The organism is Kitasatospora sp. NPDC059722 (genome assembly GCF_042733235.1).
In the GTDB taxonomy this organism is placed as follows: Bacteria; Actinomycetota; Actinomycetes; order Streptomycetales; family Streptomycetaceae; genus Kitasatospora.
Genome location: NZ_JBHWGD010000030.1, coordinates 4,220 through 49,844 on the forward strand (window position 1 = coordinate 4,220; position 45,625 = coordinate 49,844).

The 45,625-nt window shown below is 73.6% G+C and carries 40 protein-coding genes and 5 tRNA genes; 24 read left to right on the forward strand and 21 right to left on the reverse strand.

All coding sequences use genetic code 11. From position 1 onward, the window contains the following. Positions 1–72: 72 nt before the first annotated feature. Positions 73–146 (reverse strand) — tRNA-Asp (locus tag ACFV4F_RS20260). 119 nt (positions 147–265) lie between these two features. Beyond that, entirely contained in the window at positions 266–4,249 is a 3,984-nt protein-coding gene (gene hrpA / locus ACFV4F_RS20265; protein ID WP_380504185.1) for an ATP-dependent RNA helicase HrpA, read from the reverse strand. A 199-nt stretch (positions 4,250–4,448) separates the two neighbouring features. Between hrpA and ACFV4F_RS20270 the strand changes: the two genes are divergently transcribed. From ACFV4F_RS20270 to ACFV4F_RS20280, 3 genes are all read left to right on the forward strand, one after another. Further along, complete coding sequence (locus ACFV4F_RS20270; protein WP_380440673.1) at positions 4,449–4,970, forward strand: SigE family RNA polymerase sigma factor; 522 nt, start codon at positions 4,449–4,451, stop codon at positions 4,968–4,970. Continuing rightward, positions 4,967–5,902 (forward strand): hypothetical protein, encoded by a 936-nt coding sequence (locus ACFV4F_RS20275; protein ID WP_380504188.1) that lies wholly within the window; start codon positions 4,967–4,969, stop codon positions 5,900–5,902. The genes ACFV4F_RS20270 and ACFV4F_RS20275 overlap by 4 nt, the downstream gene beginning before the upstream one ends. A gap of 113 nt (positions 5,903–6,015) precedes the next feature. Further along, a complete protein-coding gene (locus ACFV4F_RS20280; RefSeq protein WP_380504191.1) occupies positions 6,016–7,203 on the forward strand; it encodes a serine hydrolase domain-containing protein in 1,188 nt (395 codons plus the stop codon). A gap of 15 nt (positions 7,204–7,218) precedes the next feature. Here the strand turns inward: ACFV4F_RS20280 and ACFV4F_RS20285 are convergent, their stop codons facing one another. Beyond that, on the reverse strand, positions 7,219–8,196 hold the full coding sequence (locus ACFV4F_RS20285; protein ID WP_380504194.1) for a LysR family transcriptional regulator: 978 nt from the start codon (positions 8,194–8,196) through the stop codon (positions 7,219–7,221). 165 nt (positions 8,197–8,361) lie between these two features. Between ACFV4F_RS20285 and ACFV4F_RS20290 the strand changes: the two genes are divergently transcribed. Both ACFV4F_RS20290 and ACFV4F_RS20295 read left to right on the forward strand, forming a co-directional pair. Continuing rightward, positions 8,362–9,282 (forward strand): zinc-binding dehydrogenase, encoded by a 921-nt coding sequence (locus ACFV4F_RS20290; RefSeq protein ID WP_380504197.1) that lies wholly within the window; start codon positions 8,362–8,364, stop codon positions 9,280–9,282. 23 nt (positions 9,283–9,305) lie between these two features. Continuing rightward, on the forward strand, positions 9,306–10,370 hold the full coding sequence (locus ACFV4F_RS20295; protein ID WP_380504200.1) for an alpha/beta hydrolase family protein: 1,065 nt from the start codon (positions 9,306–9,308) through the stop codon (positions 10,368–10,370). Positions 10,371–10,394: 24 nt separating this feature from the next. Here ACFV4F_RS20295 and mpaP read toward each other — a convergent pair whose 3' ends face one another. From mpaP to ACFV4F_RS20330, 7 genes are all read right to left on the reverse strand, one after another. Further along, positions 10,395–12,032 carry a daptide biosynthesis intramembrane metalloprotease gene (gene mpaP, locus ACFV4F_RS20300; protein WP_380504203.1) on the reverse strand — a complete coding sequence of 546 codons (1,638 nt, stop codon included), beginning with the start codon at positions 12,030–12,032 and terminating at the stop codon, positions 10,395–10,397. Between the two features lies 1 nt (position 12,033). After that, positions 12,034–12,786 carry an ABC transporter permease gene (locus ACFV4F_RS20305; protein ID WP_380504206.1) on the reverse strand — a complete coding sequence of 251 codons (753 nt, stop codon included), beginning with the start codon at positions 12,784–12,786 and terminating at the stop codon, positions 12,034–12,036. Then, positions 12,783–13,514 carry an ABC transporter ATP-binding protein gene (locus ACFV4F_RS20310; RefSeq protein ID WP_380504209.1) on the reverse strand — a complete coding sequence of 244 codons (732 nt, stop codon included), beginning with the start codon at positions 13,512–13,514 and terminating at the stop codon, positions 12,783–12,785. Before ACFV4F_RS20310 ends, ACFV4F_RS20305 begins: the two co-directional genes overlap by 4 nt. A 28-nt stretch (positions 13,515–13,542) precedes the next feature. Next, the gene (locus tag ACFV4F_RS20315) at positions 13,543–13,701 is read right to left on the reverse strand and encodes a hypothetical protein (RefSeq protein ID WP_380440656.1); all 159 of its coding nucleotides are present in this window, start codon (positions 13,699–13,701) and stop codon (positions 13,543–13,545) included. Positions 13,702–13,850: 149 nt separating this feature from the next. Next, entirely contained in the window at positions 13,851–14,009 is a 159-nt protein-coding gene (locus ACFV4F_RS20320; RefSeq protein WP_380440654.1) for a hypothetical protein, read from the reverse strand. Between the two features lie 67 nt (positions 14,010–14,076). Then, positions 14,077–14,244, reverse strand: a complete 168-nt coding sequence (locus ACFV4F_RS20325) for a hypothetical protein (protein ID WP_380440652.1) — start codon at positions 14,242–14,244, stop codon at positions 14,077–14,079. Positions 14,245–14,312: 68 nt separating this feature from the next. Then, a complete protein-coding gene (locus ACFV4F_RS20330) occupies positions 14,313–14,462 on the reverse strand; it encodes a hypothetical protein (protein ID WP_380440650.1) in 150 nt (49 codons plus the stop codon). 257 nt (positions 14,463–14,719) lie between these two features. On the opposite strand from ACFV4F_RS20330, the gene mpaB reads away from it, so the two are divergent. The 5 genes from mpaB to ACFV4F_RS20355 are packed head-to-tail and all read left to right on the forward strand — an operon-like array spanning position 14,720 to position 20,286. Further along, complete coding sequence (gene mpaB, locus ACFV4F_RS20335; RefSeq protein ID WP_380504212.1) at positions 14,720–15,760, forward strand: daptide biosynthesis RiPP recognition protein; 1,041 nt, start codon at positions 14,720–14,722, stop codon at positions 15,758–15,760. After that, entirely contained in the window at positions 15,757–16,560 is an 804-nt protein-coding gene (mpaM, locus tag ACFV4F_RS20340; RefSeq protein ID WP_380504215.1) for a daptide-type RiPP biosynthesis methyltransferase, read from the forward strand. The genes mpaB and mpaM overlap by 4 nt, the downstream gene beginning before the upstream one ends. After that, entirely contained in the window at positions 16,557–17,825 is a 1,269-nt protein-coding gene (gene mpaD / locus ACFV4F_RS20345; protein WP_380440644.1) for a daptide-type RiPP biosynthesis aminotransferase, read from the forward strand. The genes mpaM and mpaD overlap by 4 nt, the downstream gene beginning before the upstream one ends. Continuing rightward, positions 17,822–18,988, forward strand: a complete 1,167-nt coding sequence (locus tag ACFV4F_RS20350; RefSeq protein ID WP_380504218.1) for an iron-containing alcohol dehydrogenase — start codon at positions 17,822–17,824, stop codon at positions 18,986–18,988. Before mpaD ends, ACFV4F_RS20350 begins: the two co-directional genes overlap by 4 nt. Then, entirely contained in the window at positions 18,985–20,286 is a 1,302-nt protein-coding gene (locus ACFV4F_RS20355) for a YcaO-like family protein (RefSeq protein WP_380504221.1), read from the forward strand. Before ACFV4F_RS20350 ends, ACFV4F_RS20355 begins: the two co-directional genes overlap by 4 nt. Positions 20,287–20,325: 39 nt before the next feature. Here ACFV4F_RS20355 and ACFV4F_RS20360 read toward each other — a convergent pair whose 3' ends face one another. The 5 genes from ACFV4F_RS20360 to ACFV4F_RS20380 all read right to left on the reverse strand — a co-directional run bounded on the left by ACFV4F_RS20360 (position 20,326) and on the right by ACFV4F_RS20380 (position 24,631). Further along, complete coding sequence (locus ACFV4F_RS20360; protein ID WP_380504224.1) at positions 20,326–23,133, reverse strand: helix-turn-helix transcriptional regulator; 2,808 nt, start codon at positions 23,131–23,133, stop codon at positions 20,326–20,328. A gap of 704 nt (positions 23,134–23,837) precedes the next feature. Next, positions 23,838–23,911, reverse strand: a tRNA-Phe gene (locus ACFV4F_RS20365). A 27-nt stretch (positions 23,912–23,938) separates the two neighbouring features. Beyond that, positions 23,939–24,012: transfer RNA gene (locus ACFV4F_RS20370), tRNA-Asp, on the reverse strand. Positions 24,013–24,078: 66 nt separating this feature from the next. Continuing rightward, a tRNA-Glu gene (locus ACFV4F_RS20375) sits at positions 24,079–24,151 on the reverse strand. 138 nt (positions 24,152–24,289) lie between these two features. After that, positions 24,290–24,631 (reverse strand): metallopeptidase family protein, encoded by a 342-nt coding sequence (locus ACFV4F_RS20380; RefSeq protein ID WP_380440755.1) that lies wholly within the window; start codon positions 24,629–24,631, stop codon positions 24,290–24,292. 70 nt (positions 24,632–24,701) lie between these two features. Here ACFV4F_RS20380 and crcB (ACFV4F_RS20385) point away from each other — a divergent pair, with 70 nt between their 5' ends. The 6 genes from crcB (ACFV4F_RS20385) to ACFV4F_RS20410 all read left to right on the forward strand — a co-directional run bounded on the left by crcB (ACFV4F_RS20385) (position 24,702) and on the right by ACFV4F_RS20410 (position 30,381). Continuing rightward, positions 24,702–25,202 carry a fluoride efflux transporter CrcB gene (crcB, locus tag ACFV4F_RS20385; protein WP_380504227.1) on the forward strand — a complete coding sequence of 167 codons (501 nt, stop codon included), beginning with the start codon at positions 24,702–24,704 and terminating at the stop codon, positions 25,200–25,202. An 83-nt stretch (positions 25,203–25,285) separates the two neighbouring features. Then, the gene (locus tag ACFV4F_RS20390) at positions 25,286–25,672 is read left to right on the forward strand and encodes a DUF190 domain-containing protein (protein ID WP_380504230.1); all 387 of its coding nucleotides are present in this window, start codon (positions 25,286–25,288) and stop codon (positions 25,670–25,672) included. After that, positions 25,669–26,043, forward strand: a complete 375-nt coding sequence (gene crcB / locus ACFV4F_RS20395) for a fluoride efflux transporter CrcB (protein ID WP_380504233.1) — start codon at positions 25,669–25,671, stop codon at positions 26,041–26,043. The genes ACFV4F_RS20390 and crcB (ACFV4F_RS20395) overlap by 4 nt, the downstream gene beginning before the upstream one ends. Before the next feature lie 283 nt (positions 26,044–26,326). Next, positions 26,327–27,034, forward strand: a complete 708-nt coding sequence (locus tag ACFV4F_RS20400) for a hypothetical protein (protein ID WP_380440630.1) — start codon at positions 26,327–26,329, stop codon at positions 27,032–27,034. A 195-nt stretch (positions 27,035–27,229) separates the two neighbouring features. Further along, on the forward strand, positions 27,230–29,323 hold the full coding sequence (locus ACFV4F_RS20405; RefSeq protein WP_380504236.1) for a DEAD/DEAH box helicase: 2,094 nt from the start codon (positions 27,230–27,232) through the stop codon (positions 29,321–29,323). A gap of 233 nt (positions 29,324–29,556) precedes the next feature. After that, a complete protein-coding gene (locus ACFV4F_RS20410) occupies positions 29,557–30,381 on the forward strand; it encodes a TIGR02452 family protein (RefSeq protein WP_380440626.1) in 825 nt (274 codons plus the stop codon). Positions 30,382–30,397: 16 nt separating this feature from the next. Here the strand turns inward: ACFV4F_RS20410 and ACFV4F_RS20415 are convergent, their stop codons facing one another. Together ACFV4F_RS20415 and ACFV4F_RS20420 are read right to left on the reverse strand one after the other, a co-directional pair. Then, entirely contained in the window at positions 30,398–30,736 is a 339-nt protein-coding gene (locus ACFV4F_RS20415; protein ID WP_380440624.1) for a hypothetical protein, read from the reverse strand. A 148-nt stretch (positions 30,737–30,884) separates the two neighbouring features. After that, positions 30,885–31,979 (reverse strand): hypothetical protein, encoded by a 1,095-nt coding sequence (locus ACFV4F_RS20420; protein ID WP_380440622.1) that lies wholly within the window; start codon positions 31,977–31,979, stop codon positions 30,885–30,887. 122 nt (positions 31,980–32,101) lie between these two features. Between ACFV4F_RS20420 and ACFV4F_RS20425 the strand changes: the two genes are divergently transcribed. Together ACFV4F_RS20425 and ACFV4F_RS20430 are read left to right on the forward strand one after the other, a co-directional pair. Continuing rightward, positions 32,102–33,256 (forward strand): low temperature requirement protein A, encoded by a 1,155-nt coding sequence (locus tag ACFV4F_RS20425; RefSeq protein ID WP_380504239.1) that lies wholly within the window; start codon positions 32,102–32,104, stop codon positions 33,254–33,256. After that, a complete protein-coding gene (locus tag ACFV4F_RS20430; RefSeq protein WP_380504242.1) occupies positions 33,249–33,689 on the forward strand; it encodes an RICIN domain-containing protein in 441 nt (146 codons plus the stop codon). Before ACFV4F_RS20425 ends, ACFV4F_RS20430 begins: the two co-directional genes overlap by 8 nt. Before the next feature lie 13 nt (positions 33,690–33,702). Here ACFV4F_RS20430 and ACFV4F_RS20435 read toward each other — a convergent pair whose 3' ends face one another. From ACFV4F_RS20435 to ACFV4F_RS20450, 4 genes are all read right to left on the reverse strand, one after another. After that, the gene (locus ACFV4F_RS20435) at positions 33,703–36,849 is read right to left on the reverse strand and encodes a DUF3427 domain-containing protein (RefSeq protein WP_380504244.1); all 3,147 of its coding nucleotides are present in this window, start codon (positions 36,847–36,849) and stop codon (positions 33,703–33,705) included. 70 nt (positions 36,850–36,919) lie between these two features. After that, complete coding sequence (locus ACFV4F_RS20440; RefSeq protein WP_380440614.1) at positions 36,920–37,621, reverse strand: tyrosine-protein phosphatase; 702 nt, start codon at positions 37,619–37,621, stop codon at positions 36,920–36,922. A 99-nt stretch (positions 37,622–37,720) separates the two neighbouring features. Next, the gene (locus tag ACFV4F_RS20445; protein ID WP_380504247.1) at positions 37,721–38,479 is read right to left on the reverse strand and encodes an SDR family oxidoreductase; all 759 of its coding nucleotides are present in this window, start codon (positions 38,477–38,479) and stop codon (positions 37,721–37,723) included. A gap of 80 nt (positions 38,480–38,559) precedes the next feature. Continuing rightward, a complete protein-coding gene (locus tag ACFV4F_RS20450) occupies positions 38,560–39,783 on the reverse strand; it encodes a DNA glycosylase AlkZ-like family protein (protein ID WP_380504250.1) in 1,224 nt (407 codons plus the stop codon). A 174-nt stretch (positions 39,784–39,957) separates the two neighbouring features. Here ACFV4F_RS20450 and ACFV4F_RS20455 point away from each other — a divergent pair, with 174 nt between their 5' ends. The 6 genes from ACFV4F_RS20455 (at position 39,958) to ACFV4F_RS20480 (ending at position 45,530) form a co-directional block, all read left to right on the forward strand. Beyond that, positions 39,958–40,728 (forward strand): DNA polymerase beta superfamily protein, encoded by a 771-nt coding sequence (locus ACFV4F_RS20455; protein WP_380504252.1) that lies wholly within the window; start codon positions 39,958–39,960, stop codon positions 40,726–40,728. 36 nt (positions 40,729–40,764) lie between these two features. Further along, positions 40,765–40,837: transfer RNA gene (locus ACFV4F_RS20460), tRNA-Lys, on the forward strand. A gap of 233 nt (positions 40,838–41,070) precedes the next feature. Continuing rightward, positions 41,071–41,403 carry a hypothetical protein gene (locus tag ACFV4F_RS20465; RefSeq protein ID WP_380436721.1) on the forward strand — a complete coding sequence of 111 codons (333 nt, stop codon included), beginning with the start codon at positions 41,071–41,073 and terminating at the stop codon, positions 41,401–41,403. A 109-nt stretch (positions 41,404–41,512) separates the two neighbouring features. Continuing rightward, entirely contained in the window at positions 41,513–41,830 is a 318-nt protein-coding gene (locus tag ACFV4F_RS20470; protein ID WP_380436719.1) for a pore-forming ESAT-6 family protein, read from the forward strand. A gap of 26 nt (positions 41,831–41,856) precedes the next feature. After that, positions 41,857–44,649 (forward strand): hypothetical protein, encoded by a 2,793-nt coding sequence (locus ACFV4F_RS20475; protein ID WP_380504255.1) that lies wholly within the window; start codon positions 41,857–41,859, stop codon positions 44,647–44,649. A 14-nt stretch (positions 44,650–44,663) separates the two neighbouring features. Further along, positions 44,664–45,530 (forward strand): immunity 49 family protein, encoded by an 867-nt coding sequence (locus ACFV4F_RS20480; RefSeq protein ID WP_380504258.1) that lies wholly within the window; start codon positions 44,664–44,666, stop codon positions 45,528–45,530. Positions 45,531–45,625: the final 95 nt, after the last annotated feature.

Below are 45,625 nucleotides of genomic sequence, written 5' to 3' on the forward strand. Positions count from 1 at the left end.
GTTGCGGGCGGCCCTCCCCCCCTCCCGGGGCGCCCCGACCCCTACCGGCCGCCCCCCCCCCCCCCACTGCGGCGATCCCGACGGGACTTGAACCCGCGACCTCCACCTTGACAGGGTGGCGAGCTAACCAACTGCTCCACGGGACCAGAGTTTTCTGATCTCGTTCACTCGCTTGCCGCGCTGCGAACAAGACAGATCGTAGCCCATGGTGGGCCCCCAGGTCGAACTGGCTCCTGAGGGCCCACCCCCGGCCACCGGCGGGAACTCAGAGCGCGGCCCGCGCCGCCTCCATCGCCTTCATGATCCGCTTCTCCGACACCGGGGTCGGCGTGCCCAGCGACTGCGCGAAGAAGCTGACCCGCAGCTCCTCGATCATCCAGCGGATGGCCCGCACCTCCGCGGACGGCTGCCGCCCGGCCGGGACGGCCGCCAGCAGCTCCCCGTAGGCCTGCTGCACCTGCTGGACCTTCAGCAGCTGCTGGGCGTCCCGCTGCGGGTGGTTGGGCAGCGCCTCCAGCCGGCGGTCCACCGCCAGCAGGTAGCGCTTGAGGTCCGGCAGGCGCTGCCAGCCGGTGTCCGTCACGAAGCCCGGGTGGACGAGCGAGGCCAGGTGCAGCCGGACGTCGTTCACCGCGTTCAGCAGCACCGGGCTGCCGACCGTCCGCAGCCGGGTCGAGGCCTTGTGGAAGGCGATCAGCGCGGTGGCCGTCTTCAGCGTGGCGTCCGCGGACAGGTCGTACAGGTCCGCGCGCACCTTGTCGTGCAGCTTGCCGAAGGCCGCCTCGTCCCAGGCCGGGCCGCCGCCCAGGGTCATCAGGCGGTCCGTCGCGCAGGCCACCACGTCCTCGAACAGGGCGGTGATCGAGCCGTGCGGGCTGTGCGAGAGCGCCAGCTTGGCCTGGTTGCCCAGGCGGCCCTGGATCGACTTGGCGGGCGAGTTGGTGGTCAGCATCAGCAGCCGCCTGGTGCCGTCCCACATCGCCCGCGCTTGGGCCTCCGGGGTGTCGAACAGCTTCACGCCGACCGACTGCCCCTCGTCCACCAGCGCCGGGTAGGCGCGCAGCGAGTGGCCGCGCGAGCGCTGCTCGAACGTGCGCTGGAGCACCGGCAGGCCGGCCGGCCAGGCGGTCAGCCCGCCCTGCTCGATGCCCTGGCCGGAGGCCGCCGAGGACAGCGTCTCCTTGAGCTTCGGCTTGAGCCGCAGCCGCAGTTCCTCCAGGTCCTTGGACTCGGCGAGCTTGCGGCGGCCGTCCACGACCCGGAAGGTGACCTTGAGGTGGTCCGGCACCCGGTCGTCGTCCCAGGCCTCCGGCGGGACGGTCACGGCCGTCAGGCGCTTGAGCGCGTGCTCCAGGGACGGGAGCAACGGCTCCTGGCGGTCCTTCACCGCGCGCAGCGCGGCCTTGGCGAAGTCCGGCGCGGGCACGAAGTTGCGCCGGACCGCCTTCGGCAGCGACTTGATCCACGCGGTGACGAGCTCCTCGCGCAGGCCCGGGATCTGCCAGTCGAAGCCCTCCGCGGTGACCTGGTTGAGCACCGGCAGCGGGATGTGGACGGTCACGCCGTCCGCGTCGCTGCCCGGTTCGAACTGGTAGGTCAGCGTGAAGCGGAGCTTGCCCTGCTGCCAGTGGTCCGGGTAGTCGGCCTCGGTGACGCCGTCCGCGGCGTCGTTGATCAGCATCGACTTCTCGAAGCTGAGCAGGTCCGGCTGCTCGTGCCGGGCCTTCTTCCACCACGCGTCGAAGTGCCGGGTGGAGACGACGTCCTCGGGCAGCCGGGCGTCGTAGAAGTCGAAGAGGGTCTGGTCGTCGACCAGGATGTCGCGCCGGCGGGCCCGGTTCTCCAGCTCCTCGACCTCGCCGAGCAGCCTGCGGTTCTCCGCGAAGAACTTGTGGTGGGTCTCCCAGTCGCCCTCCACCAGCGCGTTGCGGATGAACAGCTCGCGGCACAGCTCCGGGTCGATCTTCCCGTAGTTGATCTTGCGCTGGGCGACGATCGGCATCCCGTAGAGCGTCACCCGCTCGTAGCCGAGGACGGCGCCGGCCTTCTTCTCCCAGTGCGGCTCGCTGTAGCTGCGCTTGAGCAGGTGGCCGGCCAGCGGCTCGACCCACTCCGGCTCGATCTTCGCGTTGATCCTGGCCCACAGCCGGGACGTCTCGACCAGCTCGGCCGACATCACCCAGCGCGGCGGCTTCTTGAACAGGCCGGAGCCCGGGAAGACCGCGAACCGGGCGCCGCGCGCGCCGCCGTACTCGCGCTTCTCCACGTCGAACAGGCCGATGTGGGAGAGCAGCCCGGCGAGCAGCGACTGGTGGATCCGGTCCGCGTCCGGCTCGGCGTCCGGATGCGGCTCCTCGATCGTCACCCCCAACTGCTTCGCCACCGTGCGCAGCTGGGTGTAGATGTCCTGCCACTCCCGTATGCGCAGGTAGTTGAGGAACTCCGCCTTGCACATGCGGCGGAAGGCCGAGGACGAGAGCTCCTTCTGCTGCTCCCGGACGTAGCGCCACATCGCCAGGTAGGAGAGGAAGTCGGAGGTCTCCGAGGTGAACCGGCGGTGCCGGTCGTCGGCGGCCTGGCGCTTCTCGGTGGGGCGCTCGCGCGGGTCCTGGATGGACAGCGCGGCGGCGATCACCATGACGTCGCGCACGCAGCCGTTCTTGTCCGCCTCCAGCACCATGCGGGCCATCCGCGGGTCCACCGGGAGCTGCGCCAGCTTGCGGCCGAGCGCGGTGAGGCGCTTGCGCGGGTCCTTCTCGTCCGGGTCCAGGGCGCCGAGCTCGTGCAGCAGGTGCACGCCGTCCTTGATGTTGCGCGAGTCCGGCGGGTCCAGGAACGGGAACGCGGCGATGTCGCCGAGGCCGGCGGCCGTCATCTGCAGGATGACCGAGGCCAGGTTGGTGCGCAGGATCTCGGCGTCGGTGAACTCCGGCCGGGAGAGGAAGTCCTCCTCCGAGTACAGCCGGATGCAGATGCCGTCCGAGGTGCGCCCGCAGCGGCCCTTGCGCTGGTTGGCGCTGGCCTGGCTGACCGCCTCGATCGGCAGCCGCTGCACCTTGGTGCGGTGGCTGTAGCGGGAGATGCGGGCGGTGCCCGGGTCGATCACGTACTTGATGCCGGGGACGGTCAGCGAGGTCTCGGCGACGTTGGTGGCCAGCACGATCCGGCGGCTGCCGGAGCGCTGGAACACCCGGTGCTGCTCGGCCGAGCTCAGCCGGGCGTACAGCGGCAGGATCTCGGTGGACTTCAGCTTCAGGCGGGTGAGCGCGTCGGCGGTGTCGCGGATCTCGCGCTCGCCGGAGAGGAAGACCAGGATGTCGCCCGGCCCCTCGGCCTGGAGCTCCTGGGCGGCCTCGCAGATCGCCTGGATCTGGTCCCGGTCGCGGTCGGCGTCGGTGGAGTCGTCCTCGGCGTCCTCGTCGAGGATCGGGCGGTAGCGGACCTCCACGGGGTAGGTCCGGCCGGAGACCTCGATGATCGGGGCGTCGTTGAAGTGCCGGGCGAAGCGCTCGGGGTCGATGGTCGCGGAGGTGATCACGACCTTGAGGTCCGGGCGGCGCGGCAGCAGCTGCTTGACGTAGCCGAGGATGAAGTCGATGTTGAGGCTGCGTTCGTGCGCCTCGTCGATGATCAGGGTGTCGTACTGGTGCAGGTCCCGGTCGGTCTGGATCTCGGCGAGCAGGATGCCGTCCGTCATCAGCTTGACCAGGGTGTCCTGGCCGACCTGGTCGGTGAAGCGGACCTTCCAGCCGACGGCCTCGCCGAGCGGGCTGCGCAGCTCCTCCGCGACGCGCTCGGCCACCGTGCGGGCCGCGATCCGGCGGGGCTGGGTGTGGCCCACCAGGCCGCGCACGCCCCGGCCGAGCTCCAGGCAGATCTTCGGGATCTGGGTGGTCTTGCCGGAGCCGGTCTCGCCCGCGACGATCACCACCTGGTGGTCCCGGATCGCCGCCAGGATCTCGTCCTTCTTCTGGCTGACCGGGAGCTCGGCGGGATAGGTGATCTTCGGGACGGCGCCCCGGCGCTGCTCGACCAGCAGCTCGGCGCGTTCGATGTCGGCGGCGATCTCGGTGGCGATCTTCTGCCGGGCCTCGGGTTTGCGGACCCGGCGGGCCCCCTCCAGCCGGCGTCCGATCCGCACCTCGTCGCGCAGGGTCAGCTCGGGCAGGCGGGCGGCCAGCTCGCCGATACCGGGGCCCTCCGCGGGAGCGGCGGCGGACTGGACTGCGGGAGAACTCACTGCGGGCATCCCTCTAGGTTCGCAAGGAGGCACGGCGGCGCGCACCTCGGTTTTCGAGCCCCTCCAGTGTCACAGTCGCCGGTGGCGATCCGCGAACGGCGGGTGGCCGGATCGGTGCGGAAACGCCACGGCGGGCCCGGAGGATTCCGGGCGGGTGCGGGCAACGGTTTCCGGGCGCCCCGGACTCAGGTGGGGTGAGGAGGTGCTCATGGGAGCCCACAAGGCCGCGCGGGACGACGAGTTCCGCGCGTTCACCGGCAGCGCGTGGACGCGGCTGCTGCGCACGGCGTACTTGCTGGCGGGGGACCGGCACGGCGCCGAGGACCTGGTCCAGCAGGCGCTGGAGCGCGCGTACGTGCACTGGAACAAGGTCCGCGCGGCGGACGACCCGAACGCGTACGTGCGCCGGATCCTGGTCAACGAGCACGCCCGGCGGTGGCGGCGGCGCAGACCGGCCGAGTACCTGGTAGAGGCCCCGCCCGACCGGCCCGCCCCGGCCGGGGCCGACCCGGACGACCGGGCCGTGCTGCTCGCCGCGCTCGCCGCCCTGCCGCCGCGCCAGCGCGAGGCGGTGGTGCTGCGGTACTGGGAGGACCTCAGCGAGTCCCAGACCGCGGCGGCGATGGACTGCTCGGTCGGGAACGTGAAGAGCCAGGCGGCCAGGGGGCTGGCCAAGCTCCGGGAGTCCTCCTCGCTGGACGGACTGACCACCATCGGAGGTAGCAGATGAGCACGGAGTCCATGCCCGGGAACGAGCACGCGCCGACGGCGGCGGAGGAGGCCGCCGCCTCGTGGGCGCTGGGCGACCTGGCCGGGAGCATCGAGGCCGACGCGGTGCCGTACGACCGGCTGGTCGCCGGCGGGAGGCGTCGGCTGCGGTGCCGTCGGCTGCTGGCCGGGGCGGCGGCCGCGGCGGCGGTCGTCGCGGTGGCCGGGGTCGCCTCGGCGTTCGGCGGCCACGGGCCGGGGACGGGCGGCGCCGCGGTGGCGGCGGCTCCTTCCACGGCTGCCGCTCCCTCCGCCTCCCCGGCTTCGTCGGGTACGCCGTCCGCCCCGGGCAGCCCGGCCGGGGCCGCGCGGGACCCGTTCACCCCGATCCGCGTCAAGATCGGCGAGGGCAGCGCGAACGGCCACACCTGGCAGGCCTGGGTCGCCGAGTGGCCCGGCCCGGCCACCGAGCAGGACGCCCTCCGGCAGATCGAGACGATGCGGAAGGAACGGACCGCCGCCGACCCGGACCCGCGCTCGCTGCTCCCGCAGGACGCGGCCGGCAACTGGGCCCCGCACAACGACCTGGCGAACCTCTACTACACCGTGGACGGCAAGCGGCAGCCGGACGACTCCGTCCACGTGGTCAACGAGCCGGGCGGACCGTACAAGGGAGGAGTCGCCAGCGTGAGCACGTCGCTGGGCCTCAAGGACGCGGCGGAGTCCGGCCTCCCGCCGGTGGTGGCCGGCGGCGTCGGGCCCGAGGTGGCGAAGGTCGTGATCACCTGGGCGACCGGCGGCTCCACCGAGGCGGTGCCGGTCGCGGCCGGGGACTCCACGCTGCGCTGGTTCGGCCTCATGGCGAAGCCGGGCTCCGGCGTCAAGACCTTCACCACCTACGCCGCGGACGGTTCGGTGCTGCGGACCACCGACCACTGGCTCCGCACCAACTGAGCCGCGGCAGCCCCTTCCCGCCCCGTTCCGCCCCGATCGTCGCCGCCGTGCGCCATCGTGGTGCCGGACGAGTCGATCGACGGACCGTCAGCGGTCCGGAAGGGCGGTGGACGATGAGCGGGTTGTCGAAGGAACGGCTGGAGCGCCTGCACCGGGTGCTGGCCGGGCACGTCGAACGGGGTGCCGTGCCCGGCCTGGTGGCGGCCGTCGCCCGGGACGGCGACGAGCACGTCGAGGTCCTCGGCAGCCACACGGCCGGGGGCGGCGCGCCGGTGCGGCGCGACACGATCTTCCGCATCGCGTCCATGAGCAAGCCCGTCACCGCCGTGGCCGCGCTCACCCTGGTCGAGGAGTGCGTCCTGCGCCTCGACGACCCGCTCGACGACCTGCTGCCCGAACTCGCCGGCCGGCGCGTGCTGCGCCGGCCGGACGGCCCGCTCGACGACACCGAGCCCGCCGCCCGCCCGATCAGCCTGCGCGACCTGCTCACCTTCCGGCTCGGCTACGGACTCACCACGCCGAGCGGCGCCCCGATCGCCGCCGCCATGGCCGAACGCGGCGTCAACGTCCTGCCGCCGCGCGCCGACTACCCAGCGCCGGACGAATTCCTGCGCCGGCTCGGCGAGTTGCCGCTGCTGCACCAGCCCGGGGCCGGCTGGCACTACCACACCGGCTCGGTCGTCCTCGGCATCCTGCTCGCCCGCGCCTGCGGCAAGCCCCTCGGCGACGTGCTGCGCGAGCGCGTCCTCGGCCCCCTCGGCATGCGGGACACCGGCTTCACCGTCCCGGCCGACCGGTTGCACCGGCTCCCCGTCGAGTACTGGCACGACCCCGCCCGCGGCCTCGTCGTCTACGACGACCCCGCCGACAGCGCCTGGTCCCGGCCCGCGGCCCTCGACGACGGCGGCGCCGACCTCGTCTCGACCGTCGACGACTACCTCGCCTTCGCCCGGATGCTCCTCGCCGGCGGCACCCACGGAGACGTCCGGATCCTCTCCCGCCCCACCGTCGAGCTGATGACCACCAACCAGCTCACCCCCGCCCAACTCACCGCCTCCGCACCGCTGCTGGGCCGCGACGAGCTCACCGGCTGGGGCTTCGGCGTCTCCGTCGCCACCACCCGCGACGGCCTGCCCACCCCCGGCCGCTACGGCTGGGACGGCGGCCTCGGCACCACCTGGTTCAACGACCCGAAGGAGCGGCTGACGGGCATCCTGCTCACCCAGCGCATGTTCGACGGCCCCACCCCGCCCGCGGTCGCACGGGACTTCGAGGTGCTCGCGTACCAGGCGGTGGCGTGACGGGGCCAGGGGGTCCTACGGGGTGAGCGCGGCCTCGTCCGGGTCCGGCAGCCAGTCGCGGGCCGGGTCGTACTCCAGCCACCTGCTGCGCCGCGCCTCCTCGGCGAACGCCCGCAGCAGCGGCTGGAGCCGGGGGTGCTGGTCGGCGGCCGCGCCGTCACCCGGGCCGCCCTCGGCGCGCCAAAGCAGCGACCACGCGTACAGCGGCGTCGGCTCGACCAGCGGGACGGTCCGCACACCCGGACGGTCCGGGAGCGGGACGTCGGCGGGGACGAGGGAGAAGCAGTCCGGGGCGGCGCGGACCTGCTCGACGAAGTGCTCCAGCCCCAGGTTGGTCGAGCCGGCCCGCCGCTCGATGCCGAACCGGTCCGCGAACCTGGTCAGGAAGTCCAGCCGGTCCACCGCCGCCGGGTAGCGCAGCACGCTGCCGCGCAGGTCGGCCGGGCGCAGCACGTCCCGGCCGGCCAGCGGGTGGCCGGCCGACAGCAGCACGTCCACCGGCTCCAGCCGCACCAGCCGGTGCGTCAGCCCCGCGTCCCGGCCCTCCGGCAGCGGGTGCACCCGGCCGAAGCCCGCGTCCGACTCCCCGCGCAGCAGCGCCGCCGCGACCGACGGCAGGTCCCGGCCGGGCACCGGCTCCACCTCCAGCCCCGGCGCGCCGTCCAGCGCCTGCGCGACGGTGCGCATCGGCGCGAACAGGTGACCCCAGACGTCGATCCGCAGCGGCCGGGCGGCGCACGTCACCGCCGCCACCGCCCGGTCCCCCTGGTCGAGCACCCGCCGGGCCGGCTCCAGGAACCGCCGGCCCTCCTCGGTGAGGCCCACGCCCCGGGCGTCCCGGTCCAGCAGCCGCACCCCGAGGGCGCCCTCCAGCCGGGCCACCCGCTTCGACAGCGCCTGCTGGCTGACCCCGAGCCGCCCCGCCGCCCGCCCGAAGTGCGCCTCCTCGGCGGCGGCCACGAACGCCCGCACCTGCGCGAGATCAAGATCCATGAGGCGTCAGCTTAGGGCGTGTCTCTCGGCTCAGGCCGGGTGCCGCCGTTCCCCGGACGACAACCGCCCGTTGTCGGCGGCGCCCGGCGGTTGTTGGACCGGCTCCGGGCCGCCGCGGTGTGCTGGGCCGGTCAACGGGACGCTACGCCGAGAGGGGAGAACGGGATGAAGGCGCTGGTACCGACCGGCCGGGCGGACGCACCGGTCGGGTTCGCGGAGGTCGCGCAGCCGGAGCCGGGACCGGGGGAGGCCCTGGTCAAGGTCGAAGCGTTCTCGGTCAACCGGGGTGAGACCTTCAAGCTGGAGGCCCCCGAGCCGGGCTGGCGGCCGGGCAAGGACGTCGCGGGCCTGGTCGTCCAGGCCGCCGCCGACGGCTCCGGGCCGGGCGTGTGCCGCCGCGTGGTCGGCCACCCGCCCGCGGGCGGCTGGGCCGAGTACGTGCGCGTGCCCACGAGCTCGCTCGCCGAGCTCCCCGACTCCATCGACGCCGTCCGCGCCGCCGCCCTCCCGCTGGCCGGCCTCACCGCGCTGCGCCTGCTCCGCACGGCGGGCGCGCTGGCCGGCCGCCGGGTGCTGCTGACCGGTGCCTCCGGCGGCGTCGGGCACTACTTCACCGAGTTGGCCTCCGCCGCCGGGGCCGAACTGACCGTCGTCGCCGCCTCCCCCGAGCGCGGCCGGCGGCTCGCCGAGCTCGGCGCGGCCGAGGTGGTCCACGAGGTCGGCGCGGCGCGCGGCCCGTACGACCTGGTGCTGGAGTCCACCGGCGGCGACGCGCTGCCGCTCGCCCTCGCCCGGCTGGCCCGGCGCGGCACCCTGATCTGGTTCGGCCAGGCCTCCCGGCGGCCCGCCACGCTCGACTTCTTCGACTTCTTCACCGGCCCGGAGTCCGCGACCCTGCGGCACTTCCACTACGCCGACTCCGACGTGCCCGACGGCCGCGACCTCGCCACCCTGGTCCGCCTGGTCGCGGAGGGCCGCCTGACCCCCGAGCTCGGCCGGGTCGCGCCCTGGTCCGAGACCGCCGCCACCCTCACCGACCTGCGCGACCGCCGCATCCGCGGCAAGGCCGTCCTGACCGTCAACTGATCCGCGCCGAAAGGGAACCGACGATGTCCGACGACTCCTTCTTCTCCTTCCTCGACGACCCCGGCTTCCTCGCCGCCTTCGTCGAGGTCAGCCGCCCCCGCGCCCACGGCGCCGGCCTCGACCCGTACGACTACGACCGGGTGACCGCCCCGCTGGCCTCCGCGCACGACTGGCCCGCCGCGTGCGCCGCCGCCGGGCAGCGCCACGCGGAGGCCGCCGGGCGCGCCGCCGCCGAGGGCCGGGGCGTCACCGCCGGCGAGGCGTACCGGACGGCCGCCCGCTGGCACCACGTCGCCGGGTGGCTCCCGCACCCCGACCGCGAGGCCGCCGCCCGGACCGCCGCCGACGCGGACGAGGCCATGCGGCGGGCGCTGGCCCACCTCGACCCGGCGGCGGAACGGGTCGAGGGCGACGGCTTCGCGGGCTGGCTGCGCCGCCCGTCCGGCGGCCCGGCGGCACCCCGGCCGGTCGTGCTGGTCGTGCCGGGGATGGACTCCGGCAAGGAGGAGTTCCACGCCGTCGTCGAGGCCCTGCTGGCCCGCGGCTCGGCCGTCCTCGCGATCGACGGCCCCGGCCAGGGCGTCCTCGCCGCCGGCAGCGTCCCCGAACCGGACTACCAGCGCGTCGTCGGCCGCGCGATCGACGCCCTCGCCGGCCGCGACGGCCTGGACCCCGACCGGATCGCGGTCGTCGGCCTGAGCCTCGGCGGCTACTACGCGGCGACGGCCGCCGCCCACGAGCCGCGCGTACGGGCCGCCGCACTGGTCAGCGGCCCGTACCGGCTGGCGTGGGACGAGCTCCCCCCGTTCGTCCGCGCGACCCTCGTCCAGCGCTGCGGCGGCCCCGAGGCCGCCCGCGCGTTCGCCGCCCGGCTGGACGTGACGGGCCTGGTGCCCGCGCTGACCGTGCCGGTCCTCGTCGTCGAGGGCGGCGAGGACGTGATCCCGGGCGTCACCAACGCGACCCCCCTCGCCGCCGAGGCCCCCGCCGCCGAGCTCCTCCTCGTCCCGCACGGCAACCACCTGCTGGGCACCGCCCTCCCCGACTGGCTCCCCACCACGGCCGACTGGCTCACGGGCCGTCTGTAGGGCGGGGATTCCCCGGAGGCGACGTCAGCCGTCGACCACGAGTCGCCACGGGTCGAGCACGGCCGCCCTGGCCAGGTGGGTCAGGAGGTCCGTGCTCCCGGTCGCAACGACCGCCATGCCCTGGTCCCCCGGTTCGGCGCCGGTGGGGCGGGAGAGCGTGTACACCTTCGCCGACAGCGAGCCGGGGACCCCCGTGACCGGGAGGAAGGGCTCCGCCGGGACGGTCTCCGTGCCCATGGAGGTTCCGGTGACCGCGGTGCCGACGGGCTGTCGCCCGAGGATCCCCAGGTGCATGAGGGAGACCTCGCCACCCGGCTGGGGGGCGCGGACTCCCGGTGCGTCCGGGAGCAGCAGACGGACGCCGTCGCCGGTGACGGTGTAGGCGCCGTACTCGGTCTCGGTGTACGGGCGGGCGTGTGCGAGGCCGGCGAGGACCGCCGCGCCCGCGCCCAGGGCGAGCAGACCGCGCAAGGGGGTGCGGGCGCCGCTCGCACGGTAGGCGTGGAACAGCCGGACCGCGATGTGGAGGGCCAGCGCGGCGAGGAGGCACAGCCAGGACAGCGCCCCCATCGGCCCGAAGCCGATCAGGGCCGCCCGCCCGGCGATGAGCAGGTTGCCGAGCAGCAACCAGGGGAAGAGCAGGCAGACGGCCCCGTACACGGCCCAGCCGTCGGCCAGGGTGCGGGCGGGCCGGGGTCCGCCGAAGGCCACCCAGCCGGCGAGGGCACGGACGTCGGCCATGCTCTTCTCCCGCAGGTTCGGGATGTCCACCCACGCCATGAGGGCGATGTAGCCGTCGAGCTTGATGAACGGCAGCAGGTTGAACAGCCCCGCGAACGTGGTCATCGTCGCGCACACGCCGAGCAGGTCGCAGGCGGCGCCGGCGGTGACCGCCGAGCCCAGCGCGAGCACGCCCGCGCAGCCGAGCTGGCAGGTGACCCCGGCCAGCGCGACCATGACCCGCTGGCGGCGGTCGCGCAGCCGCCACACGTCGGTGACGTCGCAGAACATCGCCGGCGTCAGGTACAGCAGCATGACGCCGATCCGGCGGGCGTGCCCGCCGTACCGGGCGAGGCAGGCGCCGTGGGCGAGTTCGTGCAGGCCGTTGACCGCGATCACGACGCCCATGGCGATCGCCCAGTACTGCCAGGGCTGGGGCCGCCAGGCGGCCTCGGAGATCCGGACGGCGCCGGAGAGGACCACCGCCAGCCCGGCGAACACGGCGGCACCGCACAGCGCGGTGCTCACCCGGTTGGCCATCAGCCGGGGCAGCGGGCGGCCCGGAGCGAGGAAGCCCGGGCGCCGGAACACCGTGAACTGCAGCGCGGCCGGGCGGCGGTACTGGAAGCGGCCGTTGCCCGGGCTCTCGGGGGCGGTGCCGGTCAGCAGCCCGAGGTCGGTGAAGCGGCGCAGCGCGGTGTCGAGCACCTCCGCCGGGACGGACGGGGCCAGGTCGGCCCGGAGCCGGTCCAGGTCACGGGTGCCGTCGAGGCCCTGGAGGAGGGTGGCGGCGCCGGCGCCGAGGCGGGTGAACCGGCCCGAGTCGTGGTCGGCGGCCGTCCAGGCCCGCTCGCCGTTCTCCGGTGCGATGAGCTCGATCCCGGGCCGCACCTGCGGCCTGGCGGGGACGTCCCGGACGGGTGCGGCAGTGGCGGTCCCCATGTCAGTTCGGCTCCGCCGTGCGCTCCCGGAACACCGCACCGAGGAGGGCCGCCGCGATGTAGCCGAGGAGCAGGGCCAGCGCGGCCCAGCCGGGCAGCGGCGCGGTCAGCTCGGGGTCGTGCAGCAGGGACAGCTGGGTGCCGCCGGGCAGGAAGCGCCCGAAGTCGGGGAGCGCGACGATCACGACGGCCTCGATGCCGCTGGTGTACGCGACGACGGCGAGCACGGTGGCGACCTGGTTGCGGATCAGGTAGCCGAGGGCCACCCCCCAGGGGCCGGCGAGGGTGCTGACCAGCACGATCGTCAGCAGCAGCCGCCACACCTCCCAGGTGTTGACGGGGGCGTGGCCGAAGCCGGCCGCGATGGCGGTGCTCACGAGCGCGGACAGCACGCCGACCGGGAGGCTGACGGCCACCGAGGCCGCCGCCTTGGCGGCGAGCACCCGCGTCCGGTCCGGAGTGACCAGGTAGGTGCGGGTCCAGGTGCGGTGCCGGTACTCCCCGGTGACCAGGAGCGAGCCGGTGATGGTGGCGAACAGCAGCCCTGCGAAACCCTGGTGGATGACGGCCAGTGCCGCCTCCTCGGCCGGCATGGCCGCCTCGGTGGCGTGCCGGGCCGAGCCGATGGCGGCCAGGGCGATCAGGGCGAGGCCGGTGCCGACGGTGTAGAGCAGGCCGCGGCCGGCGCGCAGCTTGCGCAGCTCGGTGCGCAGGACGGTGGTGAACCGGGCGGGGTGGGTGGGTCCGGCGTTCATGCGGCGGCCCCCTCGGTGTCGCGGGTGCCGTCCAGGAGGTGGTGGAACGCGTCGTCCAGGGTGGCGTGGGCGTCGTCGAGCAGGCCGTCCAGCGGGCCCGCGTACCGGACCGTCCGGTCGAGCACGACCACGTGGTCCGCGGTGCGCTGGACCTCGTCCAGGCTGTGGCTGGAGACGAGCACGGCGCCGCCCCCTTCGGCGAAGGAGCGCAGGAAGCCGCGCAGCCAGCGGATCCCGTCCGGGTCAAGGCCGTTGGCGGGCTCGTCCAGGACCAGGATCCGGGGCGAGCCCACCAGGGCGCAGCCGAGCGAGAGCCGCTGGCGCATGCCGAGGGACAGCACGTCGATCCGGCGGTACTCGGCTTCCTCCAGGTCGATCGTCCGCAGGACCTCGTCGACGGCCCCGGGCGGGGCGCCGACGGCTTCGGCGACCAGGCTCAGCTGGGCCCGCACGGTGAGCGCGGGATGTCCGGGGACGTCGGTGACCGCCGCGCCCACGACCCTTGCGGGGCAAGGGAGTTCGCGGTACGGGACCCCGTCGATCAGCGCGCTGCCGGAGGTGGGGGCGGTCAGCCCGAGCAGCATCCGGAGCGTGGTGGACTTGCCGCACCCGTTGCGCCCGAGGAGGGCGGTGACGCTGCCGGCGGTGACCTCGAAGGAGACCCGGTCCACGGCGCGGAATCCGCCGTATTCCTTGGTCAGATCTGTGCAGACGATCAGAGGCTTCAAAATGTGGCTCCAGATGGAGCCCGGGCGGTCAGTTCCTGCGGGCCATGACGGCCAACGCGGCCACGCACTCGACGCCGACGAGCACCCAGAGGCCGGTCTGAAGCGGGCCGTCGGTGTGCCGGGCGAGAAGGCTGGTGAGGAGTATGGCCAGGCTGACGATGCCCAGGCTTACGTAAAAGCTTCGCATGGTCGGTCGGAGGTGCGCCGCCATGGTTGGAACCGGAGCACCCCCAGCTCCTTTCGGACATGAGGTGGCGGTGCATCGGTCTCGCAGCGCCTGCTGTGGCGGCGGGCGCGGGGTCGCCCCCGTCGCCCGCCCCCACAGCCTACGGTGGATCAGGTGATGCTCAGGCCAATGACGAAGGCCGCGCCACCGAGGGCGGTGATCTGCGTGACGTCATGGGCGGTGTCCAGCCAGCCCGGGGCGGCGAGGGTGTCGAGCTCCTCGACCGCGAAGTCCGCGGCCTCCGGCTGGGCGGTGATGTCCTGGTTCACTGGTTCTCCTTGACTGGTCGACCGGTCGACCGGTCGATCGGTGGGATTTCTCGGGTGTCGACCGCGGTCAGGTCAGGGCGATGACGCCGGCCGCCTCGAGGATGGCGGCGCCGCCGCCGACGATGGTGATGCCGGTCCCGAGGCCGTCCATGAAGCCGGGGGCGTCCAGCTCCTCCAGGGGCTCGACCGCGAAGTCGGGGCGGGTGGCCGGATCCTGGTCCTGGTTCTGCTGCATGTGATTCTCCAATTGGCAGTCGTTTATCGGGCGTGGTCCATCAGATGTGGTCCATCGGGTGTCGCTCGTCAGGTCGCGAGGATTCCCGCGCTGATGCCGGCGCCGACCGCGAAGCCGGCCCAGGTCTCCTTGTCCCAGCCGAGGAAACCCGGCGCGTCGAGCATTTCCAGCTCTTCGACGTCGAATTCCGGCAGGTTCTCAAACTCGACAGCGGGCATTCCGTGCCTCCAGTCCGGTTGCGGTGTTGCTCCCAATCCTGGCCCCCGGCGCGGCCGGTGGGAACACCTTGCGGTTTTTGCTTCGGGGATCGCTACGTGTCCGACGGCTCTTCGCTGCGGAGGCGCGGACAAATACCTGTGGTCGACTCCAGGGTCGTTCAACGGTGTTCCCGATGGGCTTTCCGGCCGTACGTTCGTCCTGATCGGGCACGCCGGGAAAAGGCGACGCCGGCGGCAATCGGAGAGGGAGAACAGCGGTGGAGGAAAAGCTCCGCGAGGGCGTGGACCGGCTCTGTGAATGGTTCGCCGGCGACACGGCGCCGGACCGGCGGAATCCGGGCGGCGTGCTGGTCGAGCCGGGCGGCGACGTGGACCCGGTGCTCGCCGCCGGCCTGGTCGCTCCCGGGGCCTGGCTGTTCGCGGAGGACGCCGACGGCGGTGGCACCGGGGTGCCGGGGATCTCCGTCGGGGGCGGCCTGGCGCACCCGGGTGACGAGCTGTCGGTGGCCGACGAGGTCTACGTGCAGACCTTCGACTACTGCTCGCTGCCGTACCTGTCGATCGCGGGTCCGACGGTCGTGCGGATCACCGGCGAGGCGGACCACGCGGCGTTCCTCGCCGACGCGGACCGGGCGGCGCACGGCGGCGTCTGGGCCGCCGCGCTCGGCCACTCCTCCGTCCACCTGGCCGACATCGGCGCCCTGGCGGCGCCCGCCCGCCGGCCGGGTACCGGGCGGCTGTACGTCACGACGGACGGAACGGTCCGCACCGGGATCGGCGGCAGCGACCTGGCCCGGGTGGAGGACGGCGCGGAGGCGGTGGCCATGGCCCTGGCCGCGCACGGCGGCGATCCCACGCTCGACGGCGTGCTGGAGCGGTCCGTCCTGCTGGCCGGCGCGGCCTCCCGGCCCTGGCTCGGCCGCTACCTCCGGGCGCTCGACGTCCGCCGGCGGCTGGCCGGCCGGTTCGGCGGCGAGCCGACGGTGTCCGGGTTCGGCGTGCGCCTCACCCCCGGGCTGCCGACGGCGCCGGTCGAGGCCGTGGACGCGCCGCTGATCACCGAACACGACGGCACCTGCTACGCCGTGCCGGCCGACGGCTCCCGGCTGTTCCGGCTCGGACGGGACTCCGCCCGGCTGCTGGAGGTCTTCGCGGTGCTGGACGAGGCGGAGCAGGCCGCGGCCGAAGCCGCCCGGCTGTTCCAGGTGACCCCGTCCCGGGCGGCGGAACTGCACGCCGACCTGACCGCCCGCCTCGGCGGCAGCGGCTCGCCGGCCCGTGCGGAGGGCGACCGATGAGCACCGGCACCATCGAACCGGCGGCGCTGCCCGGCCTGGCCGGCCGGATCGCCGCCGCCCTCGGCACCTCGCTCACCGTCACCGACATGTACGGACCCCTGGGCGGGCCGGTGTACCACCGGCTCACCGTCCACGACACCAGCGAGATCCCCGATCTGCTTACCCGGCTGCGCGGCGTGTCCGGCCCGGTCCTCGAACTCGCCTGCGGCTCCGGCCGGCTGACCATCCCGATGCTCGCCGCAGGGCACCGGGTCACCGCGCTGGACCTGTCCGCCTCCCTGCTCGCCGAGCTGACCCGGCGCCTCGCCGACCCCGCCGCCCGGCACCTGGCGCAGCGGCTGGAGACCGTCGAGGCCGACATGTTCGAGCTGGACCTGGGCCGGACCTTCCGGGCCGCGGTCCTCGGCACCACCACCATCGGACTGGTGCCGCCCGAGGTACGACCGGCCTTCCTGCGCCGCGTCCACGACCACCTGGAGCCCGGGGGCGAGTTCGTCCTCAGCCTCCACCCCCCGGCGGCCGCGCCCACCGAGGCCGTGCACCCCATGACCACCGCCGACGCCGTGGACTTCCTCGTCGAGTACCAGGAACCGCACCTGCAGCGCCGCCGGGTGGCCGTCCTGCACCTCGGGCGCGAGGGCCGGCCCCTGCTGCTGACCTCCACCGTCCACACGCCCGACCTGGACACGCTCCGGCAGGAGCTGTCCGACGCCGGGTTCCCGGCCGTCGAAGTCCACCCCGTGCGCCGGATGGCCGAGGGCTCGCCCCTGTTCGTGCTGACCGCCAGGAGGCCCGCGTGACCACCGTGAACACCTATCCGCTCTGGGAGTTCCTGCTCCCGCCCAGCGAGTTCGGCCGGGTCGACCGCCGGGCCACCGGCGCCCGCGGCACCCGGCTGCGCTTCGCCGACGGCACCGAGGTGCTGGACGCCACCAGCGGCCTGTGGAACGTCAACCTCGGCTACGGCAACGACGCGATCGGCGACGCGATCGCCGCCACCGGCCGGGACGCCTCCTACCTCAGCCTGTTCCGCTACTCGCACGACTACGCGGTCAGGGCCGCCGAGGACCTGGTCGCCGCCGCCGGAACGGCCTACCGGCGCGCCGTGTTCTCCACCTCCGGCGGGGCGGCGAACGACCTCGCGATGAAGCTCGCCCGCCAGTACGCGGTGCTCCGGGGCCAGCCGGAGCGCAAGCTCGTCGTCGGCCTGCGCGGCAGCTACCACGGGCTGACGTACGGGGCCCACTCCCTCACCGGGGAGGCGCTCGACCAGCAGCTGTACGGCGTCGACCTGCGCAACGTCCGGCACGTCGACCCGGCGGACCCGGAGGAACTCGAGCGGTTCATGGCCCGCCACGGCTCCCGCGTCGCCTCGCTGGTGTGCGAGCCGGTCCTCGGGTCCGGGGCGCACCCGCTGTCCGACGCCTTCGTCGAGGCCATGATCAGGCTGCGGCGCGAGCACGGGTTCCTGCTGGTCGCGGACGAGGTGGCGACCGGCTTCGGCCGGACCGGCCCGCTGTTCGCCAGCTCGCGCTGGGCCGAGGCACCGGACCTGCTCCTCACCTCCAAGGGCCTGACCAACGGCAGCTGCGCCGCCTCGGCCGTGCTCGTCTCGCACGCCGTCGCCGAGGGGTTCGAGCGGCGGGACGCGATCCTGGTCCACGCCGAGACCCAGGCCGGCAGCCCCGCCAGCTGCGCCGCGGTCTCGGCCACGCTCCGGCAGTTCGACGAGCTCGACGCCCTGGCCGCCGGCGCACGGACCGCCGCCGCCCTGGACGCGCTCCTCGCCGAACTGACCGACCGGCTGCCGCTGGTGGCCAGGACCACCGGCGTCGGCTGCTTCCGCGCCCTGCACCTGCGCGACGCCGACGGCGACCCGCTGGACGGCCGGGCCGTCCAGGGCGCGATCGCGGCGATCCGCTCGCACGGCGCCCTGGTCTACCCCGGCCCCGGCGCCGTCCAGCTCATCCCGGTCCTCACCAGCACGGAGCAGGACCACGCCGACCTGGCCGAGGCGGTGGCCGAGGGCCTCGCCGAGACCTCCCGACGGGTGGGGCACCGGTGACCGGAGGGACCGACCGCCCCGGGCCGCCGGCGGTCTGGCGCCAGCGCACGCAGATCCACTTCGGCGAGGGCGCGCTGGCCGAGGTGTGGCGGCGGGTCCGCTCCCACCGGACGGTCCTCGTCGTGGACGCCGACCAGCCCGGTCTCGCCGAATCGCTCCCCCACGACGGGGAGGTGATCCGCGTCGACCCCCTGGCCGGTGACCTGGACAGCGCCGTCGTCCTCGCCGGGCAGCTGCGCGAGTTCGAGCGCGTGGTCGTGGTCGGCGGCGGCGCGGTGCTGGACCAGGCCGCACTGGCCCGGCTGTTCACCGCCGCCCCCGGCACGCCGACGCGGATCCGGCTCGGCGGTCCCCGTCCCGGACTGGTGCACGGCGGCCCGGCCGAACCGCTCGCCGGACCGTACCCGGAGCTCGTCGCGGTCCCGACCACCGTCGGCACCGCCGCCGAGGTGAGCTGCGCCGCCACGGTGCTGGTCGAGGGCCGCCGCAAGCTCGTCATGCATCCCCTGCTGTCCGCCGACACGGCGGTGCTGGACCCGGTCGCGACCGCCTCCCTCCCGGGCCCCCTCCTGCGGGAGGGGACGCTGGAGGCGATGATGCGCATGGCCAACGCCTACCTGACGATTCCCGGAAGGCGCTGCCCGGCGGCGGCCGAGACCGAGGCCCGCGACCTGCTGCGGGAACTCGCGGCAGCCGGGAGCACCGGACGGCCGGCGGCCGAGGTCGCCGTGCTGAGCGCGCGGACCGTCCTCGGACTGAGCATGGTCGGCCGCGACCCCTTCGCCGCGAAGACCTGGTTCCTGGCCAACGAGCTGTCCGCGAGCGCGGGCGTGCGCAAGATGGCCGCCACCGCCGCCGTCCTGCCCGTGGTGTGGCGCCGGATCATGGCCGGCGACGCCAGGCTCGGTGACCGGGAACGGCTCCGGCAGGCCTGGGACGCCGTCAGGGCCGGAGCGCCCGGGCTGGCGGACGACCCCGTCCACGGCATCAGGACGCTGGCGGCCGACTGGGGCGTCGACGCGTTCGCCGGCCCCGCGCCCGCGCCCGCCGACCTGGCCAGGGCGGCCGCCCGCGCCTGGGGCGGCGGCCTGCCCATGCTGGCCGGCTTCACCGTCCACGAGCTCACCGAACTGTACGCCGAGGTCCTCGAGGCAGCCCCGTGATCGACTTCATCGCCACGCTCGACCCGCACAACGGCCTGGCCGCGGCCGGCGCGCTCCGCCCGCCCCGCCTGCCGGACGAGCCGCTCTGGCAGGGCCTGGTGGAACTGCACCCGGCGCGCACCGGGGCCGCCTCCCGCGAAGGGAGCACGCTCGCCCGCGAGGTGGTCGGCGCGTACGGCGCTTCGCGCGGCGACACCCTGGTGCGTGCCGCGGGCGAGGCGGTGGAGCGCTTCGCCCTGTACCCGGCGGGCGACCCGGTGACGGTCGCCTCGGCGGCCGAACTGGCGGGCTCCGCCCTGGACTTCACCCGGAAGGGCGCCGAGCTGGCGGACCCGGCCGCGGCCCGCCGGGAACTGCGCTGGTACCCGGGCCGGTCGCTCGTCGACGGCGGCGGGGTGCACGTCCCGGCGGGCCTGGTCGACTACCCGGCCCACCCGGACGACGCGGCGGGCTTCGACCCGTCCCCGTCGGGAGCCGCCTCCGGAGCGACCCCCGAGCAGGCCCTGCTGTCGGCCCTGCTGGAGGTGATCGAGCGGGACGCGCTCATCACCGCCTGGCAGTGCCGGCTGCCGCTGCCCGTGGCCGACCCGGAGGCCGTCCTGCGGCAGAGCCCGGCGACCCCCGGCCGGCAGCGGCTCCGGCTCGCCCACCGGGCGGCATCCGCCGCCGGACTGCGACCGGTGCTGGCCTGGATCCCCACCGGCCTGCCCGGCGTCCACTGCGCCACCGCAGTGATCGTCGACACGGACGGCCCCGGGCGGCTCGCGGCCGTCGGCGCCTGCGCGTCCGGGGACGCCTGCACCGCTCTGGGCAAGGCCCTGCAGGAAGCCATGCAGATCCGTTCCGCGCTCCGCCTGGTCAACCGCAACGACCCCGCGGACGCGCCGACCGCGCAGCCGCGCACCGAGCTCGAACGCGCGCAGTACTTCGCCTCCGAGCACGGCGCGGCGGCGGTGGCGTCCTGGGCCGCCGGGTTCGTCCCGGAGGAGGCGCGGCTCCTCGCCGACGCCGGAGCGGGTGCCGCACCGGACGGGCTCACCGTCGACGGGCTGGTGCGGGCACTCGCGGAGCAGGGCGTGCGGCCGGTGGCGGTCGACCTCACCCACCGGCTGCCCGAGGCGCTCGTCCGCATGGGCTGGCACGCGGTCAAGATCGTGCCCGAGGGCCTGCAACCCCTGCGGCTGGACGAGTCCTGCGCCTTCAACTGGCACCGCGGCCGGCTCGCGTCCGCAGGCGCCAGGACCGGCCTCACACCCCTCGCACCCGAGGGCCGCCGGGAGCCGCATCCGCTGATCTAGCGCCTTGGCCGGCCCGGGGAGCCCCGGGCCGGCCAGCGCCTAGGCCGCCTCCCCGAACAGCGCGGCGCGCAGGCCGACCCGTCCGTCGATGCACAACTTCCGGTACACGTGCGTCAGATGGAACTCCACCGTGCGCCGGGTGATGTAGAGCCGGGCCGCGATGTCCTCGTTGCTCAGCCCCTCGGCGGCCAGTCGGGCGATCCGCTGCTGACTCGGGGTCAGCGACTCCGGCCCGACCTGCGGGAGCCGCCGCGGGCGGGCGCCGGTGGCCAGCAGCTCGTTGTGCACGCGGCCCGCCAGCGCGGTGGCCCCGGCGGCCTGGGTGAGCGCGAGGGCCTGGCGCAACCGGGCCCGTCCGGCGTCCGTGTGCCCGGTGGCCGCGAGCAGGGTGCCGAGCGCCGTCACCGATCGGGCGAGCTCCAGCGGATCGGACGCGTTCTCCAGCAGCGCCACCGAGTCCTCCAGGCCCGTCCGGGCCAGCGCCCTGGGACCGACCAGCGCGGCCACCCGCAGGGCCCGGGCCAGCACCACCGGGGCACCCCAGGCCTGCGCCTGCTCCACCTCCTGGGCGGCGAACTCCTGGGCCGCCTCCGGGCGGTTCAGCCGGTGCTCGATGACCGCCGCCCGGGAGCGCCAGGCGATCCGGCCCGGATTGTCCCCCCAGAGCTCCTCCATGAGCCGTCCGCACTCCATGAGGTCCCGCAGCGCCGCCGCGGCCTGCCCCTGGGCCATGCGCACGCGCGCGCGGGCCTCCAGGAAGTACGGCCACGTCCAGCCGGCGTGGCCGGCGGCCCCGGCGACGCGTTCGACGAGCTCCGCCGCGGCCTCGACCCGGTCGGTCTCCAGCAGGACCTGCACGGCGGCCGCGACGACGTGCGGCAGGTACGGGTGCGGCTCGTCCGACAGGGCCAGGGCGTGCTCGGCCTCGTCCAGGGCCGCGGCCAGCTCACCGGTCCGGTGGCGCAGCCGTGCCCGGACCGCGGCCGTCACCGCCCGCGCGGCCGGCGGCCAGTGCGCGAGGTCGGCCGCCCGGATCTCCGAGGCCCCGCGACGGGCGGTCTCGATCCGGTCGGCGTCGAGCAGGGCGGTCACGGCCAGCACGGCGGTCTGGGCCTGGTCCTGCGCCGGGTGGAACCCGCGCAGGGCGTTCCCGGCGAGTTCCCCGGCACGGTCGGCGCCGTCCAGGGCGATCACGGACCGCATCGCGAGCGCCGCCAGCAGCCCGCGCTCGTCCGGCGTCCGGCCGGTGGGCTCCGCCCGCGGCCCGCGGGTGGTCAGGGAGCCCCAGCAGGCGGGCCGTCCCCCGTCGGGAATGACGGCGCGCAGGCTCAGGATCGGCAGCAGCAGCCGGTTCGTGTCGGAGAGTTCCGCCGCCGTGCGGTCGAGCAGGTCGATCGCCGGGCGGGGCAGCCCCGACTGGACCAGGGCGCGAGCGAGCAACGGCACGAACTCCGCCCGCTGCTCGGGATCGGTGCTCAGGGTCTCGGCCTCGCCGAGGTGCCGCACGCAGTCGTTCAGGTCGCTGTGGGCCTCGGCGGTGCCCAGCTCCACCAGGAGCCGGTGCCGGACCTCCGTCGAGGCGGTCTCGGTGAGCGCGTGCCGGAGGAAGCGGACGGCCGCGGCCGTGTCGCCCCGCTCGCCCGCGGACCGTGCGGCCCGGCGCAGCACCTCCACCCGCCACGGCTCGCCGGTGCTCGCGCCGGCCACCACGTGGGCCGCGATCCGTTCCGCGGCCGCCCGGGCCCGGAACAGCGCCCGTGCGGTGTCGGCGTGCGCGATGGCCCGGTCGGTGGCCGCGAGCAGGCCGGCGAGCGACTCCGAGACCTGCGGGTGGCAGAACCGCCCGGCCGGACCGGCGGCGAGCAGCCCGCTGCCCTCCAGGGCGGTCACCGCATGGTCGAGCAGCGGCTGTTCCAGCCCGGTGACGGTCCGCAGGACGTCGGTCCCGGTGTCGACGCCCAGTTCGGCCAGCAGACCGGCCACCCGCAGCACCACGGGCGGCTCCCGGCGGAGCAGGGCCCGCAACGCGGTCGGCAGCACCCGCTCACCGACCGCGCCGGGGCGAACGAGCCCGGTGGTCTCCGGCAGCCCGCCCGTCCTGCCCAGCTCGCGGACCAGGGCGGCGACCAGGGCGGGGTTGCCCCCGGTCATCGCGTGGAACTCCGGGCCGAACGCCTCGGCGGCCCCGGGACCGACGCCCTCGGCGACGACCCGGGCCGCGCCCTCCACGGTCAGCAGCCCGGGCTGGACCACCCGGCACGCCGGGTGCTGCATCAGCTCGTGGACCAGCTCACCGCCGGCGTTCGGCAGCGAGCCCCGGGAAACGACGGCGAGCTGCACCGGGACGTCGTCCAGTCGGCGCGCCAGGAACGCCAGCCACTGGGACGAGTACTCGTCGGCCCAGCAGACGTCGTCCACCGCCAGGACCACCGGCCGCTCCTCGGCCAGTTGCAGGACGGGCGCGCACAGCGACGCCAGCCGGTCGAAGTCGGCGGCCGCCGAACCGGGCTCGGGCATCCGGTAGGGCATCCCCTCCAGCACCGCCTCCGCCTTCTGCGCGGCGGCCGGGCGCCGCGCGGCCGGAGCGCCGAGCACGGGAGCGAGGAGCTGGCGGACGGCGCCGAAGTGGAAGTCGCGCTCGACGATGCTGCAGCGGGCCCTCAACACCGTCATCTCCTGGTCCCGCGCCTCCCGGCCCAGGGCGTCGAGGAGAGCGGTCTTCCCCAGCCCCGAGGGGCCGTCGACCACGGTGACGGCCGCGCGCCCGGACCGGACCTCGGAGAGCGCGTCGAGCAGTTCCCGGAACTCATTGTCCCGGTCGGCGAGAAAGGTCCTTGATTGCGCCAATGCATTCCCCCGAAATTGCATTCATGGCTGCGCCGCCGCGGCGCGATGCGATGGGGATCGCGACCTCGGCGTAGCCGTTCCACGGTGTTCCTGGGAGATCCCCGCACCGATGTCGGCCGCGCTGTGAATTCAGTGGAACCGTAGCCCGTTCCACTGACAACCGCGCGCATCCCCCCAGATGAGCGGAACTATACCGCACCAGGTCACAGGGGTGACCGGGCGTCAGGGCGGCTGTACATGACATTCAAATCCGCCGGGTCTGCATATTTATGCGACGCTCTGGAAAATTCGAAATCAGGGCCGCATTATTCACCGGATGCGGACGTATAAACGGCCTTTGAAAACGGTGCTGCGCGCACGGTCCGGAGGCCGCATATCCCGGCGTCGGACGAAGGGCGGGCCGTTGGTGGTCGATGTGGCCGGCCGTCGGCGCTCGAAGGGCCGGCCGGGCGTCCCACCGGTGTGCTCCGGGGGTTGGGGGCCCTGGCGGGTCCTCTGGCGCCCCCTGGTGCCCCCGGGCGTCCTCCGGCTCGAAGGGCCCGCTCGGCCCGCTCCGGGGGCCGTGGTGGCGGGTGTGGCGGGTGCGGTGGACGGGGTGCGGCGGAAGGCGGAGATCATGATCCGCGTCACACGGCCCGCCTGCTGATGGCACGCGCAAACGGCGAAGGCCCCGGAGAGTGATCTCTCCGGGGCCTTCCTGGCGGTGGCCAGGGCCGGGGTCGAACCGGCGACCTTCCGCTTTTCAGGCGGACGCTCGTACCAACTGAGCTACCTGGCCGTACTGCACCGTCTCTTGCGAGACGAGCGATCCCGACGGGACTTGAACCCGCGACCTCCACCTTGACAGGGTGGCGAGCTAACCAACTGCTCCACGGGACCTTAGGTGGCTGGTGGGCCACCAGGTCTTGCGGCACTGCACTTTACTACGGGTACTGCGGTACTGCGTGCCCCCAACGGGATTCGAACCCGTGCTACCGCCTTGAAAGGGCGGCGTCCTGGGCCACTAGACGATGAGGGCTTGCGGCCTGTCCCGCTGTGTTCCAGCGTTCGGGGACGTCGAGAAGCATATGGGATGTCGGGCGGATCGCCAAAACGGGTTCCGGCCGGGTGGAGCGGCGGCCGGTCGGGCCGGGTGCCGGCGGCCCTCCGGGAGGGGTCAGGACCAGCCGAGGTCGTGGAGCTCGTGGTCGTCGAAGCCGAAGTGGTGGGCGACCTCGTGGATCACGGTGATGCGGACCTCCTCGACGACCTCCTCGCGGGTCTCGCAGTGCCGGAGGGTGGGACCGCGGTAGATGATGATCCGGTCCGGGAGGACCCCGGCGTACCACTCGCCGCGCTCGGTGAGCGGGGTGCCCTCGTAGAGGCCGAGAAGCTCGGGGTCGGCGGGGTCCGGCTCGTCCTCGACGAACACCGCGACGTTGTCCATCATGGCCGCGAGCTGCGGGGGAATCAGGTCGAGCGCGTCGCCGACCAGCGTCTCGAACTCTTCCCGGGTCATCTCCACCGGATCATTGTCGGTTCTGGGACGGGGGCGTGCCAGGTGGTGGGAGCCGGTGTTTCATGGCCCTATGACGACCTCGGACGGGACGGTGGACGACGTGGCACGGACGGTGCCGCCGGTCGCGGCGGTGGCGCGGCCGCGCCCGCCGGTGCTGCGCGGGCAAGGGCCGGCCGTCGCGGTGATCGCGCTGGGCGGGGCGGTCGGCGCGGTGGCCAGGTACGCGGCCGGGCTGGCGTGGACGGACGGGCCGAGCGCGTTCCCGTGGACGACGCTGCTGATCAACGTGGTCGGCTGCGCGGTGATCGGGGTCTTCCTGGTGGCGATCACCGAGGGCCGCCCGGCGCACCCGCTGCTGCGGCCGTTCTTCGGGACGGGCGTGCTGGGCGGGTTCACCACGTTCTCGACGTACGCGGTGGACATCCGGCGCCTGATCGAGGCGGACCGGCTCGGCCCCGGCCTGGCGTACCTCGGGCTGACGCTGGCGGGGGCGCTCCTCGCGGTCTGGACGGCGGCCGTGGTGACGCGGCGTCTGATCCACCGCGGCGCTCGGGAAGGCGGTGGGGCATGAGTGACGTGAGCGAGCGGAGCGAGCGAACAGACCAAGAGGTGCGCGTTTCGCGAAGCGACCGCCGAGCGCAGCGAGGCGGGCGCATGAGCGGCCCGGCGCTGCGGCTGACGGTGCTGGTCGGGGAGAACGACCGCTGGCACCACCGGCCGCTGTACAGCGAGATCGTGCACCGGGCGCGCGCCGCCGGGCTGGCCGGGGCGAGCGTCTTCCGGGGGATCGAGGGGTTCGGGGCGTCGTCGCTGGTGCACACGACGCGGCTGCTGTCGCTGAGCGAGGACCTGCCGGTGGCGGTGGTGATCGTGGACGAGGAGCAGCGGGTGCGGGGCTTCCTGCCGCAACTGGACGAGTTGGTCGCCGAGGGGCTGGTGGTGCTCGACCCGTGCGAGGTCGTGCGGTACGTCGGGCGGACGGGTTCGGCGGGCGCGGCCGGTGCGGCCGGAGCGCCCGGGGCCGGGGAGGACGGGAAGTGAACTGGCTGTTGGTGGTGGCGGGGGCCGTGGTCGGGGCGCCGATGCGGTACCTGACGGACCGGGCGGTGCAGTCCCGGCACGACTCGGTGTTCCCGTGGGGGACGTTCGTGGTGAACGTCGTCGGCTGCGCGGTGCTGGGCCTGGTGACCGGTGCGGTCGCGGCGGGGGCCGCGTCCCCGCACGTCCAGTTGCTGGTCGGGACGGGGTTCTGCGGGGCGCTGACGACGTATTCGACGTTCTCGTACGAGACGCTGCGGCTGGTGGAGACCGGGGCCGGGCGGTACGCGGTGGCGAACGTGGCCGGCAGTCTGGTGGCCGGCCTGGCGGCGGTCTACGCGGGGGCGGAGCTGGCCTCGGCGCTCTGGGGGTGACGCTCTGGGGGTGACTTGATGGGGTGGTGCTCTGGGCTGACGCTCTCGGGAGTGACGGGCCGCCGTTCTGCGCTCCCCCGCAGGGGTGAATTCCAACCGACACGCGTTTGAACCAACGGCGTTGGGCCGGGTGGTTGGCGGCCAGCGGCTTCCTCGTGCGCCGCCCGTGTCCCGCCGGGCCCGGCGCGCGTTGGGCACCGGGAGCGGCCGCGCGCACGGGGCGGCCAGGGTGGGGCGGTAGAGAGGGAGCTCGGTGGCTTCGGTGCGGGCGGTTCGGACGGCGGTGCGTACGGTTTCGGCGCGGGCGCAGGCGGCGGAGCAGGCGCGGGGCGCGCACCTGCGGACCGGTGTGGTGCGGGCGGCGGCGTTGCTGGCGGTGGCCGGGCTGGGGTTGACGGGGTGCATGTCGGTCGGCCCGGCGGCGGAGGAGAAGCCCGGCGGCGTCGCGCCGGTGGGCCAGGCCGGTCCGGCGGCCAAGCCGGGGGCGACGGGCGGCCCCTCGGCCCCGGCGGGCGGCGGGCACCTCGGGGGTGCGTCCGGGCGCTCGGAGCGGCAGGGGGGCTCGCAGACGGAGAACGCGCCCGCCGGGGGCACGTCACAGGCTCCGGGCGAGCCGGCGCCGGGCGCGAACGCGGCCACGGCGGGCGTGATCCCGGTGCCGGGCGCCCCCGCGGCGGAGGGATCGCCGGGCGCGAACGGCGCGGCCGGGGGCGTGAGCGCCAGCCCCGCACCCAAGCCGGGCGGCGGCTCGTCGGCGGGCGGCGGAACGGCGGGCACGGGCGGCTCGGCGGGCTCCGGCGCCGGTGGCACCGGCGAGGGCCGGTCCGGCGGCGGCACTTCGGGCGCCCCCTCGGCCACGCCCAGCGCTCACCCGTCCACGACCCCCGAGCCCGAGCACTCCTCGCCCGCCGCGACCGTCCCGCCGGCCCCGGAACCGTCCTCCGGCAGCTCCGGTTCCTCGGCCCCGAGCCCCCGCCCGGCCCCGCATTAGGGGGATGGCCAGGGCATTTGCCTCCGATCCCGAGGATCCTCTATGGTGGTAGATCGTTCGTTTGATTCATTTGTCTGGCGCCCTACTCCCATCTGGCGCCCTTGGCGCGTACCGGCGATCCGTGGCTGACCGCATAGAGGCGGTTGTGAAACAGAACCCCGGACTTTGGCGCGTGCCACTTCCGGAAGGTTTTGCATGTCTCTCGTTGACGACGCCCGCTTCGCCATGCCCGCGAGCGAGTCCGCCGCCGATGTCACCACCACCCCCGAGTCCGACGCCGTCGAGGCCGTCGAGACCACCGAGACCGAGGTCGTCGAGGTCGTCGAGTCCGACGCCGTCGAGTCCGCCGAGCCCACCATCACCTTCGGCGACCTGGGCCTGCACGACGACGTCGTGCGCGCCCTCGCCAAGCGCGGCGTGACCACCCCGTTCCCGATCCAGGCCGCGACCATCCCGGACGCCCTGGCCGGCAAGGACGTGCTCGGCCGCGGCCGCACCGGCTCCGGCAAGACCCTCAGCTTCGGTCTGCCGCTGCTCACCCGCCTCGCCGACGGCGAGCGCACCAAGCCCAAGCACCCGCGCGGCCTGATCCTCGTCCCGACCCGTGAGCTGGCCATGCAGGTGGCCGACGCGCTGGAGCCGTTCGGTTCGGTGCTCGGGCTCAAGCTCAAGGTCGTCTGCGGCGGCACCTCGATGTCGAACCAGATCTACGCGCTGGAGCGCGGCGTCGACATCCTGGTCGCCACCCCCGGCCGTCTGCGCGACCTGCTGAACCGCGGCAGCGCCAAGCTGGCCGACGTCCGCACCGTCGTGCTCGACGAGGCCGACCAGATGGCCGACATGGGCTTCCTGCCCGAGGTCACCGAGATCCTCGACCAGGTGCCGGCCGGCGGCCAGCGCCTGCTGTTCTCCGCCACCCTGGAGAACGAGATCGACACCCTGGTCAAGCGCTACCTGAAGAACCCGGTCACCCACGAGGTCGACCCGTCGGCCGGCGCCGTCACCACCATGACCCACCACATCCTCGTGGTGAAGCCCAAGGACAAGGCGCCGATCACCAACGCGATCGCCGCCCGCAAGGGCCGCACGATCATCTTCGTCCGCACCCAGATGGGCGCCGACCGCGTCGCCGAGCAGCTCATCGAGGCCGGCGTGAAGGCCGACGCGCTGCACGGCGGCATGACCCAGGGCGCCCGCACCCGCGTCCTCGGCGACTTCAAGGACGGCTACGTCAACGTCGTCGTCGCCACCGACGTCGCCGCCCGCGGCATCCACGTCGACGGCATCGACCTGGTCCTCAACGTGGACCCGGCCGGCGACCACAAGGACTACCTGCACCGCTCCGGCCGCACCGCGCGCGCCGGCCGCTCCGGCGCCGTCGTCACCCTGGTGCTGCCGCACCAGCGCCGCGGCGTCTTCCGCCTCATGGAGGACGCGGGCGTCGACGCCAGCCGCCACATCCTGGACCACGCGTTCGACGCCGAGGTCGCCAAGATCACCGGCGCCCGCTCGCTGACCGAGGTGCAGGCCGAGAGCGCCGCGAACATCGCCGGTGCCGCCGAGCGCGAGCTCGCCGACATGACCCGCCAGCTGGAGCGCGCGCAGCGCCGCGCCACCGAGCTGCGCGAGGAGGCCGACCGCCTCGCCGCCCGTGCGGCGCGCGAGCGGGCCGAGCTGGGCATCGAGGACGAGACCCCGGCCGCGGAGGGCGACGCCGTCGCCGAGGGTGCCCCGGCCGCCGACGCCGCGGTCGCCGTGCCGGCGCAGTCCGGCCCGGCCGCCGAGGAGCGGACCCCGGCCTACCGCGAGGCCCGCAGCGAGCGTCCGGCCTTCGGCCGCGACCGTGACCGCGACGACCGTCGTTCGGGCGGTTTCGACCGTGACCGCGGTGGCTTCGGCGGCCGTGACCGTGACGACCGCGGCGCCCGCTCCGGTGGCTTCAACCGCGACGACCGCGGTGACCGCGGTGCCCGTTCCGGTGGCTTCAACCGTGACGACCGCGGCGGCTTCAACCGTGACCGCGACGACCGTGGCGGCCGTTCCTTCGGCGACCGTCCGGCCCGCTCCTTCGGCGACCGCCCGTCCTTCGGCCGTGACCGCGACGAGCGCGGCAGCAGCAGCCGTCCGTTCGCGCGTCGCGACGACCACCGCTCCGGCGGCCGTCCGCAGTCCTCGGGCTTCGGCGGCGGCCGTGACCGTGACGACCGCGGCGCCCGCTCCGGCGGCTTCAACCGCGAGGACCGCGGCGGCTTCAACCGCGACGACCGCAAGCCGCGCTGGAAGAACTGAACCCGTACCGCCGGTAGTTGACGAAACCGCCGGCTGACGGACGAAGGGCCCGCTCCACTTGGTGGAGCGGGCCCTTCGGCGTTCCCCCCGGAACTTCCCCGGCGTCCCCCCTGGGTCCCCGATATCCCCCGATACCCCCCTGGGACCCTCTGGACGTTTCCCCCCGAGGTGTTGTTCTTGGAGTGAGAATAACCTGTGGCGCGGGCTGAGGGAAGTCCATTAGCGTCGGGCCCATGAGCAGCAGACTGCACGGTGTGGCCGTGGTGAACGAGGAGATCGCCGCGCGGGGGAGCTACCGGGCGACCGGGGGCGAACTCGTCGAGGTGGGCGATCAGTTGGCGGCGGCCCGGGCCGGGACGGTGTCGTACGCGCCGGCCGCGCTGGACGCCCTCCTACGGGCCGGCAGCCCCGGTCCCGGGCCGGGCCGCGGGGCGGTCGAGGTGACGGCCGAGGGCAGCGTCCAGGCCGCGCGGCGCCTGGTCGAGGCCGGCGCGGGACCGGTCGGGGTGCTCAACTTCGCGTCCGCGCGCAACCCCGGCGGCGGATACCTGCGCGGCGCCCGCGCCCAGGAGGAGGACCTCTGCCGCAGCGCGCTCCTCTACACCTGCCTGCTGGAGGCGCCCGACTACTACGAGGCGCACCGCGCCTCCACCGACCTCCGGTACAGCCACCGGGTGATCGTCTCGCCCGGCGTGCCCGTCGTCCGGGGCGAGGGCGGCGCCCTCCTCGCCCGGCCCTACCCCGTCACGTTCCTGACCTCGCCCGCGCCCAACGCGGGCCAGCTGGCCCGGCGTTCGCCCGGCGTCGACGTCCGCGGCGTGCTCGCCGAGCGGGCCGTGCGGGTGCTCGCGGCGGCGGCCCGGCACGAGGTCCGCACGCTGGTGCTCGGGGCGTGGGGCTGCGGCGTGTTCGGCAACGACCCGGCGGAGGTCGCCGAGGCCTTCGAGGGCGCGCTGGCCCGGTACGGGGCCGCCTTCGAGCGCGTCGTGTTCGCGGTGTGGGACCGCTCGCCGGTGTCGGCGAACCGGGCCGCGTTCGAGGCCCGGTTCACCGGCTGAGCGCTTCGGCGGCCGGTCAGGCCTCGGCGCGGCCGGACAGCGCCGTCGCCACGGCCGAGGCGGCGGCGACCACCCCGGTGACGGCGAACACGGACGGCCACGCGCCGATCCGCTTCGCCAGCGGGTGCGAGCCGCCGAAGGCCACCACGTACAGCCCGGTCAGCACGGCCGCCGTCCGCGCGCCCGAACGGCGGTGCCACTGCGCGGCCGCCCCGGCACCGGCCACCGCCAGCACCGCGCCGCCCAGCTCGCGCCGCCCGGTCCAGCGGGCCACGCCGTAGCCGCCGACCAGGCCGCTCGCGGCGGTCAGGGCGGCGGGCGCGCCGTCCGCGATCACGTTCGGGACCTTCGCCATCGTCGACTCCACTCGTCCGCTCGGGGGGATGCGTTCCGGCTTCCGACCATAACCCCACGCGCTCGGGCGCCCGCTCGCGGCCCTTGGTGCCTAGTGCCGTGGCCCTTGGTGCTTACTGCCGTGGTCCTTGGTGCTTACTGCCGTGGTCCTAGCGGAACGCCTGCGCGGCGGTCTGCGCGGGCACCGTCCGCGACAGCCGCTCGGCCGCCTCCGCCGGGGACAGCACGCGCTCCAGCCGCAGGTCGCCCGGGAGGTCCGGGATGAACCGGCCCGCCGACCACGTCCGCTCGTACGGCTGCGGCTCCAGCACCAGCGTCCGAACACCGTCCAGCACCGGGATGTCGGCCGGCGTCCCCTCGTTCCAGAGCCACGAGCCGTCCGGCGCCACCAGGTTGAACGCGCCGGCCGCGATCAGGCGGCGGCCGTCCGGGTGCGCCGTGCGGCACAGCGCCACGACCTCCGGGTCCTGCCGGACGCCCGGCAGGTGGCCGCCGCCGATCAGCACGTCGGCGAGGAGCGTGTGCAGCTGGAAGGTGTCGCTCAGGCCGTCCATGCGGAGCAGGTAGCCCGTGCCCGTCGGCCGGTCCAGCACCAGCAGCGGTTCGTCGTCGAGCACCTGGGCCAGGTACGAGAGGCCCTTGAGGTCGTGCCGCTCACCGCCGTACCGGGCGATCAACTCCAGCAGCACGGCCGTCACGCCCGAGGCGCGCGCCTCCGCCCGCACCGGCGCGTGCGCCAGCACCGCCCACGCGGCGCGCTGCCACAGCTCCAGCGTCCACCAGCCGACGACGGCCAGGTGCGCCTGCCAGGCGTCCAGGACGGCCGGATCCGCGATCCGCCCGTGGGCCGCGCCCGGGTCGTCCTCCTCCGGATCGGGCAGCGGACCGCCGCCCGTCGCCTCCCACCGTTCCACGAGCCGCTGCGCGCCCGTCAACGCGCCCCGCAGACCGGCCAGCACCGGGCCCGCGCACGCCGACGGATCGGCGCCCCGCTCGACGCAGGCGCCCACGAGCATCGCCAGGTGCGAACGCGGGAACGGCGGCGCGTCCGGCAGCAGCGCCGCCAGCCGGGGCCCGGCGGTCGCCACCTCCTCCGGGCCGGCCGGGCCGAAGAGCCCGCCGACCAGGCCGAGCGCCGGGCCGAACCGCTCCTCGTCCTCCGCCGCGACCACCGCCTCCAGGACGGCCACCGCCTCGGCGAAGGTGGGCTGCTGATGGGGCGTGGGGGTGTGCTGGGAGGCCATTCGCCGCAGCATAGGCGGCGGGCCGTGCGGGGAGCGGAGCGGGGGCCGTACGGGGCCGCATGGGGTGCGTGCGTTGGCAGAAGCAGCGGCGCGGCGAAGGCACCGTGACGCATACTCACGCGGTGACTGCGCCCCATCCGATACGAGTCCCCGGCCCCGGCACCGAGGCGGAACCCGCCCTGAAGGTCGCCCCGCTCGAACTCTTCCTCGACCTCGTCTTCGTCTTCACGATCACCCAGCTCACCGGCAGCCTGGCCCACCACCTCACCGTCGACGGCCTCGTCCAGGTGCTCGTCATGCTGGCGGTCATCTGGTGGATGTACGACGCCTTCATCTGGCTCACCAACGCCATGCCGCCCAGCAACCACCGCCGGCGCGGCCTCCTCATGCTCGCCATGGGCGCGTTCCTGGTGATGTCGCTGTCCGTCCCGCACGCCTTCGAGGGCAGCGGCGTCGCGTTCGGCTGGGCGTACCTGGTGGTCGTCGCCGTGCACACCGGCATGTTCGCGGCCTCCGGCGTCGCGCTGCCCGCCGTGTTGCGGATGGGCGGGGCCAACCTGGTGGGCGGCGCGCTGGTCGTGACCGGCGGCTACTGCACGGGCACCCTCCAACTCGCCTTCTGGGCCGCCGCCTTCGCCATGCAGTTCGTGACCCCGCGGGTCGCCCGGCTGCCCGAGTTCCGGCTCCGCGCCGACCACTTCGTCGAACGCCACGGACTGATCGTGATCATCGCCTTCGGCGAGTCCGTCATCGCGATCGGCGTCGGCGCCGGCGGCCTGGACCTCACCCTGCCCCTCGTCGCCGTCGCCCTGCTCAGCCTCGCCGTGTGCGTCGGGCTCTGGTGGGCCTACTTCGGGCACGACGACGACGCCCGCGCCGAGCATCACATGGCCGCCCTCACGTCCGCGCGCCGCAACTGGACCGCCGTCACCGTCTACTACCTCGGGCATGGCGGACTCCTGCTCGGCATCCTGCTGTTCGCCGCCGGGGTCAAGTCCGCCGTCGCCCACCCGGGGGCCCCGATCACCCTCCCGCAGGCCGGCGCCCTCGCCGGCGGCATCGCGCTCTACCTCGTCGTCAACACCGCCGTCCGCCGCACCTTCCGCCTCACCCCGAACGCGCCCCGGCTCGTCGCGGCGGCCCTCCTGCTCGCCACCGTCCGGCTCGGCACCGCCGTCTCCGCCCTCGCCCAGGTCGCGGCCACCGCCACCGTCCTCGCCGCCGCCTTCACCTACGAAGCCCGTCGGTCCCCGGTGGCAGACTTCCCCCGTGACTGACACCGCGATCACGGACGGCGCCTACCTGATCCGCAACGCCGCCGACGGCCTGCTCCTCGAAGTCGCCGACGGCAGCCGCCGCAGCGGAGCCCGCATCCGCTGCGGCGAGGCCACCGGCACCGACGCCCAGCTCTGGCACCTCACCGCCGTCCACCCCGGCGGCGCCCTCTACCACCTGGAGAACGCCAACAGCGGCAAACGCCTCGACGTCACCAACGCCTCCCCCGACGACGGCGTCCCCATCCAGCAGTGGTCCGCCAACGCCTTCGGCGCCCAGGAATGGCTCCTCGAACACCACGACGACGCCCCGGGCACCTACACCATCACGAGCTTCATCAGCGGCAAACCCCTGACGGCCACCGAGGGCGCCGTCGAGCAGCGGGCGGACACCGACTCCCCGACACAGTGGTGGCACCTGGAACGCCGGGGGTAAGCGGTGGGGGGTGTCAGCCGGCGGTGACGGAGGTGAAGTGCTGCACGTCCGCCGGCAGCGGGGTGTGCAGCTTCCACGTCACTGCCATTGGCTTCCCGCCTTCGTGGGAAACGTAGTCGGCCGGTCCCAGCAGGACGTACGGGTTCGGTCGACCGATCTCGTTCTCCGTTTCCCGACGGACGAACAGCAGCACGGCACTGCCGTTCTCCCGGTGGTTCTGGTAGCGCCGGCCGGTTGGCGAGGTCGGGGACGTTTGGTTCTGCGAATCCCAGTGGAAGAGTTCCTCGTTGAGAGCGAAGTCGCGGTAGCGGGTGTTCTCCGAGAAGCTCTTTTCGTCCTTCTCGATGGTGATCATGAGGGCGTCGGTTTTGACCTTGGGGCACCAGGCCACGCCCGCGTTGTGCTTCGCGGGCAGGTACTTTCCCAGCTCCGCCCATTGCAGCGCTGCAAGCAGTTCGGGCCGGCTGTAGTGAGCATGGACGGCCAGCGGCTGGGACGACAGCGCGCTGAGGTCAGTCAGCAAGGGCCTGGGGGCGTAGGTCGTCGTTTCGAGGCCGTGGGCGAAGACCTCGCGCAGCTCGCTCCGGAGCGCTCGATGAGCCTTGAGGGTTCGCAGGCCCTCGGCGATGGAGGAGAATTTTTCACCGTCCGGCCACAGGGCGAAGAAGAGCATCGCCGCGTACGTTTGCATGCGGGGGTCGAGCTCGGTGAAATCGGGGGCGTCGTCGTCCGTGAGCTTGAGGTAGGCCTCGACGCGCTCGGGGTCGTCGACCTGGGCGAGCGTGACGACCCGCTCGAGCAGCTTCCGTTCCTCGGGGCTCTGTGCGTCTTCGCCGAGGCCCGCCCGGAACCGGATCTCCGTCCAGGAGTGCTTCGCGCGGTAGACCTCGAGGAGACTCCGGCCCGTCCTGCCGAGATAGCCGGCCAGGGCCGTGTCCCCGTGCTGTCGCACTTCTTGGGCGAGCGTTTTGACGTTCGCGTTGAGCTGTTCCTTGATGTTCTTGAGGACGATGTCCTTCGACACTCGGTCGAGAAGGATCTGGCAGCCCTCGGGGAGCGTCGGGAAGTCCTGTTCGAGATCGCGCTGGATGCCTTGCTTCGTATGCCCGGTGAGTGCCCGGAAGCGGTCTTCAAAGCGGAATTCCTGACGCTGGAATCCGATGAAGTCCAGGACCGTGAGCACGCTCTTGCCCTCGGCACGGCGCAGCCCGCGGCCGAGCTGCTGCAAGAAGATCGTGGCACTGGAGGTGGGGCGCAGCAGGAGCAGGGTGTCGACGCTGGGGATGTCGAGTCCCTCGTTGAAGAGATCGACGGAGAAGAGCACCTGTACGTCGCCGCTCTCAAGACGCTTGAGGGCTTTCTCCCGCTCCGCGCTCGGTGTCTCGCCCGACAGTGAGAGTGCGTTGAGGCCTGCGGCGTTGAACGCGTCAGCCATGTACTGGGCATGGCGTACGGAGACGCAGAAGCCGAGCGCCCGCATGTTGAAGGGGTCGCTGACCTTGTCCTGGACGGCGTTCAGGACGTGGTGGGCCTGCGTGTTCGACCGGGTGAGGAGCCTCGTCAGTTCGGCGCGGTCATAGCTGCCCTGTCGCCAGCCCACCCCCCGCAGGTCGGTGTTGTCGTGCACGCCGAAGTAGTGGAACGGGGAGAGCAAGCCGTCGGCGAGCGCTTGCCAGAGGCGTAGTTCGGCGGCCACGCGGCCCTCGAAGAACTCGTCCTGGACCCGCACGCCGTCAGCTCGCTCGGGGGTGGCGGTGAGTCCGAGGAACTCGCGTGGCGTGAAGTGCTCGATGATCGCCCGGTACGTGTCGGCGGCGGCGTGGTGGAACTCGTCGATGACCAGGACGTCGAAGTGGTCGGCCGGGTACGAGACGCCTCCTCCTGCGGTCAGCGACTGGATGCTGGCGAAGACGTGTCGCCCCTCCTTGGGCCGGTTCCCGTCGACGTAGAGCTCGCCGAAGTTCCCGTTTCCCAGGACCGATCGGTACGCTGCAGCTGCCTGTTCGAGGATCTCCTTGCGGTGTGCGACGAAGAGGAGCGTGGGCTCCTTGCCGAGCGTCTTGGCCAGTTCCTTGTAGTCGAAGGCGGCCAGCCACGTCTTGCCGGTTCCCGTGGCGGAGACGAGGAGGTTGTGGTGGTGCCCGTGGACTGCACGGGCCCGGTCCAGCTCTTCGAGCATCTCCCGTTGGTGGGGAAGGGGCCGCATTTCGACCTTGGCCAGGTCGAGCGTGCGGCCACCGTTCCGGTCCCACGGCTTGCCGGCCGCCTCCAGGGCGCGGTCGAGCTCCTCCGCGTCGCGGTCGGGGTCGTACGACTTGAAATCGGGGTTGCTCCAGTAGGAGTCGAACGTGGCCGCGAACTTCCGCAGCACCGTCGGCGAGGCGACGTTCGAGAGGCGGACGTTCCATTCCAGTCCGTCCAGGAGAGCCGCCTTCGAGAGGTTCGAGCTACCGACGTACGCGGTGTGGAAGCCGGTGTTCCGGCGGAACAACCATGCCTTGGCGTGCAGGCGGGTGGTGTACAACTCGTAGTTGACCTTCACCTCGGCCCCGAAGTCCCGGACCAGTCGGTCGAGTGCCCGGCGCTCGGTCGCACCCATGTACGTCGTGGTGATGACCCGGATCGGAACGTTGCGCTGTTGCGCTTGGCGCAGTTGCTCTTCGATGACCCGAAGCCCGTGCCACTTCACGAAGGCGCAGAGCAGGTCGACGCGGTCGGCGGTGGCCAGTTCTGCGCGCAGTTCGCTGCCGAGGCTCCGCTCCTCGGGGGCGTTCGTCAGCAGGGCGTTCTCGGAGAGCGGGGTCAGCGGGCGGACCTGGAAGACGCCCGCGGCCTGCTCCTCGACCACCGCGATGAGCTCCTTCGGGCCCGCCTTGATCTGGTGGCCCGTGTCAGCGTCGTTGGCGGAGGCAAGGGCGGTCAGTATCCGGTTCGCCACGTCGACGCGCTGCTTGGGATCCACGGCCCTGAGCGCCCGTTCGACCTCGGTGCCGATGTGCCTGGCCAGGACGAACGGTGCCGACTCAGAGGTCACCTCACGCTCGACGGTGTGGAAGCCGGACTTCTTGAGGCCCTCGAGCCGGTCGGCGAGATCGACCGTCACGACGCTCTCGTAGAGGCCGGGCGCGATGGACTGTCGTTGAGCGATCGGGTCCGACACTGACATCTCCTGACGCCTACGAAGCGGTTGGAGACCGTTCTAGCAGTTGGCCCCGACAGGGCCCACCGAGTTACCCGAGGTTGGTGCGGAGGGCGGTGAGGTCGGTGTCGGTGATGCCGTGGGGGGCGAGGTAGGCGGGGATGGAGCCGTGGTGGGTTTCGATCCAGGCGAGGGAAGAGGCGAGGAGGGCGGCGGAGACCGGGCGGGAGACGCGTTCGGTGCCGGTTTCGTCGACGTACGGGGTGGGGCCGTCGAGGAGGCCGAGGCCGGCGTTGGAGCGCAGGAAGTCGGCGGTGATCTCGGCCTCGGAGGCGCCGAGGAGGGACTGGACGACCGCGATGGTGAGGCCGGTGCGGTCCTTGCCGACCGCGCAGTGGACGACGGCCGGGACGGCTTCCGGGGCGGCCAGGCGGCGGACGGTCGCGGCGATCGACGGGCCGCCGGTGCGGGCCATGAAGGGGTAGAGCGCGGCCTGGTCCTCGGGCCACGGGTGCTCGTCGTCCTCGCGGTCGGCGGGAAGGGTCGGCACGTGGAGGGTCTCGTGGTCGAGGCCGTGCCGCAGGTCGGGCCAGACCTCCAGCTCGAACGCGCTGCGCAGGTCGACCACGGTGCGCAGACCGAGGGCCTTGAGGCGCCGGGCGCCTTCCTCGGTGAGGGTGTGGAAGGAGCCGGAGCGGTAGAGCACACCGCGGCGGAGGGTGCCGATGCCCCCGGCGTCGCGGAAGTTGCGCACGCCGGGGATGTCGATGAAGGCGTCGATGGCGTCGGTCATGGCACCACGGTACGGGTGCGGGCGGTGATGGCGGAAGGAAACCGGAGGAGGCCTTTCGGTGCCGCCGGGTGACGTCCGGTCACCTCGGGCGGACCGTTCTCAGCGTCCGCCGGCGACGTCCAGGAACGCGCCCGTCATGTACGACGAGGCGGGGGAGAGGAGGAAGAGGATCGTCTCGGCGACCTCCTCCGGCCGCCCGCCGCGCCCCATCGGCAGGGTGGGGCCGACCCGGTCGACCCGGCCGGGCTCGCCGCCCAGGGCGTGGATGTCGGTGTGGATCAGCCCGGGGCGGACGGCGTTGACGCGGATGCCCTCGGCGGCGACCTCCAGCGCGAGGCCGCGGGTCATCGAGTCGACGGCGCCCTTGGCGGCGGCGTAGTCGACGTACTCGTTCGGCGAGCCGAGCCGGGAGGCGGCCGAGGAGACGTTGACGACGGCGCCGCCGCGACCGCCGTGCCGGGTGGACATCCGGCGGACGGCCTGCGCCGCGCACAGGAACGGGCCGGTGATGTTGGCCGCCCAGATCCGGTTCAGCCGCTCCTCGTCGAGGTCTTCGAGCCGGCACTGCCGCTCCAGCGTGCCCGCGTTGTTCACCAGGCCGGTGAGCGGCCCGAGTTCGGCGTCCACGGTGGCGAACAGCCGCTCCACCTCGGCGGTGCGGGTGACGTCCGCCCGGACGGCGACGGAGGTGCCGCCCTCGGCCCGGATGGCGGCCACGACGGCGTCCGCCGAGGCCTCGTCGGCCCGGTAGTTGACGCACACGTGGTGGCCGCGGCGGGCGGCGAGCAGGGCGGTGGCGGCGCCGATGCCGCGGCCCGCGCCGGTGACGAGCAGGACCTCGGGGGGAGTGGTCGACATGTCCGTACGCTATCCGGTGGCCCGCTACCCGGTGGGCGTTACCGGGTGGCCGCTATCCGGCGGGCGTCACCGGGTGGCCGCTACCGGGTGGCCCGGTCCGTGGTGCCCGCCGCCGCCCGCAGGGCCGCGATCTTCGGCGCGCGGCTCTTCGGCGAGTCGAGGCTGAACCCGCGCGCGTCGCCGAGCTCGTCGCGGACGAACGCCTCGGTGCGGGCCACCGCCTCGCGCAGCGCGTCGTCCGGCGGCACGAAGGACTGGTGGACGATCTCCGCGCGCTCGGTGTCGTACTCCCACAACCCGACGATCCGGCCCCGGTCGAGCACCACGTGGGTCTGCGGGTCGGCCTCGCTGCCGAACGACCGCCCGGCCCGGCCGGCGGGCAGCGGGCGTGCGGCGTCGGCGGGGTCGAGCAGCCGGGGCAGGTCGCGGTGCAGGAGGTGGATGCCGTCGATGCCCGCGAGCAGGGTGTAGCGCGGCTCGGCGGGGATCCTGAACTCGGCGTACTCGTCCAGCAGTTCGGACGGCATCAGGAATTCCGAGCCGGGTGCGAGCGGGACCAGCCCGGCCTCGGCGACGGCCCGGCGGGCGGTGGCCGCGGTGAAGCCGGAGAACCAGCGGAAGTGCCGCAGGGTGGCCGGGGCGGCCCAGGAGAAGTAGCGGCGGGCGAGGTCGACGGTGCCCCCGGCGACCGGCTGGTCCCAGCCCACGTAGCCGTAACGCTGCTGGTCCAGACGGCCGTTGACGGGCACCCGGCGGATCCGTCCGCGCGACTGCATCAGCCCGAGCGCGAGCGGCAGCGTCGTCGAGACGCCGCGTTTCTTCCCCGCCTCGCCGAGCGACCGGACGGCGTCGCCGACCTCCTCCCGGATCGACGTCGGGTCCAGCGGCTCCGCCTCCGACAACACGCGCTCGATGGCCAGGCAGAGCTTCTCCACCTCGTCCCGCCCGACCCCCAAGTGCTTCTCCGCGGAGGTCAGTTCGGCCACCGGTCCGGCGGCGCCGGCGGCCAGCCCGAGCGCGAAGTCGGCGGCCGGCAGGACGTACGTGCAGCCGCGCGCCGCCGGCAGCTCGTGCACCTCCAGCCGCGCCACGGCCGCGTCCACCGCCGCCCGGCGGAGCCCGGCCCGGGCGAACAGCCCCAGGTACGGCGCCGCGCCGCCCACCGACCGCGCCCACCCGGTGGCGGCCAGCACCTCGGCGGCGGGTGCGCCGGGGCGCGGGCGGTCCAGCCACTGGCGGTGCGACCACCAGGCGCGCAGTTTCGCGGTGTCGGCGTCGGTGCGGGTCTCCGGTCCGTGCTCCATGGGGCCAGTATCGGCCGACGGGCGGGCCCCGAGCAGGAAATCGGTCGCCCGGCGCGGCCGGGCTCGGGGAGGATGCGATCACCACCGCCACGGCCGACCGAGCTGTTCGAGAGGAGAACGCGCATGCCCGTAGTGCCCATGGCCTCCGCAGTGCCCGTAGCGCCCGTAGCGCCCATGGCCTCCGCAGTGCCCGCAGCGCCCGTAGCGCCCGGGGCCGTCCTGCTCGCCGGCATCGTCGGCTCGACCGCGTACGGCTTCGCCCACGCCGGCTCCGACATCGACCGGCTGGGCCTGTTCGCCACCCCCACCGAGGAGTTGCACGGCCTGCACCGCCCGGCCGAGTCGCACGTGACCACCCGGCCGGACGCCACCCTGCACGAGGCCGCCAAGTGGTGCCGCCTCGCGCTCTCCTGCAACCCCACCGCGTCCGAACTCGTCTGGCTGCCCGACGACCTGTACGAGACGCGCACCCCGCTCGGCGACGAACTCATCGGCATCCGCAGCTCGTTCCTCAGTGCGCCGGCCGTCCGGAACGCCTACCTCGGCTACGCGGACCAGCAGTTCCGCAAGCTGCTGACCCGCGACACCACGGACGCCGCCGCGCGGCGCCGCGCCGCCAAGCACGCCCGCCACCTGGTGCGGCTCGTCGAACAGGCCGTCCACCTGCACGAGACCGGCACCAACCTCGTCCGCCTGCCCGACCCCGAACGCATCCGCGACCTCGGCGAACGCATCGCCGACGACCCGGACGTCGCCCGCCCCGTCCTCGTCGCGGCCGCCGACCGCCTCGACCGCCCCGGCGTCCTCCCCGCCGCCCCCGACCAGCGCCCCGCCGAGGCCTGGCTCCGCCGGGTCCGCGCCGCCCACTACACCCCGCCCCCGGCACCCCCGGCCCCCGGCGAGTCCCTCCAATCCACTGGCGGACCCCTGGGGCCCACCGGGTAGGATCGCGGTGGCCCTCCCCACACGGGGCAGGGTCGCGGGCCACTAGCTCAATTGGCAGAGCTGCGGACTTTTAATCCGTAGGTTCAGGGTTCGAGCCCCTGGTGGCCCACCGTGCGAAGAGGCGGTCCGACCTCCTCCGATCTGCGGTCCGGCACTGCGGCTGCTCGATGCGGCTGCGGTGCCGTCGCGTTTTTCGGGGCGGACCGAGCCGGTGCGGGGCGGGGCCCGAGGCAATAGGTCGGTCATGCCTTCGTCTCAGCTCTGTCGCGAGGGGTTCGCCGGGCGGTCGAAGGTTGGTAGAACTGGAACAGGCATGTCTGGTCGAGCGGACGGGGGAGCGGTATGAAGTTCGACATGGGGAACCAGGCGCTGCAGACGCTGATGTCGGGGTCGAAGACCTCGAACCAGGATCTGGGTGCGCTGGTCAAGCAGCTCGTGGCGGCGGCGGAGCCGCTGGAGGGCAAGTTCAACGGTCAGGGCAAGCAGATGTTCGACAGCTTCAAGTCGCGGGCGGACGAGATCGCGAACGCGCTGAACTCGTCGCTGTCGGCGATCCTGGGCGGTCAGTCGGGCATGGAGCAGGCCTTCGGCCAGGGTGACCAGGAGCAGGGCCAGAACGCGAAGACGAACATGACGTCCGCGCGCTTCGACGCGGCGCGCTTCGGCGCCCGCTGACCGCGACCGGGTCGTCGGTTCCTTCTCTGCAGGGTGCGCTCCGCAAGGTCCTCTGCAGGTTCTTCATCGGGTTCTTCATCGGGTTCTTCAACGGGGAGTGTGATCTGTCATGGCCGGTGGCGGGGGTTCGGACCGTCGTTCCTACGACCACGGTGCTTCGTCCGAGGCGCAGCGCAACATCCAGGGCGTGATCGGGCAGCTGGAGCAGGTGATGACCGCGCGTGACGCGCAGGTGAAGGCCGTCATGGGCGACTTCCAGGCCGACGGCGTGTCCGAGGAGTACCACGCCAAGGAGCTGCGCTGGAAGAACGTCTCCCAGGAGGTGCGCAACATCATCTCGCTGCTGCGCAAGACGCTCGAGGAGAACGACAGCACCGCGCAGCAGACGGTCGCCCGCGCCAAGACCGCGGTCGACAACATCGGCTGACACACGCTCGACACGGGGGGTAGGACGTGAGCGACGAGAATCCGGTGAACCCGGCCGAGGTGCCGGTCTTCACGGGCAACCTGGGCACGCTCGACGAGAAGGTCAAGTCGATCTCGACGGGCGGGGCGAAGATCGCCTCGGCCGCCGGGGACGTGCACACCAGCTTCGGCGCCCTGAGCGCGTTCTACAAGGCGCCCGAGGCCGACCAGCTGTTCGCGACGACGAAGCCGGTGTCCGACCTGGGCCTGAAGCTCAGCCAGGACGTCTGCACGATCTCGGGTGCGCTGGGCCAGTACTCCAAGGACGCGGCGCCGATCAGGGACAGGCTCGACACCCTGAAGCGCGAGGCCATCGCCTTCAAGGACATGGCCGACAAGAACCATGACTGGCGCCAGGACGAGGACAAGGTCAAGGAGAACAACAACCGGCGCAACGACATCGCCGACGCCTGGACCCAGTTCCAGGGCGTCGAGCGGGACGCGTATGCCAAGATCGTCGCCCTGGTCGGCGGCAAGCCCCTGCGCGTCAACGACGGCTCCAACGCCGACGACATGTACGGCTACAACGCCAAGGACCTCAAGGACTCCAAGGACCTACCCTGGGGCAGCGCCGTCGACCGCGACATCCCCTGGTGGGACCTGCCGGACCAGGTGATCGAGTTCGGCAAGGGCGTGATCATCGACGGCGTCTGGGGCACCATCAAGGGCCTGGGCACGCTGGTCGGCTTCGGCGGCTGGGACGCGTGCAAGCAGGCCTGGACCGGCCTCGCCAAGCTCGCGACGGGACTCGTCATCACGGGCATCCCGGGCGTGGGACCGGCGTTCTGGGCGATGCCGGACAAGGACCTGCCGTCCTGGCTGCGGGACTCGCGCACCGCCGTGAAGGAGACCGGCAAGGCGCTGGTGGCCTGGGACCAGTGGAGCTCGAACCCCTCGCGGGCGGCGGGCGCCGTCACGTTCAACGTGCTCACCACGGTGTTCACCGGCGGCGAGGGCGCGGCCGCGGAGGGCGCGGGCAAGGCCGGTCTCGCCGGGAAGGCGCTGTCCGTCGCGGGCAAGGTCGGCAAGGCCATCGACCCGATGACGTACGTCTTCAAGGGCGCCGGCTTCGGCATCTCCAAGGTCAGCGACGTCATGAAGGGCCTGAAGGGCATCACCGACTTCAAGATGCCCAGCATCAACCTCGACAAGGCGGTCTCCATCCCGGAGGGCGCCATCAAGCTCCCCGACGGCTCGTTCAAGCTCCCGCCCGGCGCCCAGATCCCCGAAGGCGCGATCAAGACCGCCGACGGCGGGATCAAGTTCCCCGAGAAGACCGTCGAACTCCCGCCCAACACCATCAAGTTGGAGCACGGCGGCAAGGTCGAGTACATGGACCCGCACGGCAACGTCTACGACGAGGCCGGCAACATCCGCCAGCACGGCGGCGAAGCGCCGAAGGAGAACCTCCCCGGCGACCACACCGGCGCGGACCACGACCCGGTCAAGCCCCACAACCCCGTCGTCCCGGCCAAGGCCAAGGTGCCCGAGATGGCGGGCGTCGGCGGCCGCGACGGCGTCATCAAGCTCGGCTCGGACCTCTCCGAACCGGTCCACGTCCCCGATCACGTGCCGGACCACGTCCCCGACCACCTGGCCCCCGGCGGCCACGCCCCCGACCACACCCCCGGCGGCCACGCCCCCGAGGGGCCCCGCAACGACCTCAACCCGTCCGGCGGCGGCCACGACGGCCCGGGCGGGCCGGGCCATGACACCCCGACCACCGGCGGGCACGACGGCGCGGGCACGGGTGGGCACGACGGTACGGGTGGGCACGACGGCTCGGGGACCGGCGGGCACGACGGCACTGGTGGGCACGACGGCTCCGGAACGGGCGGCCACGGCCACCAGAACCAGGGCAACGGCACGCACCAGGGCGAGCCGGAGATCAGTCCGGAGCGGCGCAAGGAGCTGATGGACAAGCACGTCCGGCTGGCCAACGATGATCCGGCCTGGTTCGAGGAGCACTACCGGGTCGACAAGAACGGTGTCGTCAAGCGTCAGAGCATCGATGCCCTCGTCGACGGCGTCGAGCTCCCGCAGCTGGCGAAGGACGCCAACGGCCACTACGTCGCCACCCACGACCTCCCGAACGGCCCGAAGGCGACCACCTTCGGCAAGAAGACGTTCGGGCTCGACACCGTCCCCGACGGAGCCCTCAAGCCTCTCCGGGATGCCGCGATGGACCGCCGTGTGTCGGTGAACCTGAACAACGCGGAGATCGCGCTGCACGACGCGACGACTCCCGAGGCGAAGGCGAAGGCCCAAACGGCGGTCGACGCGGCCCGGAAGGCGTTCGATGACCGGCTCCCCGGGGTCAAGAACAACAGCAAGATCTCGGAGGAGTTCGGTCACCAGGTCGCGGTCAAGCACGTGATCCCGCACAAGTTCCCCGAGGCCGAGATCATCGACCTCCCCAAGACTCCCAACGGCGCGAACATGTTCGACGGGGCGTACAAGCTCCCCAACGACGAGTACCTCCTGGTGGAGGAGAAGGCCCCGTCCAACGGCCCCGACTGGCGCCAGGGGAAGGCCGACCCCGACCCGCTGAATCCGGCGGACCACGGCGGCGCCCAGGGCATGCGCGTCCAGCAGGGCACCCTGCCCTACGTCCGGACGATCCTGGCGGAGATGACCTCCCGCGGCGGACGGGACGCCGAGATAGCCAAGGATCTCCGTGCCGCGCTGAAGGCGGGAAAGCTGAAGTACGTGCTGGTCAAGGCCAGGGAAGACATCGCAGGCGCTTACGATGGCGGCGTGATGGAACAATTCCACCTCTAACCTGAGGACATCAGATGACAACGCGCGTTCCGCGCCACGAATTCCGCACGGATGACGCGGACCAGGCCATGGCACCGGTCATCGAGTCCGCCAACGAGGCCGTCGACGGCATCGAGACCTCCGAGTACGACCGTGCCGATGCGCTCGACATGACGCTCGCCGCGGCGGACTGGCGCTGCGCGAAGGACCCCAGGGCCGGTGCCCTGGGGACCTGGGAGGCGTGGGTGCTGGCCATGCAGACCGGGTCCGCCCTGTTCGCCGCCGGCACGGCGAAGGAGGGCCCGGTGGAGTGCCGGGTCGGTGTCGAGGGCGAGGTCCGCAAGCTTCCCGCGACCGGGCCGCAGGACTACCTGAACGCGGGCAGCTGGCTGAAGGCGTTCTACCTCGCGGTGATCTGCCGTGAGGACGACCGGATCAACCAACTCGCTCAGGTGCCGGTGGAGTTCCTGCGCGCGTCCGGGATGGAGTTCGACGACTACGTCTACGACTGGATCCGGGCGCTCCAGCTCGCCTGGTCCGGCGAGCCCCAGACCTGGGACTCCCTCGTCGCCGCGATCAGGGGGACCGCCCCGGAGGGCGCGCGGATCGCCGGCGCCGAGCTGATGCTGAAGATCCTCTATCCGCCGCTGGAGCTCTTCCAGCTCTACCTGCGCCGGGAGGGCGAGGCCTTCAACAAGTCCCTGGCCAACGCCCTGACCTGGCACAAGGAGTACTGGGTCGCGAACGAGGCCCGTTCGCTCAACGCCACCGGCCTGGTCGCCCTCGCCCCGCTCGCGATCGCCTGCCTCGCCCACGACGCCGACATGCCCGTCGACGTCGAGTCGGAGTACCTGCCGCACCACCTGCTCCGCCGTGGCTGGGTCGGTGAATTCCCGACGTAGACCCCGCGGAAGTGCCTGTCGGCGCCCCCGCGGCACAGGTGGGGCGGCGGCCGGGGGGGTCGGGGCGCGGCGGCCCGCGCCGCCGAGCGCCGGCC

What these genes read in the sequence shown, in the direction of transcription:
- hrpA (WP_380504185.1), bottom strand. Translation starts at nt 4,249, where the DNA reads ATGCCCGCAGTGAGTTCTCCCGCAGTCCAGTCCGCCGCCGCTCCCGCG.
- ACFV4F_RS20270 (WP_380440673.1), top strand. Translation starts at nt 4,449, where the DNA reads ATGGGAGCCCACAAGGCCGCGCGGGACGACGAGTTCCGCGCGTTCACC.
- ACFV4F_RS20275 (WP_380504188.1), top strand. Translation starts at nt 4,967, where the DNA reads ATGAGCACGGAGTCCATGCCCGGGAACGAGCACGCGCCGACGGCGGCG.
- ACFV4F_RS20280 (WP_380504191.1), top strand. Translation starts at nt 6,016, where the DNA reads ATGAGCGGGTTGTCGAAGGAACGGCTGGAGCGCCTGCACCGGGTGCTG.
- ACFV4F_RS20285 (WP_380504194.1), bottom strand. Translation starts at nt 8,196, where the DNA reads ATGGATCTTGATCTCGCGCAGGTGCGGGCGTTCGTGGCCGCCGCCGAG.
- ACFV4F_RS20290 (WP_380504197.1), top strand. Translation starts at nt 8,362, where the DNA reads ATGAAGGCGCTGGTACCGACCGGCCGGGCGGACGCACCGGTCGGGTTC.
- ACFV4F_RS20295 (WP_380504200.1), top strand. Translation starts at nt 9,306, where the DNA reads ATGTCCGACGACTCCTTCTTCTCCTTCCTCGACGACCCCGGCTTCCTC.
- mpaP (WP_380504203.1), bottom strand. Translation starts at nt 12,032, where the DNA reads ATGGGGACCGCCACTGCCGCACCCGTCCGGGACGTCCCCGCCAGGCCG.
- ACFV4F_RS20305 (WP_380504206.1), bottom strand. Translation starts at nt 12,786, where the DNA reads ATGAACGCCGGACCCACCCACCCCGCCCGGTTCACCACCGTCCTGCGC.
- ACFV4F_RS20315 (WP_380440656.1), bottom strand. Translation starts at nt 13,701, where the DNA reads ATGCGAAGCTTTTACGTAAGCCTGGGCATCGTCAGCCTGGCCATACTC.
- ACFV4F_RS20325 (WP_380440652.1), bottom strand. Translation starts at nt 14,244, where the DNA reads ATGCAGCAGAACCAGGACCAGGATCCGGCCACCCGCCCCGACTTCGCG.
- ACFV4F_RS20330 (WP_380440650.1), bottom strand. Translation starts at nt 14,462, where the DNA reads ATGCCCGCTGTCGAGTTTGAGAACCTGCCGGAATTCGACGTCGAAGAG.
- mpaM (WP_380504215.1), top strand. Translation starts at nt 15,757, where the DNA reads ATGAGCACCGGCACCATCGAACCGGCGGCGCTGCCCGGCCTGGCCGGC.
- ACFV4F_RS20380 (WP_380440755.1), bottom strand. Translation starts at nt 24,631, where the DNA reads ATGACCCGGGAAGAGTTCGAGACGCTGGTCGGCGACGCGCTCGACCTG.
- crcB (WP_380504227.1), top strand. Translation starts at nt 24,702, where the DNA reads ATGACGACCTCGGACGGGACGGTGGACGACGTGGCACGGACGGTGCCG.
- ACFV4F_RS20390 (WP_380504230.1), top strand. Translation starts at nt 25,286, where the DNA reads ATGAGCGGCCCGGCGCTGCGGCTGACGGTGCTGGTCGGGGAGAACGAC.
- ACFV4F_RS20405 (WP_380504236.1), top strand. Translation starts at nt 27,230, where the DNA reads ATGTCTCTCGTTGACGACGCCCGCTTCGCCATGCCCGCGAGCGAGTCC.
- ACFV4F_RS20410 (WP_380440626.1), top strand. Translation starts at nt 29,557, where the DNA reads ATGAGCAGCAGACTGCACGGTGTGGCCGTGGTGAACGAGGAGATCGCC.
- ACFV4F_RS20415 (WP_380440624.1), bottom strand. Translation starts at nt 30,736, where the DNA reads ATGGCGAAGGTCCCGAACGTGATCGCGGACGGCGCGCCCGCCGCCCTG.
- ACFV4F_RS20420 (WP_380440622.1), bottom strand. Translation starts at nt 31,979, where the DNA reads ATGGCCTCCCAGCACACCCCCACGCCCCATCAGCAGCCCACCTTCGCC.
- ACFV4F_RS20440 (WP_380440614.1), bottom strand. Translation starts at nt 37,621, where the DNA reads ATGACCGACGCCATCGACGCCTTCATCGACATCCCCGGCGTGCGCAAC.
- ACFV4F_RS20445 (WP_380504247.1), bottom strand. Translation starts at nt 38,479, where the DNA reads ATGTCGACCACTCCCCCCGAGGTCCTGCTCGTCACCGGCGCGGGCCGC.
- ACFV4F_RS20450 (WP_380504250.1), bottom strand. Translation starts at nt 39,783, where the DNA reads ATGGAGCACGGACCGGAGACCCGCACCGACGCCGACACCGCGAAACTG.
- ACFV4F_RS20455 (WP_380504252.1), top strand. Translation starts at nt 39,958, where the DNA reads ATGGCCTCCGCAGTGCCCGCAGCGCCCGTAGCGCCCGGGGCCGTCCTG.
- ACFV4F_RS20465 (WP_380436721.1), top strand. Translation starts at nt 41,071, where the DNA reads ATGAAGTTCGACATGGGGAACCAGGCGCTGCAGACGCTGATGTCGGGG.
- ACFV4F_RS20470 (WP_380436719.1), top strand. Translation starts at nt 41,513, where the DNA reads ATGGCCGGTGGCGGGGGTTCGGACCGTCGTTCCTACGACCACGGTGCT.
- ACFV4F_RS20480 (WP_380504258.1), top strand. Translation starts at nt 44,664, where the DNA reads ATGACAACGCGCGTTCCGCGCCACGAATTCCGCACGGATGACGCGGAC.